52 protein-coding genes and 2 tRNA genes (2 of these 54 running past the window's edge) are annotated in these 55,519 nt (G+C 72.4%); 35 read left to right on the forward strand and 19 right to left on the reverse strand.

The window, feature by feature from the left end; genetic code table 11:
• From ACZ68P_RS22610 to ACZ68P_RS22625, 4 genes are all read left to right on the forward strand, one after another.
• Positions 1-218, forward strand: partial view of a helix-turn-helix domain-containing protein gene (locus ACZ68P_RS22610; RefSeq protein WP_471008908.1) — the end only. Its footprint begins 997 nt before the window's first position; 218 of the gene's 1,215 nt are visible here — the last part of the coding sequence; its start codon lies beyond the left edge, outside the window; its stop codon occupies positions 216-218.
• A gap of 141 nt (positions 219-359) precedes the next feature.
• Positions 360-1,517, forward strand: coding sequence for an acyl-CoA dehydrogenase family protein (locus ACZ68P_RS22615; RefSeq protein WP_471008910.1), 1,158 nt, complete (start codon positions 360-362; stop codon positions 1,515-1,517).
• A complete protein-coding gene (gene tesB / locus ACZ68P_RS22620; RefSeq protein ID WP_471008913.1) occupies positions 1,518-2,378 on the forward strand; it encodes an acyl-CoA thioesterase II in 861 nt (286 codons plus the stop codon). It abuts the gene before it with no gap.
• A gap of 23 nt (positions 2,379-2,401) precedes the next feature.
• Positions 2,402-3,325, forward strand: coding sequence for a cation diffusion facilitator family transporter (locus ACZ68P_RS22625; RefSeq protein ID WP_471008914.1), 924 nt, complete (start codon positions 2,402-2,404; stop codon positions 3,323-3,325).
• A gap of 53 nt (positions 3,326-3,378) precedes the next feature.
• Here the strand turns inward: ACZ68P_RS22625 and ACZ68P_RS22630 are convergent, their stop codons facing one another.
• The 3 genes from ACZ68P_RS22630 to ACZ68P_RS22640 all read right to left on the reverse strand — a co-directional run bounded on the left by ACZ68P_RS22630 (position 3,379) and on the right by ACZ68P_RS22640 (position 6,126).
• Complete coding sequence (locus ACZ68P_RS22630) at positions 3,379-4,164, reverse strand: phosphatase (RefSeq protein ID WP_471008916.1); 786 nt, start codon at positions 4,162-4,164, stop codon at positions 3,379-3,381.
• 57 nt (positions 4,165-4,221) lie between these two features.
• Positions 4,222-5,424, reverse strand: coding sequence for a DUF418 domain-containing protein (locus ACZ68P_RS22635; protein WP_471008917.1), 1,203 nt, complete (start codon positions 5,422-5,424; stop codon positions 4,222-4,224).
• 114 nt (positions 5,425-5,538) lie between these two features.
• Positions 5,539-6,126 carry an SACE_7040 family transcriptional regulator gene (locus tag ACZ68P_RS22640; protein ID WP_471008920.1) on the reverse strand — a complete coding sequence of 196 codons (588 nt, stop codon included), beginning with the start codon at positions 6,124-6,126 and terminating at the stop codon, positions 5,539-5,541.
• A gap of 87 nt (positions 6,127-6,213) precedes the next feature.
• Here ACZ68P_RS22640 and ACZ68P_RS22645 point away from each other — a divergent pair, with 87 nt between their 5' ends.
• From ACZ68P_RS22645 to ACZ68P_RS22660, 4 genes are read left to right on the forward strand one after another with little or no spacing between them, the layout of a single operon-like run.
• Positions 6,214-7,821, forward strand: a complete 1,608-nt coding sequence (locus ACZ68P_RS22645) for a carboxyl transferase domain-containing protein (RefSeq protein ID WP_471008923.1) — start codon at positions 6,214-6,216, stop codon at positions 7,819-7,821.
• Positions 7,822-7,828: 7 nt separating this feature from the next.
• A complete protein-coding gene (locus tag ACZ68P_RS22650; protein ID WP_471008925.1) occupies positions 7,829-9,766 on the forward strand; it encodes an acetyl/propionyl/methylcrotonyl-CoA carboxylase subunit alpha in 1,938 nt (645 codons plus the stop codon).
• The gene (locus ACZ68P_RS22655; RefSeq protein WP_365721812.1) at positions 9,763-10,710 is read left to right on the forward strand and encodes a hydroxymethylglutaryl-CoA lyase; all 948 of its coding nucleotides are present in this window, start codon (positions 9,763-9,765) and stop codon (positions 10,708-10,710) included. Before ACZ68P_RS22650 ends, ACZ68P_RS22655 begins: the two co-directional genes overlap by 4 nt.
• Before the next feature lie 2 nt (positions 10,711-10,712).
• Positions 10,713-11,873: an acyl-CoA dehydrogenase family protein gene (locus tag ACZ68P_RS22660; RefSeq protein ID WP_365721814.1), complete on the forward strand. Its 1,161-nt coding sequence runs from the start codon at positions 10,713-10,715 to the stop codon at positions 11,871-11,873.
• A 336-nt stretch (positions 11,874-12,209) separates the two neighbouring features.
• Here ACZ68P_RS22660 and ACZ68P_RS22665 read toward each other — a convergent pair whose 3' ends face one another.
• The 3 genes from ACZ68P_RS22665 to ACZ68P_RS22675 all read right to left on the reverse strand — a co-directional run bounded on the left by ACZ68P_RS22665 (position 12,210) and on the right by ACZ68P_RS22675 (position 14,153).
• Positions 12,210-12,413: a cupin domain-containing protein gene (locus tag ACZ68P_RS22665; protein ID WP_471008927.1), complete on the reverse strand. Its 204-nt coding sequence runs from the start codon at positions 12,411-12,413 to the stop codon at positions 12,210-12,212.
• Between the two features lie 653 nt (positions 12,414-13,066).
• Positions 13,067-13,345, reverse strand: a complete 279-nt coding sequence (locus tag ACZ68P_RS22670) for a DUF397 domain-containing protein (protein ID WP_471008929.1) — start codon at positions 13,343-13,345, stop codon at positions 13,067-13,069.
• Entirely contained in the window at positions 13,305-14,153 is an 849-nt protein-coding gene (locus ACZ68P_RS22675) for a helix-turn-helix domain-containing protein (RefSeq protein WP_471008930.1), read from the reverse strand. Before ACZ68P_RS22675 ends, ACZ68P_RS22670 begins: the two co-directional genes overlap by 41 nt.
• 84 nt (positions 14,154-14,237) lie before the next feature.
• Between ACZ68P_RS22675 and ACZ68P_RS22680 the strand changes: the two genes are divergently transcribed.
• The 7 genes from ACZ68P_RS22680 to ACZ68P_RS22710 all read left to right on the forward strand — a co-directional run bounded on the left by ACZ68P_RS22680 (position 14,238) and on the right by ACZ68P_RS22710 (position 21,822).
• Positions 14,238-14,654 (forward strand): ATP-binding protein, encoded by a 417-nt coding sequence (locus ACZ68P_RS22680; protein WP_471008931.1) that lies wholly within the window; start codon positions 14,238-14,240, stop codon positions 14,652-14,654.
• A 139-nt stretch (positions 14,655-14,793) separates the two neighbouring features.
• Positions 14,794-15,837 carry an ABC transporter substrate-binding protein gene (locus ACZ68P_RS22685; protein ID WP_471008933.1) on the forward strand — a complete coding sequence of 348 codons (1,044 nt, stop codon included), beginning with the start codon at positions 14,794-14,796 and terminating at the stop codon, positions 15,835-15,837.
• A 4-nt stretch (positions 15,838-15,841) separates the two neighbouring features.
• On the forward strand, positions 15,842-16,687 hold the full coding sequence (locus ACZ68P_RS22690) for a siderophore-interacting protein (RefSeq protein ID WP_471008936.1): 846 nt from the start codon (positions 15,842-15,844) through the stop codon (positions 16,685-16,687).
• A 141-nt stretch (positions 16,688-16,828) separates the two neighbouring features.
• Entirely contained in the window at positions 16,829-18,274 is a 1,446-nt protein-coding gene (locus ACZ68P_RS22695; RefSeq protein WP_471008938.1) for a pyridoxal phosphate-dependent decarboxylase family protein, read from the forward strand.
• Positions 18,255-19,526: a lysine N(6)-hydroxylase/L-ornithine N(5)-oxygenase family protein gene (locus ACZ68P_RS22700; RefSeq protein WP_471008940.1), complete on the forward strand. Its 1,272-nt coding sequence runs from the start codon at positions 18,255-18,257 to the stop codon at positions 19,524-19,526. The genes ACZ68P_RS22695 and ACZ68P_RS22700 overlap by 20 nt, the downstream gene beginning before the upstream one ends.
• A complete protein-coding gene (locus tag ACZ68P_RS22705; RefSeq protein ID WP_471008941.1) occupies positions 19,523-20,053 on the forward strand; it encodes a GNAT family N-acetyltransferase in 531 nt (176 codons plus the stop codon). Before ACZ68P_RS22700 ends, ACZ68P_RS22705 begins: the two co-directional genes overlap by 4 nt.
• On the forward strand, positions 20,050-21,822 hold the full coding sequence (locus ACZ68P_RS22710) for an IucA/IucC family protein (RefSeq protein WP_471008943.1): 1,773 nt from the start codon (positions 20,050-20,052) through the stop codon (positions 21,820-21,822). The genes ACZ68P_RS22705 and ACZ68P_RS22710 overlap by 4 nt, the downstream gene beginning before the upstream one ends.
• Positions 21,823-21,898: 76 nt before the next feature.
• Here the strand turns inward: ACZ68P_RS22710 and ACZ68P_RS22715 are convergent, their stop codons facing one another.
• Positions 21,899-23,512, reverse strand: a complete 1,614-nt coding sequence (locus ACZ68P_RS22715; protein WP_471008944.1) for a beta-N-acetylhexosaminidase — start codon at positions 23,510-23,512, stop codon at positions 21,899-21,901.
• Between the two features lie 193 nt (positions 23,513-23,705).
• Between ACZ68P_RS22715 and ACZ68P_RS22720 the strand changes: the two genes are divergently transcribed.
• Entirely contained in the window at positions 23,706-23,981 is a 276-nt protein-coding gene (locus tag ACZ68P_RS22720) for a hypothetical protein (protein ID WP_365715263.1), read from the forward strand.
• Between the two features lie 33 nt (positions 23,982-24,014).
• Positions 24,015-25,832, forward strand: a complete 1,818-nt coding sequence (glmS, locus tag ACZ68P_RS22725; protein ID WP_365715264.1) for a glutamine--fructose-6-phosphate transaminase (isomerizing) — start codon at positions 24,015-24,017, stop codon at positions 25,830-25,832.
• 441 nt (positions 25,833-26,273) lie between these two features.
• Here the strand turns inward: glmS and ACZ68P_RS22730 are convergent, their stop codons facing one another.
• Both ACZ68P_RS22730 and ACZ68P_RS22735 read right to left on the reverse strand, forming a co-directional pair.
• A complete protein-coding gene (locus ACZ68P_RS22730; protein ID WP_471008946.1) occupies positions 26,274-26,840 on the reverse strand; it encodes a GPR1/FUN34/YaaH family transporter in 567 nt (188 codons plus the stop codon).
• A 143-nt stretch (positions 26,841-26,983) separates the two neighbouring features.
• The gene (locus ACZ68P_RS22735; RefSeq protein WP_471008948.1) at positions 26,984-27,505 is read right to left on the reverse strand and encodes a universal stress protein; all 522 of its coding nucleotides are present in this window, start codon (positions 27,503-27,505) and stop codon (positions 26,984-26,986) included.
• A 335-nt stretch (positions 27,506-27,840) separates the two neighbouring features.
• On the opposite strand from ACZ68P_RS22735, the gene ACZ68P_RS22740 reads away from it, so the two are divergent.
• From ACZ68P_RS22740 to ACZ68P_RS22770, 7 genes are all read left to right on the forward strand, one after another.
• Complete coding sequence (locus tag ACZ68P_RS22740) at positions 27,841-28,239, forward strand: hypothetical protein (protein WP_471008950.1); 399 nt, start codon at positions 27,841-27,843, stop codon at positions 28,237-28,239.
• 421 nt (positions 28,240-28,660) lie between these two features.
• Entirely contained in the window at positions 28,661-29,830 is a 1,170-nt protein-coding gene (locus ACZ68P_RS22745) for a helix-turn-helix domain-containing protein (protein ID WP_471008951.1), read from the forward strand.
• Between the two features lie 125 nt (positions 29,831-29,955).
• The gene (gene orn / locus ACZ68P_RS22750; RefSeq protein ID WP_365715268.1) at positions 29,956-30,558 is read left to right on the forward strand and encodes an oligoribonuclease; all 603 of its coding nucleotides are present in this window, start codon (positions 29,956-29,958) and stop codon (positions 30,556-30,558) included.
• Positions 30,559-30,663: 105 nt separating this feature from the next.
• A tRNA-His gene (locus tag ACZ68P_RS22755) sits at positions 30,664-30,736 on the forward strand.
• 204 nt (positions 30,737-30,940) lie between these two features.
• Positions 30,941-32,227: an ABC transporter substrate-binding protein gene (locus tag ACZ68P_RS22760; protein WP_471008952.1), complete on the forward strand. Its 1,287-nt coding sequence runs from the start codon at positions 30,941-30,943 to the stop codon at positions 32,225-32,227.
• A gap of 5 nt (positions 32,228-32,232) precedes the next feature.
• Positions 32,233-33,240, forward strand: a complete 1,008-nt coding sequence (locus ACZ68P_RS22765) for a carbohydrate ABC transporter permease (RefSeq protein WP_471009226.1) — start codon at positions 32,233-32,235, stop codon at positions 33,238-33,240.
• Positions 33,237-34,139: a carbohydrate ABC transporter permease gene (locus ACZ68P_RS22770; RefSeq protein ID WP_471008953.1), complete on the forward strand. Its 903-nt coding sequence runs from the start codon at positions 33,237-33,239 to the stop codon at positions 34,137-34,139. Before ACZ68P_RS22765 ends, ACZ68P_RS22770 begins: the two co-directional genes overlap by 4 nt.
• 78 nt (positions 34,140-34,217) lie before the next feature.
• On the opposite strand, the gene ACZ68P_RS22775 is transcribed toward ACZ68P_RS22770, so the two are convergent.
• The 3 genes from ACZ68P_RS22775 to ACZ68P_RS22785 form a co-directional block, all read right to left on the reverse strand.
• A complete protein-coding gene (locus tag ACZ68P_RS22775) occupies positions 34,218-35,714 on the reverse strand; it encodes a glycoside hydrolase family 18 protein (protein WP_471008954.1) in 1,497 nt (498 codons plus the stop codon).
• A gap of 273 nt (positions 35,715-35,987) precedes the next feature.
• Positions 35,988-37,400 carry a HAMP domain-containing sensor histidine kinase gene (locus ACZ68P_RS22780; protein WP_471008957.1) on the reverse strand — a complete coding sequence of 471 codons (1,413 nt, stop codon included), beginning with the start codon at positions 37,398-37,400 and terminating at the stop codon, positions 35,988-35,990.
• Positions 37,397-38,098, reverse strand: a complete 702-nt coding sequence (locus tag ACZ68P_RS22785) for a response regulator transcription factor (protein WP_471008959.1) — start codon at positions 38,096-38,098, stop codon at positions 37,397-37,399. The genes ACZ68P_RS22780 and ACZ68P_RS22785 overlap by 4 nt, the downstream gene beginning before the upstream one ends.
• A gap of 78 nt (positions 38,099-38,176) precedes the next feature.
• Here ACZ68P_RS22785 and ACZ68P_RS22790 point away from each other — a divergent pair, with 78 nt between their 5' ends.
• The gene (locus ACZ68P_RS22790) at positions 38,177-38,728 is read left to right on the forward strand and encodes a hypothetical protein (protein ID WP_471008962.1); all 552 of its coding nucleotides are present in this window, start codon (positions 38,177-38,179) and stop codon (positions 38,726-38,728) included.
• 37 nt (positions 38,729-38,765) lie between these two features.
• Here ACZ68P_RS22790 and ACZ68P_RS22795 read toward each other — a convergent pair whose 3' ends face one another.
• Positions 38,766-39,641: a spermidine synthase gene (locus ACZ68P_RS22795; RefSeq protein ID WP_471008964.1), complete on the reverse strand. Its 876-nt coding sequence runs from the start codon at positions 39,639-39,641 to the stop codon at positions 38,766-38,768.
• Positions 39,642-39,733: 92 nt separating this feature from the next.
• Positions 39,734-40,174: a hypothetical protein gene (locus tag ACZ68P_RS22800; protein ID WP_471008966.1), complete on the reverse strand. Its 441-nt coding sequence runs from the start codon at positions 40,172-40,174 to the stop codon at positions 39,734-39,736.
• A gap of 223 nt (positions 40,175-40,397) precedes the next feature.
• Here ACZ68P_RS22800 and ACZ68P_RS22805 point away from each other — a divergent pair, with 223 nt between their 5' ends.
• Complete coding sequence (locus tag ACZ68P_RS22805; protein WP_471008968.1) at positions 40,398-41,687, forward strand: tetratricopeptide repeat protein; 1,290 nt, start codon at positions 40,398-40,400, stop codon at positions 41,685-41,687.
• Positions 41,688-41,855: 168 nt separating this feature from the next.
• On the opposite strand, the gene ACZ68P_RS22810 is transcribed toward ACZ68P_RS22805, so the two are convergent.
• Positions 41,856-42,449 carry a histidine phosphatase family protein gene (locus ACZ68P_RS22810; protein ID WP_471008970.1) on the reverse strand — a complete coding sequence of 198 codons (594 nt, stop codon included), beginning with the start codon at positions 42,447-42,449 and terminating at the stop codon, positions 41,856-41,858.
• Positions 42,450-42,589: 140 nt separating this feature from the next.
• Here ACZ68P_RS22810 and ACZ68P_RS22815 point away from each other — a divergent pair, with 140 nt between their 5' ends.
• Genes ACZ68P_RS22815 through ACZ68P_RS22830 form a run of 4 tightly spaced genes read left to right on the forward strand, consistent with a single transcriptional unit; the run spans position 42,590 to position 47,421 of the window.
• Entirely contained in the window at positions 42,590-43,471 is an 882-nt protein-coding gene (locus ACZ68P_RS22815) for a phosphatase PAP2 family protein (protein WP_471008971.1), read from the forward strand.
• On the forward strand, positions 43,404-44,516 hold the full coding sequence (locus ACZ68P_RS22820) for a hypothetical protein (RefSeq protein WP_471008974.1): 1,113 nt from the start codon (positions 43,404-43,406) through the stop codon (positions 44,514-44,516). Before ACZ68P_RS22815 ends, ACZ68P_RS22820 begins: the two co-directional genes overlap by 68 nt.
• Positions 44,507-46,096: a hypothetical protein gene (locus tag ACZ68P_RS22825; protein WP_471008977.1), complete on the forward strand. Its 1,590-nt coding sequence runs from the start codon at positions 44,507-44,509 to the stop codon at positions 46,094-46,096. The genes ACZ68P_RS22820 and ACZ68P_RS22825 overlap by 10 nt, the downstream gene beginning before the upstream one ends.
• On the forward strand, positions 46,093-47,421 hold the full coding sequence (locus ACZ68P_RS22830) for an AAA domain-containing protein (RefSeq protein ID WP_471008978.1): 1,329 nt from the start codon (positions 46,093-46,095) through the stop codon (positions 47,419-47,421). Before ACZ68P_RS22825 ends, ACZ68P_RS22830 begins: the two co-directional genes overlap by 4 nt.
• Positions 47,422-47,464: 43 nt before the next feature.
• On the opposite strand, the gene ACZ68P_RS22835 is transcribed toward ACZ68P_RS22830, so the two are convergent.
• Positions 47,465-48,274, reverse strand: a complete 810-nt coding sequence (locus ACZ68P_RS22835) for a class I SAM-dependent methyltransferase (protein WP_471008979.1) — start codon at positions 48,272-48,274, stop codon at positions 47,465-47,467.
• Positions 48,275-48,288: 14 nt separating this feature from the next.
• On the reverse strand, positions 48,289-48,873 hold the full coding sequence (locus tag ACZ68P_RS22840; protein ID WP_471008980.1) for a peroxiredoxin-like family protein: 585 nt from the start codon (positions 48,871-48,873) through the stop codon (positions 48,289-48,291).
• A gap of 75 nt (positions 48,874-48,948) precedes the next feature.
• On the opposite strand from ACZ68P_RS22840, the gene ACZ68P_RS22845 reads away from it, so the two are divergent.
• The 4 genes from ACZ68P_RS22845 to ACZ68P_RS22860 all read left to right on the forward strand — a co-directional run bounded on the left by ACZ68P_RS22845 (position 48,949) and on the right by ACZ68P_RS22860 (position 50,918).
• Positions 48,949-49,560 carry a TetR/AcrR family transcriptional regulator gene (locus ACZ68P_RS22845; protein ID WP_471008982.1) on the forward strand — a complete coding sequence of 204 codons (612 nt, stop codon included), beginning with the start codon at positions 48,949-48,951 and terminating at the stop codon, positions 49,558-49,560.
• An 88-nt stretch (positions 49,561-49,648) separates the two neighbouring features.
• Entirely contained in the window at positions 49,649-50,005 is a 357-nt protein-coding gene (locus tag ACZ68P_RS22850; RefSeq protein WP_471008983.1) for a hypothetical protein, read from the forward strand.
• A gap of 177 nt (positions 50,006-50,182) precedes the next feature.
• The gene (locus ACZ68P_RS22855; protein ID WP_471008985.1) at positions 50,183-50,854 is read left to right on the forward strand and encodes a bifunctional DNA primase/polymerase; all 672 of its coding nucleotides are present in this window, start codon (positions 50,183-50,185) and stop codon (positions 50,852-50,854) included.
• Positions 50,845-50,918: transfer RNA gene (locus ACZ68P_RS22860), tRNA-Lys, on the forward strand. The genes ACZ68P_RS22855 and ACZ68P_RS22860 overlap by 10 nt, the downstream gene beginning before the upstream one ends.
• 64 nt (positions 50,919-50,982) lie before the next feature.
• Here ACZ68P_RS22860 and ACZ68P_RS22865 read toward each other — a convergent pair.
• Positions 50,983-52,266 (reverse strand): M6 family metalloprotease domain-containing protein, encoded by a 1,284-nt coding sequence (locus ACZ68P_RS22865; protein ID WP_471008987.1) that lies wholly within the window; start codon positions 52,264-52,266, stop codon positions 50,983-50,985.
• A gap of 324 nt (positions 52,267-52,590) precedes the next feature.
• On the opposite strand from ACZ68P_RS22865, the gene ACZ68P_RS22870 reads away from it, so the two are divergent.
• Entirely contained in the window at positions 52,591-54,519 is a 1,929-nt protein-coding gene (locus ACZ68P_RS22870; RefSeq protein ID WP_471008990.1) for a putative bifunctional diguanylate cyclase/phosphodiesterase, read from the forward strand.
• 79 nt (positions 54,520-54,598) lie between these two features.
• On the opposite strand, the gene ACZ68P_RS22875 is transcribed toward ACZ68P_RS22870, so the two are convergent.
• Positions 54,599-55,519 carry the 3' portion of a glycosyl hydrolase family 18 protein gene (locus ACZ68P_RS22875; protein ID WP_471008992.1) on the reverse strand. It continues 765 nt past the right edge of the window, so 921 of the gene's 1,686 nt are visible here — the last part of the coding sequence; its start codon lies off the right edge, out of view — the gene reads right to left on this strand; its stop codon occupies positions 54,599-54,601.

Consider the following 55,519-nt stretch of genomic DNA (forward strand, 5'->3'; position numbering starts at 1 on the left):
CCGAGCCGGAGGAGCTGCTGGTCTCGGCGGGGGCGGTGGGGTGCGACTGCCGCTGGTACCTGGAGCTGGAGTGGAGCTCGGAGGGGCGCCGGGGCACGGTCCGGATCGGGGACGAGGACGGCGCCCCCTTCCGCACGAGCGGGGTGCGGGGCCGCCCGGTGTGGGAGTACGACCCCGTCGGCCTCCGCTGGGTCCGCGGCGAGGTGCCCGGGGAGTGAGCGGACGTGATCTGGGCAACCCTGAGCGCCCCAGATCTGGACAGCGGCGCGAACCCACCGGTAACTTGACTGAGCAAGCGCTTAGGCATATCGCGTCAGGCATCCAGGCCCAGGCATCCAGGACTCCGAAGGAGGCGGCTCGTGCGCCGTACCGTATTCAACGAGGACCACGAGGCGTTCCGGGACACCATCCGCGCCTTCATCGAGGCCGAGGTCGTCCCCGTCTACGACGAGTGGTTCGCCGCGGGCCAGGCGCCGCGCGACTTCTACTACAAGCTCGGCGAGCTGGGCGTCTTCGGCATCAACGTCCCCGAGGAGTTCGGCGGCGCGGGCCTGGACACGCACAAGTTCGAGGCCGTCCTCTACGAGGAGACCTCCCGCGCGGGCGTGAACTTCGGCGGTTCCGGCGTGCACGTGCTGCTCGCCCTGCCGTACATCAAGATGCTCGCCTCCGACGAGCAGAAGAAGCGCTACCTCCCGAAGTTCGTCTCCGGCGAGGAGATGTGGGCGCTGGCGATGACCGAGCCGGGCACCGGCTCCGACGTCGCGGGCATGAAGACCACCGCCAAGCTCTCCGAGGACGGCACGCACTACGTCCTCAACGGCGCCAAGACCTTCATCACCGGCGGCGTGCACGCCGACCGTGTGATCGTCTGCGCCCGCACCTCCGCCCCGACGGCCGAGGACCGCCGCTTCGGCATCTCCCTCTTCGCCGTGGACACCAAGTCCGAGGGCTACTCCATCGGCCGCAAGCTGGACAAGCTCGGTCTGCGCACCTCCGACACCGCCGAGCTGGCGTTCGTCGACGTGAAGGTGCCGGTCGAGGACCTGCTCGGCGAGGAGAACAAGGGCTTCTACTACCTCGGCCACAACCTCGCCTCCGAGCGCTGGGGCATCGCCTTCGGCGCCTACGCGCAGGCCAAGGCCGCCGTCCGCTTCGCGCAGCAGTACGTGCAGGAGCGCACGGTCTTCGGCAAGCCGGTCGCGCACTTCCAGAACACGAAGTTCGAACTGGCCGCCTGCCAGGCCGAGGTGGACGCCGCCGAGGCCGTCGCCGACCGCGCCCTGGAGGCGCTGGACGCCGGCGAGCTGACGCCGGCCGAGGCCGCCAGCGCCAAGCTGTTCACCACCGAGGTGGCGCACCGCGTCATCGACCGCTGCCTCCAGCTGCACGGCGGCTACGGCTACATGAACGAGTACCCGATCGCCCGTCTGTACGCCGACAACCGCGTCAACCGCATCTACGGCGGTACGAGCGAGATCATGAAGTCGATCATCGCCAAGTCGATGGGCCTGTAAGTGCCCGAGGCTCTGGACGCCCTGCTCGATCTGCTCGACCTCGAGCGGATCGAGCAGGACATCTTCCGGGGACAGTCCCGCTCCGCCGTGGTCCCCCGCGTCTTCGGCGGCCAGGTGGCCGCCCAGGCGCTGGTCGCGGCGGGCCGGACCGTCCCCGAGGACCGGCTGGTCCACTCCCTGCACGCGTACTTCCTGCGCGCCGGGGACCCGGGCGCGCCGATCGTCTACACGGTCGACCGCATCCGTGACGGCCGCTCCTTCACCACCCGGCGCGTCGTCGCCGTCCAGCACGGACAGCCCATCTTCCACTTCTCCGCGTCCTTCCAGACGTACGAGGAAGGGCTGGAGCACCAGTACGACATGCCGGCCGCTCCGGACCCGGAGACCCTGCCGACGGCCGCCGAGACGCTGCCGCGCCACCTCCCCGCCCACGTGGCCGAGCGGCTGATCGAGGCGCGCGCGGCGGTGGACCTGCGCTATGCCGACGTGCCGCCGTGGGGCAGCGTCGGGGAGCCGCGCGAGCCGCGCTCCCAGGTGTGGTTCCGCACCAACGGCAAGCTCGCCGACGACCCCCTGCTGCACGTCTGCCTGGCGACGTACGTCTCCGACATGACGCTGCTCGACTCGGTGCTCCTCGCCCACGGGCGGGGCGGCTGGGCGGTCGGCGACGTGGTGGGCGCGTCGCTGGACCACGCGATGTGGTTCCACCGGCCGTTCCGGGCCGACGAATGGCTGCTGTACGACCAGGAGTCGCCGTCCGCCTCGGGCGGGCGCGGACTGGGCCAGGCGCGGATCTACACGCGGGACGGGCAGCTGGCCATCTCCGTCATCCAGGAGGGTGTCGTTCGCGTTCCGCGCTGATGATCGGACATACCGTCCGAAGCATGGCGCAGAACGGTGAGAGCACGTTCACGGTGATCGTGGCGGCGGTGGCGAACCTCGGGATCGCCGCCGCCAAGGCGGTCGCGGGCCTGATCAGCGGATCGAGCGCGATGCTCTCCGAGGCCGCCCACTCGGTCGCCGACACGGTCACCGAGGTCATGCTGCTGACCGCCCTCAAGCGGAGCGCGAGACCGGCCGACGAGGACCACCCGCTCGGTTACGGCGGAGAGCGCTACGTCTGGGCGCTGCTCGCCGCCGTCGCCACCTTCGTCGGCGGCGCGGTCTTCTCGGTCTACGACGGCGTCCACACCCTGACCCATGGCGAGGAGCCGGGCGACCCCCTCGTCTCGTACGTGGTGCTCGGCGTCGCCTTCCTCCTGGAGAGCTACTCCCTGCGCACGGGCCTCAAGCAGGTCAAGGGCGAGGCCGAACGGGTGCGGGCGCCGTTCGGGCGCTATCTGCGGCTCACCCCGGACACCACCGTCAAGGCGGTGGTCATGGAGGACTCGGCCGCGCTGGTGGGCCTGCTGCTGGCGGCCGGCGGCCTGCTCGGCGGTCAGATCACCGGCTCGGGCGTGTGGGACGGCATCGCCTCGATCCTCATCGGCGCGCTGCTCGTGTACGTGGCGTGGGTGCTGGGCCGCTCCAACGCGCAGCTGCTGATCGGCCGCCCGCTGCCGCGCGCGATGCGGGAGGAGGTCGTGGAGGAGCTGCTTACCGTGCCGCACATCATCGGCGTGCTGGAGCTGACGACGCTCATCCAGGGCCCGGACGAGGTCATGGTCGCCGCGAAGATCGACTTCCGGGACGTGGCCTCGGCGGGTCAGGTCGAGTGGGCCTGCGAGGAGGCCGAGCAGCAGCTGAGGGAACGTTTCCCGGCGATCGGCCGGGTGTATCTGGATCCCACCCCCGCCCGCCGGACATGACGCGCCGCGTGGGGGCGCTCGACCCGCGCGGCGACGGCGGGGACGGGGCGGCATCAGCCCTGCGTCAGGCCCGCCGCGTCCAGCAGGTAGGCGGTCATCGGCTCGTAGTGGCGCGGGTCGACGACGTGGTCGTCGAGCGGGATGGTGACCTGCATCGTGCCCTCCGCCTCGCCGATGAAGAGGGCGGGGTCGTTGCAGTCGGCGTAGCCCACGGAGTCGATGCCGCGCTGCCCGGCCCGCCCGGCCCAGCCGTGGTCGGCGACCACGAGGTCGGGCCGCGGCTCGCCCATGTGCTCCAGGCCGTCGAGGATCGCGTTCATGGGCTCCGGCGAGTGGGTGTGCCAGAGGGTCGCGCCCCGCTCGAAGACGGCGACGTCGGCGAACTGCACGACGTACCCCTCGTCCGCGGTGAGTCCGCCGGGAATCCGCACGATCTCGCAGCCGGCCGCCCGCAGACCTGCGGCGACCCGGCTGTGGGCGTCGATCAGCGCGCCGGGGTGCCCGGTCGCGAACAGCACCCGCTCCTTGCCGGCGGCGGCCTTGCGCAGCCGGGCGGCCATCCGGTCGAGGCCGTCGACCGTCAGCTCCGGGTCGATGGTGTCCTGGCCGGTCCGGTGGGCGGGGTCGTCGTTCACGCCGCACCGCTCGGCCATGACGGCGAGCACGTCCTGCTCGTCCGTCCACCGGTCGCCCAGCTCCAGGCCCAGCCAGTAGTGCCGGTCGCCGTTGGCGAGCTTGCGGTAGTGGGAGAGGTTGTTGTCGCGCGGGGTGGCGACGTCCCCCGCGATCCGGGTCCGGACGAGGTGCTCGACGAGGGCGGGGCGGCTGAGTATCGGCATGATGCACATTCTGCCGTCCGCCACGGCCTGTGGCCGCCTCGTTTCGCCCCGTGGACGTCAGCTTCGGTTCCGGCGGCCCTTGTCGGGGTGTCCCGCCAGGGTCACCGCGCGCAGCAGCCACTCCACCGGGCCGAGCCGGTGGCGGCGCATCAGCCACCCGCTGAGGAGCAGCTGTCCCGCGTACAGGACCAGGGCGCCGACGAGGACGGCGACCGCGCCGACCCGCCCGTAGAGGGCGAGTCCGTAGCCGGTGAAGACGAGGGCCAGGACGAGGGACTGTGTCAGGTAACCGGTGAGCGCCATGCGGCCGGCGGGGGCCAGCAGCCGGCGGGTGGCGGCGCCGCGCGGCGTCCGCATCCACAGCAGGAGGGCGCTGCCGTACGCGGCGGTGAGCGCCGGGGCGGTGACCATGCCGACGACGAAGGTGAGGGTCTCCCAGCGGTACGGGAGCGCTCCGGACGCGCCGGCCGCCATGAGGAGCGAGCCCGGCAGGCCGCAGGCCACTCCGTACGCGCGGATGCGCCGCAGCCGGTCGGTGCCGAGGGTGTCTCCGGCGAGCAGCCGCCGCTTGCCCGCCGCGGCGCCCGCCAGGAAGGCCGCGGTGATCAGGCCGCCCGCGAAGAAGAGGGCGCCCACGACCTCGGACCAGGCGGACAGGTGGGCGGCGATGACGTCGGCCGGGGCGCCCCGGTAGGCCCTTGTCAGCCGCGCGGTCTCCGCGCTCGTGTCCGGTGCGCCGTCGGCGCCGTCCCCGGTCAGGAGCGCGAGCAGGACGGCGGCGGTGAGCAGCAGCGCGGAGGTCGCCGCGTGGACCCACCGGGCGGCGGTCCACAGCCGGCCGGCGGAGGCTCCGCGCGCGGCGAGGAGGATCAGGCCGAGCACGGCGTACATGGCCAGGATGTCGCCGGTGTAGAGCAGCGCGAAGTGCAGGAGCCCCAGGACGAAGAGGCCGAGGAGCCGGCGCAGCATCCGCGGGACGAAGCGCGCCCCGGCCCGCTCGGCGGACTCCTGCTGGAGGGTGAAGCTGTAGCCGAAGAGGAACGAGAAGAGCAGGTAGAACTTCGTCTCCACGAACGCGATGACCAGGCCCTTGGCCACCAGGTCGGGCGTGTCGCCGGGGACGGCCGGGACGCCGGCGATGACCAGCGCGTTCACCAGCAGGATGCCGCCGAGCGCGAAACCGCGCAGGGCGTCCACCTCCTGGATGCGCCGGCCGCCCTCCGCCGGAAGGGTGACGGCGTCCGTCGCTTCCCGTGCCATGGCCGTGCCCCCGTGCTCGGTCGTCTGGGTCGTGTGCGAAGAGGCCCGTCCGGGCCGCGGCGGCCGGGTCGTGCCCGGCACGTCCCGCCCGGGCCGATCCGTTCCGGGCCGTCGCTAGCCCACGGACAGGGCGCCGAAGGCGCCGTGGGCGAGGCGGCGGAGCAGCTCCTCCATCGCGGTGCGTCCCAGCGCCGCGAGGTAGGGCGTGGAGTTCAGCAGACCGAAGACCGCGTGCACGGCCGCGCGGGCCTCGCTCTCGGACGCGGTCGGGTGGAGCTGCCGTACGACCGCCACCCACAGCTCCACGTACTGCCGCTGGAGCTGGCGGACCCGCTTGCGGTCCTCGTCCTTGAGCCGGTCCAGCTCGCGGTCGTGCAGGGTGATCAGGGGCCGGTCGTCCAGGGCGAAGTCGATGTGCCCGTCGATGAGCGAGCCGAGCAGCGCCCGCGGGTCGCCGGTCGTCTCGCCGACGCGGAGCCGTCCGCCGTCGAGGAGCCGTTCGCTGATGCCGACGAGGAGCTCGGCCAGCATGGCGTCCTTGCCGGGGAAGTGGCGGTAGAGGCCGGGGCCGCTGATGCCGACGGCGGCTCCTATCTCGTCGACGCCCACGCCGTGGAAGCCGCGCTCGGCGAAGAGGCGGGCGGCCTCTTTGAGGATCTGCTCGCGTCGCGTCGGTGCGTCAACCCTGGCGGTGGTGGTCATGGGATCGATTCTAGACAACGCGGTTAGCGGTCGTTAACCTGAACGACATACGTTAACGCTCATTAACCGAGCAAGGGAGCTCAGTCGATGCAGCAGGCACCTGTGCTGACGAGCGCGGCGGACCCCGCCTCGCCGGCCTGGCAGGCCAACGAGGCAGCCCACCACGAGCTGGCCGCGACCCTGCGCGCCAAGCTCGCGGCGGCCGCGCTCGGCGGCGGCGAGAAGGCCCGCGCCCGGCACACCGCGCGCGGCAAGCTGCTGCCGCGGGACCGGGTGGACACGCTTCTGGACCCGGGTTCGCCCTTCCTGGAGCTGGCCCCGCTCGCCGCGCACGGCATGTACGGCGACCAGGCACCGGCGGCCGGGGTCATCGCGGGCATCGGACGGGTCTCCGGCCGCGAGGTCGTGATCGTCGCCAACGACGCCACGGTCAAGGGCGGCACGTACTACCCGATGACCGTGAAGAAGCACCTGCGGGCGCAGGAGGTGGCGCTGGAGAATCGTCTCCCCTGCCTCTACCTCGTGGACTCGGGCGGCGCCTTCCTGCCGCTCCAGGACGAGGTCTTCCCCGACCGGGAGCACTTCGGCCGGATCTTCTACAACCAGGCCCGGATGTCCGGCGCCGGCATCCCGCAGATCGCGGCCGTCCTCGGTTCGTGCACGGCCGGCGGGGCGTACGTCCCGGCGATGAGCGACGAGGCCGTGATCGTCCGGAACCAGGGCACGATCTTCCTCGGCGGCCCGCCGCTGGTGAAGGCCGCGACCGGCGAGGTCGTGACGGCCGAGGAGCTGGGCGGCGGCGAGGTCCACTCCCGTACGTCCGGGGTCACCGACCACCTCGCCGAGGACGACGCCCACGCGCTGCGGATCGTCCGGAACATCGTCGCGACGCTCCCCGACCGCGGCCCGCTGCCCTGGTCGGTCGAACCGGTCGTGGAGCCGAAGGTCGACCCGGCCGGGCTGTACGGCGCGGTGCCGGTGGACTCCCGTACGCCCTACGACGCCCGCGAGATCATCGCGCGGATCGTGGACGGCTCGCGCTTCCAGGAGTTCAAGTCGGAGTACGGACAGACGCTGGTCACGGGCTTCGCCCGGATCCACGGCCACCCGGTGGGGATCGTCGCCAACAACGGCATCCTGTTCTCCGAATCCGCCCAGAAGGGCGCCCACTTCATCGAGCTGTGCGACCAGCGCGGGATCCCGCTGCTGTTCCTCCAGAACATCTCCGGCTTCATGGTCGGCCGGGACTACGAAGCCGGCGGCATCGCCAAGCACGGCGCCAAGATGGTCACCGCCGTCGCCTGCACCCGGGTCCCGAAGCTGACGGTCGTCGTCGGCGGTTCGTACGGCGCGGGCAACTACTCGATGTGCGGCCGGGCCTACTCCCCCCGCTTCCTGTGGATGTGGCCCAACGCCAAGATCTCGGTCATGGGCGGCGAGCAGGCCGCGTCCGTCCTCGCGACGGTCAAGCGGGACCAGCTCGGGGACGGGTGGAGCGCGGAGGAGGAGGACGCCTTCAAGGCCCCGATCCGCGAGCAGTACGAGACGCAGGGCAACGCCTACTACGCGACGGCCCGGCTCTGGGACGACGGGGTCATCGACCCGATGGAGACCCGGCAGGTCGTCGGCCTCGCGCTCACCGCCTGCGCCAACGCCCCCCTGACCGAACCCGCCTTCGGCGTCTTCCGGATGTGAGTGACAGATGACCATGTTCGACACAGTCCTCGTCGCCAACCGCGGCGAGATCGCGGTCCGCGTCATCCGCACGCTGCGGGCCATGGGTGTCCGCTCGGTCGCCGTGTACAGCGACGCCGACGCCGACGCCCGCCACGTGCGGGAGGCCGACACGGCGGTACGCCTCGGCCCCGCCCCCGCCGCCGAGTCCTACCTCTCCGGTGAACGGCTGATCGAGGCCGCGCGGCGGACCGGCGCGCAGGCGGTCCACCCCGGGTACGGCTTCCTCGCGGAGAACGCCGCGTTCGCCCAGGCGTGCGCGGACGCCGGACTCGTCTTCATCGGGCCGCCGGCCCCGGCGATCTCGCTCATGGGCGACAAGATCCGGGCCAAGGAGACCGTGAGGGCGGCGGGCGTCCCCGTCGTGCCCGGCGCCGCCGATCCCGAGCTGGAGGCCGCCGCGCGCGAGCTGGGCGCGCCCGTCCTGCTGAAGCCGTCGGCGGGCGGCGGCGGCAAGGGCATGCGCCTGGTGCGGGACCTGACGGTGCTGACGGAGGAGATCGCGGCGGCGCGGCGCGAGGCCCGATCCTCGTTCGGCGACGACACCCTGCTCGTGGAGCGGTGGATCGACCGGCCACGGCACATCGAGATCCAGGTCCTTGCCGACGCCCACGGGAACGTCGTCCACCTCGGGGAGCGCGAGTGCTCCCTCCAGCGGCGCCACCAGAAGATCATCGAGGAGGCGCCCAGCGTCCTGCTCGACGAGGGCACGCGCGCCGCGATGGGCGCGGCGGCCGTGGAGGCGGCCCGGTCCTGCGGCTACGTCGGCGCCGGAACGGTCGAGTTCATCGTCCCGGGCGTGGACCCCTCCTCGTACTACTTCATGGAGATGAACACCCGGCTCCAGGTGGAGCACCCGGTGACGGAGCTGATCACCGGCATGGACCTGGTGGAGTGGCAGCTGCGGGTCGCCGCCGGGGAGCCCCTCTCCTTCGGCCAGGCGGACGTACGGCTCGACGGCTGGGCGATCGAGGCCCGGATCTGCGCGGAGGACCCCTCCCGCGGCTTCCTGCCGTCCGGCGGAACGGTCCTGTCGCTGAACGAGCCGCAGGGCGACGGGGTCCGCACGGACTCCGGGCTGAGCGAGGGCACGGAGGTCGGCAGCCTCTACGACCCGATGCTCTCGAAGGTCATCGTGCACGCCCCCGACCGCCCCACGGCCCTGCGCCGGCTGCGCGCGGCCCTCGCGGACACGGTGACCCTCGGCGTCCCGACCAACGCGGGCTTCCTGCGCCGGCTCCTGGCCCATGGGGACGTCGTCTCCGGCGACCTGGACACCGGCCTCGTGGAACGCGAGGCGGACGGCCTGGTCCCCAAGTCCGTACCGGACGAGGTCTACGCCGCGGCGGCCGCCGTACGGCTCGCCGGGCTGACCCCCTCCCCCACGGCAGGCTGGACCGACCCGTTCTCCGTGCCGAACGGCTGGCGCGTCGGCGGCCGTCCGGCCCCCCTTGACTTCCCCTTCCGCGTCGCGGGACTCGAACCCGTCACGGCGCAGGCACCCGCCGGGGCGAGGGTCACGGACGAGTCGGTCACCGTCCATCTCGACGGCCTCACCCACCACTTCCGGCTCGCCCCGTCCCCGGACGGGATCTGGCTGGGCCGTGACGGGGACTCCTGGCACGTCCTCGACCACGACCCCGTCGCCGCCGCGCTCTCCGGCGCCCGGCTCGGGGGCGCCGACACGCTCGCCGCGCCCATGCCGGGGACCGTGACCGTCGTGAAGGTGTCCGTCGGCGAGGAGGTCGAGGCCGGGCAGAGCCTGCTCGTCGTCGAGGCCATGAAGATGGAGCACGTCATCTCCGCCCCGCACGCCGGCACCGTCACCGAGCTGGACGTCACACCCGGCACCACCGTCGCCATGGACCAGATCCTGGCCGTGGTGACCCCGAGGGAGGAATCATGACCACGGGCCTGCCGATGACCGTGCCCGCCGCCGGGCTCCCCGCCCGCGTCCGCATCCACGAGGTCGGGGCCCGCGACGGGCTGCAGAACGAGCAGACCGTCGTGCCGACCGCCGTCAAGGCCGAGTTCGTCCGGCGGCTCGCCGGGGCCGGGCTGACCACCGTCGAGGCGACCAGCTTCGTCCACCCCAAGTGGGTGCCCCAGCTGGCCGACGCCGAGGAGCTGTTCCCCCTCCTGCGGGGCCTGCCGGCACGCCTTCCCGTGCTGGTGCCCAACGAGCGCGGCCTCGACCGCGCCCTCGCCCTCGGCGCGCGCGAGATCGCGGTCTTCGCTTCCGCCACCGAGTCCTTCGCCAAGGCCAACCTCAACCGGACCGTCGACGAGGCGCTGGCCATGTTCGCGCCGACCGTCACGCGGGCCATAGAGCAGGGCCTGAAGGTCCGCGGCTACCTCTCCATGTGCTTCGGCGACCCGTGGGAGGGCGCGGTCCCGGTCGAGCAGGTCGTCCGGGTCACCAAGGCGCTGGCCGAGATGGGCTGCGACGAGCTGAGCCTCGGCGACACCATCGGCGTCGCCACCCCCGGGCACGTCGAGGCGCTGCTGACGGCGCTGAACGAGGCCGGGGTCCCCACCTCCCGGATCGCCGTGCACTTCCACGACACCTACGGCCAGGCGCTGTCCAACACCCTCGCCGCGCTGCGCCACGGTGTCACCACCGTCGACGCCTCCGCCGGCGGCCTCGGCGGCTGCCCGTACGCGAAGAGCGCCACGGGCAACCTCGCCACCGAGGACCTCGTGTGGATGCTCGACGGCCTCGGCATCGAGACCGGGGTCGACCTGGCCGCCCTCACCGCCACCAGCGTGTGGATGGCCGAACAGCTGGGCCGACCGAGCCCTTCCCGTACCGTCCGCGCGCTCGCGGCGAACTCTCACAAGGAGTCCTAGCCATGTCCCTCGACCACCGGCTCTCCGAAGAGCACGAGGAACTCCGCCGCACCGTCGAGGAGTTCGCCCACGACGTCGTCGCCCCGAAGATCGGCGACTACTACGAGCGGCACGAGTTCCCCTACGAGATCGTCCGCGAGATGGGCCGCATGGGCCTGTTCGGCCTCCCCTTCCCGGAGGAGTACGGCGGCATGGGCGGCGACTACCTCGCCCTCGGCATCGCGCTGGAGGAACTCGCGCGGGTCGACTCCTCCGTCGCCATCACCCTGGAGGCGGGCGTCTCGCTCGGCGCCATGCCGGTCTACCGCTTCGGCACCGAGGAGCAGAAGCGGGAGTGGCTGCCCCGGATGTGCTCCGGCGAGATCCTGGGCGCGTTCGGGCTGACCGAGCCGGGCGCCGGTTCGGACGCGGGCGGTACCCGCACCACCGCCGTGCGCGACGGCGACGAGTGGGTCATCAACGGCTCGAAGTGCTTCATCACCAACTCGGGTACGGACATCACCGGCCTGGTCACGGTCACCGCCGTGACCGGCCGCAAGGAGGACGGCCGTCCGCTGATCTCCTCGATCATCGTGCCCTCGGGCACGCCCGGCTTCACCGTGGCCGCGCCCTACTCCAAGGTGGGCTGGAACGCCTCGGACACCCGCGAGCTGTCCTTCGACGGCGTACGGGTCCCGGCGGCGAACCTGCTGGGCGACGAGGGGCGCGGGTACGCGCAGTTCCTCCGGATCCTCGACGAGGGCCGGATCGCCATCTCGGCCCTGGCGACGGGCCTGGCGCAGGGCTGTGTGGACGAGTCGGTGAAGTACGCCAAGGAGCGCCACGCGTTCGGGCGGCCGATCGGCGACAACCAGGCGGTCCAGTTCAAGATCGCGGACATGGAGATGCGGGCGCACATGGCCCGGGTCGGCTGGCGTGACGCGGCGTCGCGGCTGGTGCTCGGCGAGCCGTTCAAGAAGGAGGCGGCGCTGGCGAAGCTCTACTCCTCGACGGTGGCGGTGGACAACGCCCGCGAGGCGACGCAGATCCACGGCGGCTACGGCTTCATGAACGAGTACCCGGTGGCGCGGATGTGGCGGGACTCCAAGATCCTGGAGATCGGCGAGGGCACGAGCGAGGTCCAGCGGATGCTGATCGCCCGGGAGCTGGGCTTCACGGGCTGAGGCGGGCGCGGGGCGGCCTGGTGTGCGGCCGCGCTCCGCTCAGCGGATGACGACCGGTGGACGGCGGGGCTTCATGCCCCGCCACTGCCCGGCGGCAGGCGGAAGCGAACCGTCCCGCACACATCACCACGCATACCTGGAGCGGACGAGGCTCGTGGGGCTGGAGGGGCGCTTCCCGACCGGACAGGCGCACGATGTGCCGGTTGGTGCTGCGGGACCGGCGAACGATGTGCCGGTGGGGGCTGCGCCCCGAGCGGGACGGACACCGCGCCCACGGCCGAAGTGCCGGCCCCGCCGATCCCCCGGCCGAGGGTCCGCCCGTGCCGGGTGAGCGCTTCACGCCCCGGCTTCCTCCACGATCACCAACGTGCCACGGCTCCCCGGGCCGACAGCGTGCCGGGCACCCGCCGGCACTCGGTACATCCCGCCTGCCTCCACCGCGACCCGGACGCCCTCCACCAGCAGTTCGAGCCGCCCGTCGAGCACCAGCAGCACCTCATCGGCCCCGTGGACCTCTTCCAGGACCGGGCTGCTGTCCATACGCAGGACTTTCACACAGGCCCCTCCTACCTCTGCCAAGGAGGAGGAACTCCAGGCAGCCGGCAGCGCGGCCGCTGTCTCCATGACATCGATCGAACTCATCGCATGCCTCCCTCGGGCTGCTCCCACCATGACGTGAGCAGCCCGCGCATCGCCTTCAACGGATGCCGAAAAGCTATCTGAGCAGGGACGATCGCCGGTCGACCGTTTGGCAAAACCTCTCCCCCGGCGACGGCTCGACACCCGACCGGCGTTGCGTGAGGAGCCATGAGCCACCACCAGGGCCGACCCTCCGCGCCAAAGGCGGGAGCCTCCCTCCAGCCCACCGGCCGTCACCAGCGGGGCATGAAGCCCGGCCACGCACCAGCCGCCACCCGCCGAGCCGGTGCCGTCACCGCCCCATGCGACTACCGCGCAATGCACCCACGGAGCCGCACGCGCGGCCACGCCCCCGGCCGCCCTCCGAGTGTGAAAAGGCGTCCGAAGACGACGGGTCAAGGGTGGGCGCAGCCCATCGCGCAGCGACGCGACGAGGCACGAGGAGCGCCCTTGAGGCGACGACGCGGGACGCCACACTCGGAGAGAGGGCGGCCGACCCAGAAGCCCTCCGGCGCCGGCACCCGGGCGCCCAAGGCCGGATGCAGGACCGGGCCTCAGCCCAGGCGCCCCTCGACCGTCGCGCTCACGAACGCGGCGAACGCGGTCGGCGTGGCCAGGAAGGCGGGACCGTCGGGGTTCTTGGAGTCCCGGACGGCGACGTGGGCGTCGAGGTCGGCGACCTCGACGCATTCACCGCCCGTGTCGGAGCTGTGGGAGGCCTTGCGCCAGGCGGCGGAGCCGAGGGGCGCGCACTCGACGCACTGACCGCCAGTGTCGCCACTGAACGAAGACTTACGCCAGCGTGCGCCCGCCAGGTTCTGGTTGGTCCCCATAACGTTCCTCCATCACACGGGCGATCAGGGCAGCCGAGTCCTCCACGGAGAGAGCCGCAGCCTGGAGGTGATCGTAACGGAGCGAACCCTCCCTGATAGCTGCCGGATCAGCCGTCATGTGGCCTTGGACAAAGTCCTCGGTGTACACGATGTCCGGGTCGTCCTCGAAGCGCAGCAGGTTGAACGAGCCCATCAGCCCTGCGTGTGCACCGACCGTGAATGGCAGGACCTGGACCTTCACCCACTTGCGCTCCTGCATGACCAACAGTTGCGCGAGTTGGTCCCGCATGACCGCCCGACCTCCGATCTCCTCATGCAACACCGCCTCGCTCATCACCACCCAGATCAACGGCGGAGTCTCCCGCTCCAGGATTCGCTGACGCTCGATCCGAGCATCGACCTTGGCGTCCAAGTCGTCCTCGGTTCGGGCCCCGAGAACTGCCCGCGCGTACTCAGGCGTCTGAAGCAGGCCGTCGACAAGCTGCGCCTGGAACGAGTAGATACAGGTCGCCTTCGCCTCCATCTCCGCGTACGGCTGGAACCAGTTCGGCAGCTGGCTCTTCAGCACCAGACCCACCAGCCGCGAGAACACCCCGCCCGTCATCAGCGCCGCGTCCAGCTGCTCCGAGAACCGCCGCGTCGGGACCTTCTTCGCCGTCTCGATCTGGCCGATCAGCGACGCCGTGCAGAAGACGATGTCCCCCAACTGCGCCTGGTTGAGGTTCGCCTCCTCCCTCAGGCGGCGAAGCTCCGCTCCGTAGTAGTCCAGCGGCGAGGCGCTGGGATCGAGGCTGCGGATGTTGACCACGACGAGGTCACCCCCAAGCTCACGCATCACTGCGTTCGTTTCGACTCGTAGCCGAGCGTAACCATCCGACTCCATCCTGGTGGCATGAATCACGCAACCGACCTCTATCCGGCGGAAGTTCCGTCGAGTTACCGCATGGGCTTCACCGTCGGTGAACACTCCGCAGGCCACATGCGTCGCATCCTGCGCATCTTCCTCACCCGTTGGGGACTCGACCACCTCGCGGACGCCGGCGAGCTCGCGCTCGGCGAACTCGTCGCCAACGTCGTCCGGCACGTCCCGGGGCGGAGCTGTTCCGTGCTGATCCTGCGTGAGCCGCACGGCCTGCGCGTGGAGGTCGCCGACGCCGTGCCCGGGCCGCTGCACGCCAAGGCGGCGGAGCCGCTCGCGGAGGGCGGGCGGGGGCTCGCGCTCGTCGAGGCCGTGACGGACCGCTGGGGAGTGGAGCCGTCGACGGGCGGCAAGACGGTGTGGTTCGAGTGCGACGCCCGAAACACCTAGAAATACCGGGACATGACGGGCGGAGCCGTGTGACGTACGACCCGGGGGCCACCCCTACTGATCGACCTGAGGTTAGGCTAACCTACCTTCGATCTACCCAGGCCGAACCCACGCGGCACGTACCGAAAGCGACTTCGCCATGCCCAGCAACGCCCGAGCCACCCATCTCACCCGTCGCGGTCTGCTCGCAGCGGGCGGCGCCCTCGGGCTCGGCGCCGCGCTCGCCGCCTGTGGCAGCGAGACCAAGGGCGGCGCCTCCGGTGCTTCGGAGAAGGCCGGCCCGTGGAAGTTCACCGACGACCGCGGCACGGCCGTCGAGGCGAAGTCCACCCCGAAGAACATCGTGGCCTTCACCGGCATGGCCGCCGCGCTCAAGGACTTCGGCATCGAGGTCAAGGGCGTCTTCGGCCCGACCTACGTCGAGGACCCGAAGACCAAGGAGCGGAAGCCGGACGTCCAGGCGGGCGACCTCGACATCACCAAGGTCAAGGTCATCGGCAACGTCTGGGGCGAGTTCAAGATCGAGGAGTACCTCAAGCTCAACCCGGACCTTCTCATCACGGACATGTGGGAGAAGAACGACCTCTGGTACGTCCCGGCCGAGCAGAAGGACAAGATCCTCAAGATCGCGCCGAGCGTCGCCCTCTGGGCCTCCGACAAGTCGATGCCGGCCGTGCTCCAGCGCCACGCCGACCTCGCCGCCTCGCTGGGCGCCGACGTGAAGACCAAGCAGATCCTCGCCGACAAGGCCCGCTTCGAGGCCGCCGCCGAGCGCGTCCGCCAGGCCGCCAAGGGCAAGAAGGACATCAAGGTCCTCATCGGCTCCGGCTCTCCGGACCTCTTCTACGTCTCCACCCCGGTCCGCCCGACCGACACGGTCTACTTCAAGGAGCTGGGCGTCAACCTGATCGTCCCGGACAAGCTGGACCAGGGCGGCTGGTTCGAGGGGCTGAGCTGGGAGAACGTCGACAAGTACAAGGCCGACGTCATCCTGCTCGACAACCGCACCTCGGCCCTGCAGCCCGAGGCCCTGAAGGCCAAGCCGACCTGGGCCGCGCTGCCCGCCGTCAAGGCCGGCCAGGTCTTCCCGCGCGTGACCGAGCCCGTCTACTCCTACGCCAAGTGCGCCCCGCTCCTGGAGGACCTCGCCAAGGCGCTGGAGAACGCGAAGAAGGTGTCCTGACCCGATGACGACCGCTGAGACCGCTCCGTTCCGATTCTTCTCCCTCCAGGTCGACCGGACGAGGCGGCTCGGCCCGTCGCTGGTCCGGATCACCTTCACCGGGGAGGAGCTGACGTCCTTCACCTCCGGAGGACGGGACCAGTCGCTCTCCCTCTTCCTGCCGCACCCGGGTCAGGACGCACCGGTCCTGCCCCCGCTGGACGACCCGGACATGTACGCGATCCTGGGCGCCTGGCGCGCGATGCCGCACGACGAGCGGGCCGTGATGCGCTCGTACACCGTGCGCGAGCAGCGGACCGAACCGGACGAGGTCGACATCGACTTCGCCCTGCACGAGGACGGCGGCCCGGCCTGCCGCTGGGCGCAGGAGGCCAAGTCCGGTGACCGGGTCGTGGTGCTCGGTCCGGCGGTCGCCGAGAACACCGGCGTCCGGTTCCAGCCGCCCGAGGACGCCGACTCCGTGCTGATCTGGGCGGACGAGACGGCCCTGCCGGCCGCCTCCGCGATCTTGGAGTGGCTGCCGGCCGGGACGCGGGCCCAGGTGTATCTGGAGGTGCCGCACTCCGGCGACCGGGCGGAGCTGGTGACGAAGGCCGACGCCGCCGTCACGTGGCTGGTGCGCGAGGAGGGGGCTCCGTCGGCCGTGGAGGCGGTGCGAGGCGCCGAGCTGCCCGGTGAGGCTCCCTACGTCTGGGTCGCGGGCGAGTCCGGCGCGGTGAAGGCGTTGCGGCGTCACTTCGTGCGGGACCGTCAACTCGACCGCACGCGTGTGACGTTCGTCGGGTACTGGCGCGAGGGCCTGTCCGAGGACGCCCTGCGCGAGGCGCCGGAGACGCCGGACGAGGCATAACCGCAGGTCGCGCGGTGCCCCGAGGGGCGAGGGATGTTGCGGTAGGAACTTAGGTTAGGCTAACCTAAGTTAAACGTCGCCCCCTCGCCCCTTTCCTGTCCGGAGGAGGCCGACCGAGTCCCGTCTCCGGGAGGACCTGCAATGCGCTCGCACCTGCTCAACGACGCCACGGCGGAGAGCTACCGACGCTCCGTCACCGAAGGGGTCGAGCGGGTGGCCGACAAACTCGCCACGACGCGACGCCCGTTCAGCGGCGTCACCCCCGCCGAGCTGGCGCCCGTCGTCGACGCCGTCGACCTCGACAAGCCGCTCGGCGACACCTCCGCCGCACTCGACGAGCTGGAGACCGTCTACCTCCGCGACGCCGTCTACTTCCACCACCCGCGCTATCTGGGCCACCTCAACTGCCCGGTCGTGATCCCCGCCGTCCTCGGCGAGGCCGTCCTCTCGGCGGTCAACTCCTCCCTGGACACCTGGGACCAGAGCGCCGGCGGCACCCTCATCGAGCGCAAGCTCATCGACTGGACCACCGGCCGCATCGGCCTCGGCCCGGCCGCCGACGGTGTCTTCACCAGCGGGGGGACGCAGTCCAACCTCCAGGCGCTGCTGCTCGCCCGCGAGGAGGCCAAGACCGCCGACCTGTCCAAGCTGCGGGTCTTCTCCTCCGAGTGCAGCCACTTCAGCGTCCAGAAGTCGGCCACCCTCCTCGGTCTCGGCCACGACGCCGTGGTCTCCATCCCCGTCGACCGCGAGCGGCGCATGCAGTCCGTCGTCCTCGCCGCCGAGCTGGAGGCCTGCCGCGCCGAGGGCCTGGTCCCCATGGCCATCGTCGCCACCGCCGGCACCACCGACTTCGGCTCCATCGACCCGCTGCCCGAGATCGCCGCGCTGGCCGACGAGTACGGCGCCTGGATGCACGTCGACGCCGCCTACGGCTGCGGCCTCCTCACCTCCCTCACCCGCCGCCACCTCCTGGACGGCATCGAGCGGGCCGACTCGGTCACCGTCGACTACCACAAGTCCTTCTTCCAGCCGGTGAGCTCCTCCGCCGTCCTGGTCCGCGACGGCGCCACCCTGCGCCACGCGACGTACCACGCGGACTACCTCAACCCGCTGCGGACGGTCGCCGAGAAGATCCCGAACCAGGTCGACAAGTCGCTCCAGACCACCCGCCGCTTCGACGCGCTCAAGCTGTGGATGACACTGCGCGTGATGGGCGCCGACGGCGTCGGCGAACTCTTCGACGAGGTCTGCGACCTGGCGGCGGCCGGCTTCGAGCTGCTCGCGGCGGACCCGCGCTACGACGTGGTCGTCCGCCCGCAGCTCTCCACCCTCGTCTACCGCTACATCCCCGAGGCCGTCACCTCCCCCGCGGAGATCGACCGCGCCAACCTCTACGCCCGTAAGGCGCTCTTCGCGTCGGGCGAGGCCGTCGTCGCCGGAACCAAGGTCGACGGCCGCCAGTACCTGAAGTTCACCCTGCTCAACCCCGAGACGACCGTGGCCGACATCGCCGCCGTCCTCGATCTGATAGCCGGCCACGCCGAGCAGTACCTGGGAGAGAACCTTGTCCACGCAGCCTCTTGATTTCATCGGCATCGGGCTCGGTCCGTTCAACCTCGGCCTGGCCTGCCTGACCGAGCCGATCGACCACCTGAACGGTCTCTTCCTGGAGTCCAAGCCCGGCTTCGAATGGCACTCGGGCATGTTCCTGGAGGGCTCCCACCTCCAGACGCCGTTCATGTCGGACCTCGTCACGATGGCCGACCCGACCTCCCCTTACTCCTTCCTCAACTACCTGAAGGAGAAGGGCCGGCTCTACTCCTTCTACATCCGCGAGAACTTCTATCCGCTGCGCACGGAGTACAACGACTACTGCCGCTGGGCCGCCGACAAGCTGAGCAGCATCCGCTTCTCCACGACCGTCAGCTCCGTCTCGTACGACGAGAGCGCGCGGGAGTACGTCGTCGCGACCGAGGGCGGCGAGACCTTCCGCGCCCGCCGGATCGTGCTCGGCACCGGCACCCCGCCGCACGTCCCGGAGCCCTGCCGGGACCTCGGGGGCGACCTCATCCACAACTCGCGCTACCTCCCGAACAAGGAGGCGCTGCAGAAGAAGAAGTCGATCACCCTGGTCGGCAGCGGCCAGAGCGCGGCGGAGATCTACTACGACCTCCTGTCCGAGATCAACGTCCACGGCTACCGCCTGAACTGGGTGACCCGCTCCCCGCGCTTCTTCCCGCTGGAGTACACCAAGCTCACCCTGGAGATGACCTCGCCGGAGTACGTGGACTACTTCCACGCGCTGCCCGAGCAGACCCGCTACCGCCTGGAGACCCAGCAGAAGGGCCTGTTCAAGGGCATCGACGGCGAGCTGATCGACGCCATCTTCGACCTGCTCTACCAGAAGAACCTGGCCGGCCCGGTCCCCACCCGGCTGCTCACCAACTCGGCCCTGCACTCGGCCGCGTACGACGACACCACCGGCACGTACACGCTCGGCTTCCACCAGGAGGAGCAGGAGAAGGACTTCACGGTCGAGACCGAGGGCCTGATCCTCGCCACCGGCTACAAGTACGCCGTCCCCGCCTTCCTGGAGCCGATCCGCGACCGCCTGCGGTGGGACGGCCAGGGCCGCTTCGACGTCGCCCGCGACTACTCGATCGACACGGCGGGCCGCGAGGTCTTCCTGCAGAACTCCGCCGTGCACACGCACTCCATCACCTCGCCGGACCTGGGCATGGGTGCGTACCGCAACGCCTACATCATCGGTGCGATGCTGGGTACGGACCACTACCCCGTCGAGAAGACCATCGCCTTCCAGGAGTTCGCGGTATGAACATCCGATTCCGTCCCCTCGATCCGGCCAAGGACGCGGAGCTGATCCACCCCTGGGTCACCCACCCCAAGGCCGCCTTCTGGATGATGCAGGACGCGGATGTCGAGGACGTCGAGCGCGAGTACACGGCGTTCGCCGCGAACCCGTACCACGAGGCGTTCATCGGTCTGGTCGACGACGTGCCCGCCATCCTGATGGAGCGCTACGACCCGTCGCAGCTGGAGCTGGTCGGGCTCTACGAGCCGCGGCCCGGTGACGTCGGCATGCACTTCCTCGTCGCGCCCACGGACACCCCCGTGCACGGCTTCACGCGCACCGTCATCACCGCCGTCATGCGCGAACTGTTCGCCGACCCGGCCACCACCCGCGTGGTCGTCGAACCGGACGTCCGCAACACGGCCGTCCACGCCCTCAACGAGGCCGTCGGCTTCGTGCCCGAGCGGGAGATCCGGAAGCCGGAGAAGCAGGCCCTGCTGAGCTTCTGCACCCGCGAACAGTTCGAAGCCGCCACGGGAGCCGCGATATGAACGCCGTCGACCACCTGACCCCCGCCCTCTGGGCCGACGCCAACCGCGCGCTGATCCGCAAGGGCCTCGCGGAGTTCTCCCACGAGCGGCTGCTCGAACCGCAGGAGCTGGGAGAGAGCCGCTACAAGGTCCTCAGCGACGACGGCGCGACCGAGTACCGCTTCACCGCCGACCGCTTCGCGCTCGACCACTGGCAGGTCTACCCGGACTCCATCAGCTGCCACCGCGGCGACGAGCAGCTCCCGCTGGACGCCCTGCGGTTCATCACCGAGCTGCGCGGCTCGCTCGGCTTGAGCGACGAGATCCTGCCGGTCTACCTGGAGGAGATCTCCTCCACCCTGGCCGGCACGGCGTTCAAGGCCACCAAGCCGAGGATCACCGCCGCCGAGCTGGCCCGCGCCGACTTCCAGGCGATCGAGACCGGCATGACGGAGGGCCACCCCTGCTTCGTCGCCAACAACGGCCGGCTCGGCTTCGGGGTGGACGAGTTCCGTGCGTACGCCCCCGAGGCCGCCGCCCCCATCCACCTCGTCTGGCTCGCCGCCCGCCGCGATCGTGCCGCCTTCACGGCCGGCGCGGACATCGAGTACGACACCTTCATCCGCGCCGAACTCGGCGACCGGGCGGTCGACGGCTTCGCGGCGACCCTCGCCGCGCGGGGCCTGGACATGGCCGACTACCTCCTGATGCCGGCCCACCCCTGGCAGTGGTGGAACAAGCTGTCGGTCACCTTCGCCGCCGAGATAGCCCAGGAGCGCCTGGTCTACCTCGGCGAGGGCGACGACGCCTATCTCGCGCAGCAGTCGATCCGTACCTTCTTCAACACGGCCGACCCGTCCAAGCACTACGTGAAGACGGCCCTGTCCGTCCTGAACATGGGCTTCATGCGAGGTCTCTCGGCCGCGTACATGGAGGCCACCCCGGCGATCAACGACTGGCTGGCCGGCCTGATCGAGGCCGACCCGGTGCTGCGGGCCGCCCGGTTCTCGATCATCCGCGAGCGGGCCGCCGTCGGCTACCGGCACCTGGAGTACGAGGCCGCGACCGACCGCTACTCGCCGTACCGCAAGATGCTCGCCGCGCTCTGGCGCGAGTCGCCGGTGGCGTCCCTGGCCCCGGGCGAGCGCCTGGCCACGATGGCCTCGCTGGTCCACGTCGACCACGAGGGGGCGTCCTTCGCGGGCGCGCTGATCAAGGACTCGGGCCTGGCACCGACCGCGTGGCTGCGCGGCTACCTCGACGCCTACCTGCTTCCGATCCTGCACTGCTTCTACGCCTACGACCTGGTCTACATGCCGCACGGCGAGAACGTGATCCTCGTCCTCGACGAGCGGGGCGCGGTCGTCCGGACGGTCTTCAAGGACATCGCCGAGGAGATCTGCGTCATGGATCCCGGCGCGGTCCTGCCGCCGGCGGTGGAGCGGATCCGGGCCGAGGTCCCCGAGGACATGAAACTGCTGTCCGTCTTCACCGACGTCTTCGACTGCTTCTTCCGCTTCCTCGCGGCGACGCTGGCGGCCGAGGGCACCCTGGACGAGGACGACTTCTGGCGGACGGTCGCGGAGTGCGTGCGCGGCTACCAGGAGTCGAAGCCGGAGCTGGCGGACCGGTTCGCGCAGTACGACATGTTCGCCGAGACGTTCGCGCTCTCCGCGCTCAACCGCCTCCAGCTGCGCGACAACCGGCAGATGGTGGACCTCGCGGACCCGTCGGCGGCGCTCCAGCTCGTCGGCGACCTGGCGAACCCGATCGCCCGGTTCGCCCGCTAGGGCGACAGGGCACGGCCCGGCCGGCGTCCGGGGTACGGTCCCCCCGGACGCCGGCTCCTTTCTCGTCACCCCTCCGCTACGACGCGGGCCAGGGAACCTGCGGGGAGCGGTAGTAGTCGATGCCGAGCGCCTCGAACCTCGGCCCCTGCGCCGCGAGACGCGTCCTGTACGTCTCCCAGTCGTGCGTGGCCGCCGGCGACCAGCCGAGCTCCGCCACCCCGGGGAGGCGCGGGAAGGCCATCCGGTCGATGTGCGCGTTCTCGGAGATGGTCTCCGTCCACAGGGGCGCCTCGACGCCCTTCACCGCGGACGCCGGCGCTCCGGGCAGATAGACCGCCGGGTCCCAGTCGTAGGACCGCTGCACCTCGACGTAGCCCGCCCAGCTCAGCCCGAGCGGGGTGTCCTTGGTGTATTTCATGTCGAGGTAGACCCGGTCGGCGGGCGACAGGATGAGCCCGGTGCCGTTCTGCGCGGCCTTCGCGACCTGCGCCTTCTCCGCGTCCGAGGTCCGGTCGAGGCCCCAGTACTGCGCGAGCGCGCCCTTCGCGGGGGTGGCCCCGGTCAGCTGGTGCCAGCCGACGACGGTCTTGCCGTACCGGGCGACGATCGGCTGGACCTTGTCCATGAAGGCGACGTAGTCCTCGTGCGGGGTGGAGTGCGCCTCGTCGCCCCCGATGTGCAGGTACCTGCCGGGGGTCAGCGCGGCCAGCTCCCGGAGCACGTCGTCCACGAAGTCGTACGTGACCGGCTTCGCCACACACAGCGAGCTGAAGCCGACCGCGGTACCGGTGTAGAGCGGTGGGGCGACGCCGTCGCAGTTGAGTTCGGCGTACGAGGCGAGTGCGGCGTTGGTGTGTCCGGGCAGGTCGATCTCGGGGACGACCTCCTGGTAGCGGGAGGCGGCGTAGCGGACGATCTCCTTGTAGTCGTCCTTGGTGTAGTGGCCGCCGGGGCCGCCGCCGACCTCGGTGGAGCCGCCGTAGGTGGCGAGCCGGGGCCAGGAGTCGATGGCGATGCGCCAGCCCTGGTCGTCGGAGAGGTGCAGATGCAGCTTGTTGACCTTGTAGAGGGCGAGCTGGTCGATGTAGCGCTTGACCTGGTCGACGGTGAGGAAGTGGCGGGAGACGTCGAGCATCGCGCCCCGGTAGGCGTAGCGCGGGGTGTCGGTGATCGTGCCGCCGGCCACCCGCCAGGGCCCGGCCTGGACGGTCCTGTGCTCGACGGCGGCGGGCAGCTGCTGGCGCAGGGTCTGCACGCCGCGGAAGAGTCCGGCGGGGCGGTGGGCGGTGAGCGTGATGCCGTCGGGGGCGGACCGGAGCCGGTAGCCCTCCTCCCCGAGCGCCCGGTCGCGGGGTGACAGGCGCAGCAGGATGCCGCCGCGCGCCCGGTCCTCGTCGACGACGGGCAGGGGGTGGCCGGTGGAGGGGCGGAGCACCCCGGCGAGGTAGTCGCCGATGGCGCGGGACTCGCGGGAGTCGCCGTCGACCCGGATGCGGGTGGCGGCGGTGATGGCGTAGGGGGCTCCGGCCGGCTCCACGGACGCGGGGGCGGGCACGATCTGCCCGAGCGGCCGGGTGAGGGCGGGGCCGGGAGGAGGGGCGGAGGCGGCGGCTCCGGCAGAGGAGAGGCCGGCCGCGGCGACGATCAGCAGGGCGCCGAGCACTCGCGGGAACGTTCTGCGCTGTCTCACAGGGAGGGTCCCTTTCGACGGGCTTCACGACGGTGGGCATGCGTATCCGATCGGTCACCATGCGTACCGTGCACCCCATCCGGGGTCAAGGTGTAGACCAATTTCGCCGCGAACGACGTCGATCACGCTCCAGCCTGCCCGATTCCGGGCAGGTTTCTTGCAAAGCAGGGCCCTGACCCTTCAGTATTCACGGGTGCTCGAACGCCGCCCGTCGCACGACGACCTCATCGACCACCTGGTGCGCAGCACCGCGCTCCAGCGCGGTGAGGCCGCCCGGGTGATCCTCGACGTGCTGGCGTACTTCGACGAGTCGACCGAGGACTACGTCCGCCGCCGCCACCGCGAACTCCAGTCCGGCGGCGCGGTGAACGCGGAGATCTTCGAACGCATCGCGGCCGAACTGCCGCACCGCGCCGTGGCGCCACCGGAGCTCTCGCTCCGGCAGCTGCGCCGCATCGTCTACGGCTGAGCACACCCACTGACTCGGAGGGCTGAAACCTTTATGTGCGGAATCGTCGGTTACATCGGAAAGCGTGACGTGGCCCCGCTGCTCCTCGAAGGACTGCAGCGGCTGGAGTACCGGGGGTACGACTCCGCCGGCATCGTCATCAGCAGCCCGAAGGCCAGCGGCCTGAAGATGGTCAAGGCCAAGGGCCGCGTCCGGGACCTGGAGGCCCGCGTCCCCAAGCGCTTCACCGGCACCACCGGCATCGCCCACACCCGCTGGGCCACCCACGGCGCGCCCAGCGACGTCAACTCGCACCCGCACCTCGACCCCGAGAACAAGGTCGCCGTCGTCCACAACGGCATCGTCGACAACGCCTCCGAGCTGCGCGCCAAGCTGGTCGCCGACGGCGTCGTCTTCGCCTCCGAGACCGACACCGAGGTCATCACCCACCTGATCGCCCGCTCCCAGGCCACCTCCCTGGAGGAGAAGGTCCGCGAGGCCCTCAAGGTCATCGAGGGCACGTACGGCATCGCCGTCATGCACGCCGACTTCGGCGACCGCATCGTGGTGGCCCGCAACGGCTCCCCCGTCGTCCTCGGCATCGGCGAGAAGGAGATGTTCGTCGCCTCCGACGTCGCCGCCCTGATCGCCCACACCCGCCAGGTCGTCACCCTCGACGACGGCGAGATGGCCACCCTCAAGGCCGACGACTTCCGCACGTACACCACCTCGGGCGCGACCACCACCGCCACCCCGGAGACCGTGGAGTGGGAGGCCGCCTCCTACGACATGGGCGGCCACGACACGTACATGCACAAGGAGATCTCCGAGCAGCCCGACGCGGTCGACCGCGTGCTGCGCGGCCGGATCGACGACCGCTTCTCCACCGTCCACCTCGGCGGCCTCAACCTCGACGCCCGCGAGGCCCGCACCATCCGCCGCATCAAGATCCTCGGCTGCGGCACCTCGTACCACGCCGGCCTCATCGGCGCCGGCCTCATCGAGTCCATGGCCCGCATCCCCGCCGACGCCGAGCCGGCCTCGGAGTTCCGCTACCGCAACCCGGTCGTGGACCCCGACACCCTCTACATCGCCGTCTCCCAGTCCGGAGAGACGTACGACGTCCTCGCGGCCGTCCAGGAGCTCAAGCGCAAGGGCGCCCGCGTCCTCGGCGTCGTCAACGTCGTCGGCTCCGCCATCGCCCGCGAGGCCGACGGCGGCGTGTACGTCCACGCCGGCCCCGAGGTCTGCGTCGTCTCCACCAAGTGCTTCACCAACACCGTCGTCGCCTTCGCGCTGCTCGCCCTCCACCTGGGCCGCATCCGCGACCTGTCGGTCACCGACGGCAAGCGGATCATCGAGGGCCTGCGCAAGCTGCCCGAGCAGATCAGCGAGATCCTCAAGACCGAGGACGACATCAAGCAGCTCGCCGAGGAGTACGCCGGCGCCCAGTCGATGATGTTCATCGGCCGCGTCCGGGGCTACCCCGTCGCCCTGGAGGCCTCCCTGAAGCTCAAGGAGATCTCCTACATCCACGCCGAGGCCTACCCCGCCTCCGAGCTGAAGCACGGCCCGCTCGCCCTGATCGAGCCCGCCCTGCCGACCGTCGCGATCGTCCCCGACGACGACCTGCTCGAGAAGAACCGCGCCGCGCTGGAGGAGATCAAGGCCCGCAGCGGCCGCATCCTCGCCGTCGCACACCAGCCGCAGGAGAAGGCCGACCACACCATCGTCGTGCCGAAGAACGAGGACGAGCTCGACCCGATCCTCATGGGCATCCCGCTCCAGCTCCTCGCCTACCACACCGCCCTCGCCATGGGCCGCGACATCGACAAGCCGCGCAACCTGGCCAAGTCCGTCACGGTCGAGTAGCAACCTCCGGGCCTGTCCCCCGGAGACTCGACCACGGCCGGGAAAGCCCGTCCGCCCACCTTCCGGCCTGTCCCCGGAGGGCCGGACGCCCGGCCGGACACGGGAAGGGGTCCCCGCGCGCGCACGCGCGCCCAGGGACCCCTTCCCCTCTTTCTTTTGTGGGCTCGGTTCGCCTCCGGGCGCTTTGTGCGGGTGTCGACGGTCGGCCGTGCTCGGCCGCTCGTCCCTCGCGGCCTGCGCGCGTTCTCCCTTTCGACACCCGCGCGCCCTTCGGCTCACTCGCCCCACGGAGGCTGACGGACACCGGCCGACAGCCGGCCCCGCGGCCTGCGCGCGTTCTCTCTTTCGACACCGGCCGACAGCCGGCCCCGCGGCCTGCGCGCGTTCTCCCTTTCGACAGCCGCGCGCCCTTCGGCTCACTCGCCCCGCGGGGCCGGGGCGTCAGCTCGCGGCCGGGGCCTCGCGGCGGGAGGGGCGGCTCACCGAGGTCGGCCAGTGGGCCACCGCCGCCGTGGCGCCGTACCAGGCCGCGAGGCCCGCCACCGCGGCGACCCAGCCGCCCGCCTTCGCGAGGCCGCCGTTGCCGGCCAGGGCGCCGATGCCGAGCAGCAGCAGCGCCACGAACAGCAGCCCGTAGACCCCCTGACCGAACAGACCGGTGCCCGAGGCCGCCATCGTCAGCGTGAGCGCCAGCAGCGCCCACAGCAGCAGGAAGAGCCCGGTCGCCTCGGCCGACGCACCGCCGCCCACCGCCGTCCCCCAGGTGAACCAGAAGGCGCCGAGCGCCGAACATGCCGTGCCGTCACGGCCGTTGCCCGCCCACAGGGCGAGCAGACCGGCGAGGAACAGCGCCACCCCGCCGACCCAGGTGGCGAGGGCCGCGGCGTCGGACGCCGCGACGTTGTCGATCACACCGGTGCCGCCTATGCCGAAGGCCAGCAGGGTGAGTCCGAGTGCGAGTTGGCCGAGTGTGGAGGCGGTGTTTCCCGCGGCGACTTCGTTGTCCACGGCGGGCTCCCTTCAGATGCGCAGTTGTGCTGCTTGGGCCGCTTTGTTCCGGTGACCCTTATCTACCCTTCACAAGCGCACAATTCACCTGAGTATGGCCGAATTTATCTCCGTGGCACGGAAGTTGTGGGGAGGAGCGGTGGTTACGGGATGACGACGACGGGCCGCTGGGCACGTCGCGCCAGCCGGCCCGCGACGGATCCGAAGATCCGGCCGACGATGCCGTGCGTGGAGCCGACCACGATCGCGTCGGCGGAGTACTCCCGGCCGACCTCCTCCAGCTCGTGGCAGATGTCGCCACCGCGCTCGACGAGGATCCACGGGACCTCGGCGAGGTAGTCCGCGCAGGCCAGCTCCAGGCCGAGCACCTCGGTGCGGTGGTCCGGCACGTCGACGAAGACAGGGGGCTCACAGCCCGCCCACACCGTGGTCGGCAGCCTGTTGGCGACGTGCACGATGATCAGACCGGAGCCGGAACGGCAGGCCATGCCGATGGCGTACGCCAGGGCTCGCTCACTGGAGGTCGAGCCGTCGAAACCGACGACCACTCCGTGCCGGAAGGCGGGATCACAGGAGTGACGTGGCTGTTCCACCGCCAGGGGGTCAACCGTGGAATCGGCGACGCGCTTGCGGTCCGCGGGTTCGGGGATTTCGTGACCGGCCATCGGTGTCTCGACGAAGAAGATCCTTCTGGGAAGGGACAGAACGGCTGCTGGTGGCGGAGCTGTGTCCGGGAATCATCTTCCCAACCCCATACCCCCAAGGGTACGGCGACACTCCTCTCCTGCCCAGAGCCCGCCGTGCGGCGTGCGGCGATCGCACGGCGTCCCAGGGAGCATGCACGAGCCTGTCCCCCTCTGGCAATGCCGGTTGCGTCCTACAGCTGTCCATACGGGGCCCCGGTGTCCGTACGGGGGCCAAACGGACGCGCCGGGCAGTGACCGGAACGTTGCAATCCTCGTTGCCACTGGTCCAGCCCACCGACGCAGGGAGACCGCCCGTGCCCGCACCATCGGCCGCCGCCGCCCAGACCTCCGTCCCCGCCCCGCCGCGCGGTCGCCGCCGCACCGGAAGCCGGCCGTCGATGGCGGCGCCGGCGGATCCCACGGGAGGCGCGGGCGGCACGGAACGGGCGACCGGAGGGACGGCCGGAGGCGCGGGCGGGGAGTCGGCGGGCGACGTGGTCCGCTGGGCGGCCTTCTGCTGCGTGCTCGTCCCGGTCGTCCTCGTCGTCTACGGCACCTCGCTGGGCGGAGCCGCCGGGGCCGCCCTCGGGCTCGTCGCCGTGACGGCGGTCTGCCGGGTGCTGCTGCGCCGCTCCGAGCGCGGGCTGCGGGGCGAGGGCTCCGGGAACCGCGTCCCCTGTACCCCCGGGGCCCGCCGCCACCGCCAGGAGTGACCCGGCCCGACGGACCCGACCTGACGAACCCCCCGTAGAGCTGACAGGTTCGCACACCCACACCCGTATGATTTCAGCCAACTTCCCGATGTCGGCGAGTCCTTGCCGGAAGGGCCCTCCAACCCCGGTTCCACCAGGACGGAAAGCCCTGCGGCGGGCCCGCGCACCCTACGGGGACGGGCCATGCGCGGAAGGCGCACTTCCCTGCGCGGCCCGCGAGTGGAACGCTTCCTGATCGAATGCTTCGCGCCAAGTTGCCTTGTCGACAATGTGCCGGATGGAGAACTTGTCACGCCGGCGGCACGGAACACAGTAGATTCGATCTTGGGTATCGAAGACTGGGGTCTCGTGCAAAACCGAGGGGAAACGTGCAGGAGCGACAGGACCAGGGAGACGCAAACACCGAGGGGGGCTTAGCGTCATGAGCCAGGACTCCGCCGCACCGGAGGCCGCACGGAAGCTTTCCGGGCGCCGCCGTCGCGAAGTCGTCGCGGTGCTGCTGTTCAGCGGCGGCCCCATCTTCGAGAGCTCCATCCCGCTCTCCGTATTCGGAATCGACCGGCAGGACGCCGGAGTGCCCCGCTACCGGCTGCTCGTGTGCGCCGGCGAAGAGGGACCGCTGCGGACCACCGGGGGACTCGAACTGACCGCGCCGTACGGCCTGGACGCGATCAGCCGGGCCGGAACCGTCGTCGTACCGGCCTGGCGGTCGATCACCTCGCCGCCGCCGCCGGAGGCGGTGGAGGCGCTGCGCCGGGCGCACGAGGAAGGCGCCAGGATCGTCGGGCTGTGCACCGGGGCGTTCGTCCTGGCCGCCGCCGGCCTCCTCGACGGCCGTCCCGCGACCACACACTGGATGTACGCGCCGACGCTCGCCAAGCGCTACCCGTCGGTCCACGTGGACCCGCGGGAGCTCTTCGTCGACGACGGGGACGTACTGACCTCGGCGGGCACCGCCGCCGGGATCGACCTCTGTCTGCACATCGTGCGGACCGACCACGGCGCGGAGGCCGCGGGCGCCCTGGCGCGCCGGCTGGTCGTCCCGCCGCGGCGCAGCGGCGGTCAGGAGCGCTATCTCGACAGGTCTTTACCCGAGGAGATCGGCGCCGACCCGCTCGCGGAGGTCGTCGCCTGGGCGCTGGAGCACCTCCACGAGCAGTTCGACGTGGAGACGCTCGCCGCCCGCGCGTACATGTCACGGCGCACGTTCGACCGCCGGTTCCGCTCGCTGACCGGCTCCGCGCCGCTCCAGTGGCTGATCACCCAGCGGGTGCTGCAGGCGCAGCGGCTCCTGGAGACCTCCGACTACTCCGTCGACGAGGTCGCCGGGCGCTGCGGCTTCCGCTCCCCCGTGGCGCTGCGCGGGCACTTCCGCCGCCAGCTCGGCTCCTCACCGGCCGCCTACCGCGCCGCCTACCGGGCCCGTCGCCCGCAGGGCGAGACGACGACGGCCGTCATGGACCCGGTCGTGCCGTCGCAGGTCGCCCCCGCGATCCGGCGCCCCGGAGGCCCGCTCGACCAGGGCAAGCCGCAGTCCGACGTGTACGCCTCGGGCCGCCCGGCGCTGCCGGGCCAGCGGAGCGCTCCGTAGACCGCGCGCCACAAGCCGCGCACCGCAGGACGACGGGCGCCCGGGGACACCCCCCTGGGCGCCCGGCGGCGTCCGACGGCCACGAGCCGGGTCCGATCACCGGCCGAACCCATAAGGTAGGACGCATGAACGATCGCATGGTGTGGATCGACTGCGAGATGACCGGGCTCTCGCTGACGGACGACGCACTCATCGAGGTGGCCGCACTGGTCACCGACTCGGACCTGAACGTACTCGGCGAAGGGGTGGACATCGTGATCCGCCCGCCGGAGGCGGCCCTGGAGACCATGCCGGACATCGTGCGCAGGATGCACACGGCCTCCGGTCTCCTCGACGCCCTGCCCGGCGGCACCACCCTCGCCGACGCCGAGGCCCAGGTCCTGGCCTATGTACGCGAGCACGTCAAGGAGCCCCTCAAGGCGCCGCTGTGCGGGAACTCGGTCTCCACCGACCGCGGCTTCCTCTCGCGGGACATGCCCGCCCTGGAGAGCCACCTCCACTACCGGATCGTCGATGTCTCCTCGATCAAGGAACTGGCCCGCCGCTGGTACCCGAGGGCGTACTTCAACAGTCCGGAGAAGAGCGGCAACCACCGAGCGCTCGCCGACATCCGCGAATCCATCGCCGAGCTGCGCTACTACCGCGAGGCGGTCTTCGTCCCGCAGCCCGGCCCCGACTCGGAGACGGCGAAGCAGATCGCCGCGCGCCACGTCCTGCCCGCGGAATGAGCCACCGCTCGCGCCCGCCGTCAATACGGGCGCGAGCACCCGTCGGGACCCTGTAGACTTCTTCTCGGCCGGTCGGGGAAACCTTCGGGAAAACCGCCGGTCATGGTGGGTATAGCTCAGCTGGTAGAGCACCTGGTTGTGGTCCAGGATGTCGCGGGTTCGAGTCCCGTTACTCACCCTGATGGCTCAAGGCCCCGGTTCTTCGGAACCGGGGCCTCGTCCGTGTGCCCGCGCGGCGTTCGACCGAGCGGGTGGCCCGGCCCGGCGAGTTCGCCGCCCCCAGCGAGCTGAGCCCCTCCCGCCGACGGCGCCGCACTACGCTCCGGAAACCGGCCCCGCCCCCCACCGTCACCGGCGCACCCGGCCCGAGAGGAGGGATCCCGTGCGCAGAGCCACCGCGCTCGCCCTCGTCCTCCTCCTCGGAGCGGGCCCCTCGGCCGGCTGCGGCGGCGACCGGGACGGCACGGACGCGGACGGACGGACCGTCCTCACCGTCGGAGTGTTCGGAGCCTTCGGCCTGAAGGAGGCCGGGCTCTACGACACGTACATGAAGCTCCACCCGGGCATCGCCATCCGGCAGACCTCGATCGAACGCAACGAGAACTACTACCCGCAGCTCCTCACCCACCTCGTCTCCGACTCCGGCCTCGTCGACGTCCAGGCCGTCGAGGTGAACAACATCGCCGAGATCACCGCCACCCAGGCCGGCCGGCTCGAAGACCTGGGCCGGGCGCCCGGCGTCGACAAGAACGCCTTCCTGCCGTGGAAATGGGCCCAGGGCACCAGCGGCGACGGCCGGACCGTCGCCCTCGGCACCGACATCGGCCCGCAGGGCGTCTGCTACCGCAAGGACCTCTTCGCCCGCGCCGGTCTGCCCACCGACCGGGCGGCCGTCGGCCGGCTGTGGGCCGGGGACTGGGGCAGGTACCTGGCCGTCGGCCGCCGGTTCCGGGCGAAGGCGCCGGCCGGCACCGCGTTCGTGGACTCCGCCTCCGGCGTGCTGGCCGCGATCACCGGAAGCAGCCCGCGCCGGTTCTACGACGAGAAGGGCCGGATCGTCTACAAGGACAGCCCCGCCGTGCGGCGCGCCTGGGACCTGGCCGCCGCCTTCGCCACCGGCGGTCTGACCGCCCGGCTCCAGCAGTTCACGCCCGCCTGGGACCAGGCGTACGCCAACGGCACGTTCGCCACCGTCTCCTGCCCGGCCTGGATGCTCGGCTACATCCAGGACAAGGCGGGCCCGGCGGGCCGGGGCCGATGGGACGTGGCCGCCGCTCCCCGGCCCGGCAACTGGGGAGGCTCCTTCCTCGTCGTACCGTCGGCGGGCCGGCACCGCGCCGAGGCGGCGAGGCTGGTGGCCTGGCTGACCGCCCCCGCGCAGCAGGCGACGCTCTTCGCGCGGCGCGGCAGCTTCCCCAGCGCCTCGGCCGCCCACGCGCTCCCGGCCGTCTCCGACGCCACGCACGCCTACTTCGGCGGCGCCCCCGTCGGCGCCATCTTCGCCGAGGCGGCGCGGGGCGTGCCGGTGGCGATCACCGGCCCCAAGGACGCGGTCATCGCCCAGAACCTGGGCGACATCGGCATGCTCCAGGTCGACCAGAAGGGGCGGTCGCCCCGGGACGCCTGGGACGCGGCGGTGCGGACGATCGACAACGCCCTGGACGAGTGAGCGCCTTGGCCGACGTCGCCGTTCCCGTACCCCCTCCCCCGGTCCCGTCGAAGGAGGCCGAGCGGCGGGCCCGCCGCCACCGCAGGGACGTGCGCTGGAGCCCTTACGCCTTCGTCGCCCCCTTCTTCCTGCTCTTCGCGGCCTTCGGTCTCTTCCCGCTCGTCTACACGGGCTGGGCCTCGCTGCACCGCGTGGAGCTGACCTCGCCCGGCGAGACGCGGTGGGTGGGTGCGCGGAACTTCGCCCGGCTCGTGACGGACGAGTTCTTCTGGAACGCCCTGGGGAACACGGCGGTCATCGGCGTCCTCTCGACCGTGCCGCAGCTGCTCATGGCCCTGGGCGTCGCCCAGCTGCTCGACCACCGGCTGCGCGGCCGGATGTTCTTCCGGGTGGCGGCCCTCACCCCGTACGCCACGTCGGTGGCGGCGGCGACCCTGGTCTTCGCGCTCCTCTTCGGGCGGGAGCACGGCCTGGTGAACTGGGTCCTGGGGACGGCCGGGGTCGGACCGGTCGACTGGCAGAACGGCACCTGGGCGTCGCGGATCGCGGTCTCCACGATCGTGATCTGGCGCTGGACCGGCTACAACGCGCTGATCTACCTGGCGGCGATGCAGACCATCCCCCCGGAGCTGTACGAGTCGGCGGCGCTCGACGGGGCCTCGCGCTGGCGGCAGTTCCTCCACGTCACCGTGCCGGGGCTGCGGCCCACGATCCTCTTCACGGTCGTGGTGTCGACCATCGGCGCCACCCAGCTCTTCGGCGAGCCGCTGCTGTTCAACGGCAGCGCGGGAGCGACGGGCGGTGCCGAGCACCAGTACCAGACGCTGGGGCTCTACCTGTACGAGCAGGGCTGGGTGAACCACCACCTGGGGCGGGCCTCGGCGATCGCCTGGGCCATGCTCCTGATCCTGCTGCTCCTCGCCGCGGTGGCGTGGACGGCGCGCAGGGTGCCGTGGGGGCGGCTGCGGCGGGAGTGGCGGTTGTGGCGGCGGCGGCGGGAGGCGGTGCGATGAGGGCGCGGGGCGGTGTCACGCGTGAGGGGCGCCTCCGGAAGGCGCGGGGCGGTGCGCCGGGAGAGAGGCGCGTCACGGGGGCGCGGGGCGCGGGTCCGCTCACGTACGCCGTCCTGGCGGTCTTCACCGCCGGCTCGCTCCTTCCCCTCGCCTGGACGGCGATCGCGGCCTCCCGGGACTCCACACGGCTCGCGCGGACCCCGCCGCCGTTCTGGTTCGGCGACAACCTCGGGCGGAACCTCGCGGTCGCGTGGTCGGACGCGCACCTGGGCGTGGCGCTCCTCAACACCACGATCGTCGCGGGGTCGGTGGCGGCGGGGACGGTGCTCTTCTCGACCCTGGCGGGCTTCGCCTTCGCCAAGCTGCGCTTCCGGTTCAGGAACGCGCTGCTGACGGTGGTGATCGGCACGATGATGGTGCCGCCGCAGCTCGCCGTCGTCCCGCTGTTCATGCTGATCGCCGAGCTGTCGTGGACGGACCGGCTGCAGTCCGTCGTCCTGCCCGCGCTGGTCTCCGCGTTCGGGGTGTTCTTCATGCGCCAACACCTGGTCCGGGCCCTGCCCTCGGAGCTGATCGAGGCGGCCCGGGTGGACGGGGCGAGTGCGGTGCGGGTCGTGTGGCACGTGGTGTTCCCGGCGGCCCGCCCGGCGATGGCGGTGCTCGGCATGCTGACGTTCGTGATGACGTGGAACGACTTCTTCTGGCCGGTCGTCGCGCTGACGCAGAACGGCTCCCCGACGGTGCAGGTGGCGCTGACCGGGCTCGGGCGCGGCTACATCCCCGACCCGTCCGTGATCATGGCGGGCGCGTTGCTGGGGACGCTGCCGCTGCTGCTGGTCCTCGTCGTCTTCGGCCGGCAGATCGTCGGCGGGATCATGCGGGGCGCGGTGAAGGGATGACGAGGGGCGCGCGCCCCGGTCGGCGGAGGGGTGGGTGGGGGCCGGCCGGGACGCGCGCGTGTGGGGGGACGGAGCGGCTCACTTGTAGGCGGCGAACGCCTTGGTGAAGGCCAGCGGCTGCTGGAGGATCGAGGAGCAGGTGGCGTCCGCGTGGTTCACGGCTCCGGCGGCGCACTGCTTGTCGCGGGTGGAGGACCACATCGACAGCCAGCCGATGCCCTTGGACCTGGCGAAGTCGACCAGCTCGGTCGCGTCGGCCACCGTGAAGATCTCGGTCGTCACGTCGTTGACGCCGATCATCGGGGTGACCGCGACGGCCTTCCACGCGGCCGCGTCGGAGAGGCCGAGGACGCCCTTGATCTGGGCCTGGGTCGCGGTCGCCGCCTGGATGGCGTACTGGCCCATGTCGCCGCTGTAGGCCGGTCCGTAGTCCATCGCCATGATGTTGACGGCGTCGACGCGGACGCCGTTGCGCTTCGCGTCGGCGAGCAGGTCCACGCCCGGCTGGGTCAGGCCCTCGGGCATGACGGGCAGGGTGAAGGACACGTTCAGGCCGGGGTGGGACTTCTGGAGCTGCGCGATCGCCTGGGAGCGGCGCGTGTTGGCGGCCGTGTCCGGCAGGGCGGCCCCCTCGATGTCGAAGTCGACCTTGGTGAGCTTGTACTGGTCGACGACCTTGCCGTACGCGGCGGCGAGGGCGGAGGAGGTCGAGCAGTTCAGGGCGAGCTCGTGGCCCGCGGCGCCGCCGAAGGAGACCCGGACGTCGCCGCCCTTGGCCCGCAGGGCGCCGATCTGGGCGGCGACCTTGTCGTCGGCGAGGCCGGTGACCCCGCCCCACAGCGGCGCGCAGGCCCCGCCGGAGGTGATGAAGGCGAGGTTGAACTCCTTGACACCGGTGGCATCGGCGGTGGCCGTCAGGTCGTACGCGGGGTAGAGGGAGGTGTCCACGTAGGGCGCGTACCGGGCGGAGCCGGGGGTGCCCGGGTCGCCGGTGGCGGTCGCGGTGGGCTTCGGGGACGCGGTCGCGGTGGGCGGCGCGCTCGGGGTCGCGGAGGCGCTCGGGGTCGCGGAGGCCGTGGGGGCGGTGGTGGCCGTGGGATGCTCGGTGGGGCGTCCGCTCGGCGTCGGGGTGGCGCCGCCGACCGAACAGCTCGCCTTGTCGATCAGGCAGTTCGCGGGATCGCCGGCCTCGCCGGAGGCCGAGGTCACGAACCCCACGGTGACGGACTGGCCGGGGGCGAGCTCCTTGTTCCAGCTCGCGGGCTTCACGATGACGTGGCGGCCCGTGACGGTGTGTTCGCCGTTCCACAGGGATCCGATGGTCGTCCCGGCGGGCAGGTCGAACTCCAGCGTCCAGCCCCCCGACCGGACGCTGGAGGTCTCGTTGGTGATGACGTACTGGCCGGTGTAGCCGCCGTTCCAGGTGCTCGTCCTGGTGTAGGCGGCGCCGACGGCCGCGGCCTGTGCGGTCCCGGTGAACGCGAAGGCCGCGCCGCCGATCACCGCCGCCGCGACGACCGCGCCGACGGCCTTGGTCCTGCCGGTCGTCCTGCGCCGGTGCGTACTGGTGCCCATCGCGTGCCTGCCTCTGTGTGCCGGGGGTGGAGGTGGGTGCGGGCAGCACGCTAGCGAGGGGGAATCGGACAAATGCGTACGCGAGGAGGGTGATTGAGGATCCTTAGGCTCCGCTTAAGGAAGCCATCGGGAGGAGGAAAGGTTGGAGGGCGGAGGGGGGCCGGACCTGCCCGGCAGACGGGCAAGTGGACGGGCCTGACCCGGCGGGCGGCCGGGCCTGGCCGGGCGGACGGGCGGACGGGCGAGGCCCAAGGGCTGCCCCCGCCGGGCCGGTCAGGACTCCGGTGCCCGGCGGGCGCCCCCGCCGCCCCGCTTGCGGCGGCCCATGCGCTGGACGCGCCGCCCTCCCGTGTCACCCGCGCGGCGGCCGTCGAGGCCGATCCAGACGCGGACCTCGGTGCCGCCGAGGACCGAGTGCCCGATGCGGACGTCCCCGCCCGTGGACTCGGCCATGCGGCGCACGATGTCCAGGCCGAGGCCGGTGGAGCCGTCGCGCCGGCCGCTGTTGCCCCGGGCCAGCGCGGCGGCGGGGTCGGGGATGCCCGGCCCGGCGTCGGAGACCAGCACGATGACGGCGTCGTCACCGTTGTGGAGGTCGACGGAGAAGGCGGTGCCCTCCCGGGTGTGCCGGAAGACGTTCCCGAGCAACGCGTCGAGCGCGGCGACGAGTTCGGGGCGGGCGACCGGGATGCGCACCGGGCGCTCGATGCCCGCGACCCGTACCTTGCGGTCCTCGTCCTCGGCGAGCGCCGACCAGAACTCCATCCGCTCCCGGACGACCTCGGACGCGTCGCAGCCCGCGCCCGGGCCGGTCGCCTGCGTCTGGGGCTTGGCGTCCCGCGCCGTACGGATGATCGTGTCGACCTCGCGCTCGAGCTGCGCGACGGCGGCCCGCGTCTGGTCCGCTGCCGGACCGGAGCCCAGCGAGGCCGCGTTGAGCCGCAGCACGGTCAGCGGGGTGCGCAGCCGGTGGGAGAGGTCGGCGGCCAGCTCTCGCTCGTTGGCGAGGAGCTGGACGACCTGGTCGGCCATGGAATTGAAGGCGATCGCCGCCGACTTGAGCTCCGGCGGTCCCTCCTCCGGGACGCGCGCGCCGAGCCTGCCCTCGCCGAGGTCGTGGGCCGCGCCCGCGAGCCGCTGAGCGGGCCGGACCATCCGTACGCCGAGCCGGTCGGCGACGGCGACCGAGCCGACGATCAGGGCGATGCCGACACCGGCCAGGACCAGCCAGGCGGTGGCGACCCCGTTGCTGACCTCGCCCTCGGGGACGAAGAGTTCGACGATCGCGACCCGGCCCGAGCTCAGGGCGGTGGGCTGGAGCAGCACGGAGCCGCCGTCGACCTCGGCGATGGTGGCCCGCCCCAGCTCGCGGGTGGTCCGCAGGTCCTCCTCGCTCGCCCGGCGCGTCCCGATCTCCAGGGCCTTGGCGCCCGGCGCGTCAGCGGCCGGGACGTGGACGGCCATGCGTCCCGCGGCCCCGTCCTCGGTGGTGGCGACGGCGCGGTCCAGCTGTTCGCGGTCGGTGGTGATGGCGAGGACGGGCGCGAGCCCGGCGGCGCGCCGCTCGGCGTTGGAGAAGGCCCGGTCGCTGGCCATCTCCTTGACGACCAGGCCGAGCGGTACGGCGAAGGCGACGACGACCATGGCGGTGACGGCCAGCGACACCTTGACGAGTGCCCATCTCACGGCTGGGTCTCCCGGGGCGGCTCCAGCTTCACGCCCACGCCGCGCAGGGTGTGCAGATAGCGGGGGCGGGCGGCCGTTTCACCCAACTTCCGCCGCAGCCATGACAAATGTACGTCGATGGTCTGGTCGTCCCCGTAGGACTGCTGCCACACCTCGGCGAGCAGTTCCTTGCGGGCCACCACGACGCCGGGCCGTCCGGCGAGGAAGGCGAGCAGGTCGAACTCCCGCCGGGTCAGGTCGAGCGGGGCCCCGTCGAGTTCCGCCTGGCGCCGCAGCGGGTCGATCGACAGGCCGCCGACCTGGATCACCCGGGACGGCGGCGCCTCGCCCGCGGCGGACCGCGACCGGCGCAGCACGGCGGCCATCCGGGCGGAGAGGTGCTCCACGGAGAACGGTTTGGTGAGGTAGTCGTCCGCCCCGTCGTTGAGGAGCCGGACGATCTCCGCCTCGTCGTCCCGCGCCGTCGCGATGATGACGGGGACGTCGGTGATGCCGCGCAGCATCTTCAGCGCCTCGGACCCGTCCAGGTCGGGCAGTCCGAGGTCCAGGATGACCACGTCGAAACGGAAATGGGCGACCTCGCGCAGCGCCTCCAGGGCCGTGCCGACGCTCCGTACGGTGTGGGAGGCGTCGGTCAGGTGCCGGATGAGGGCGGAGCGCACGAACTGGTCGTCCTCGACCACGAGCACACTTGCCATGGGCGGCACCGTACGCCATACGGGGGAACGCGGGACAAGGTCCACCCTCCGCCACGGCGGTGCGCGCGGTGGTGCAGTATGACCCGGATGCGCAGAGGACTCGTTCACGCCCTGGCGTGGTCGCTCGCCACCGGCGCGGCGGTCACCCTCTCCTGGTGGGGGGTGCACACGGTGCTGGCCGGGACGGTCTACGACCCGCCGCGCGCGCTGCCCATCCCGGCCGGCAGCACGCAGGCACCGTCGGCCGCAGCCGGCGATCCGTCGGCCTCGTCGACCCGACGGCCGACGTCCACGCCCACGCCCACACCGACGCCCTCGCCGCCGAGGAAGACGGGCGGCGCTCCCTCGGCGACCCCTTCGCCGGGACCTTCGAGCAAGCCCCCCGCCTCACGGCAGCCGGACGGCGGCGGCGAGGTGAAGGGCTACACCGTGGACGGCGGGCGGGTCGTCTTCGACCTCGGCGAGACCTCGGCCGAGCTGGTCTCGGCGACGCCGTCCTCGGGCTGGACGATGCAGGTCTGGAAGCAGCCGACGTGGATCCGGGTCACCTTCACCCGGGACGGCCGCGAGCTGTCGGTCTTCTGCGTCTGGCACGACACGGCGCCGAGGGTCGAGATCGAGGACCGCTAGGTCGTGTCCGCGGGGGCCCTGTCGATCGTGCCGGGCGTCATCGGAAGGCGGCGGCCGGTGGGGAGGGCGAGGGCTTGGCGCTGGCGTCGGTGACCGGGATCGCTCCCCCGGTGAAGTCGGCGAGAGCCCTTCCGTGTTCGACCCGTCCGGCGTGCGGGTCGGTCGCCACCCGGCGGGTCAGCTCGGCCACCGGCAGCTCCCGGTCGGAGGCGAGGAGGACGGCGTTGCCGAAGCGGCGGCCGCGCAGCACGGTCGGGTCGGCGGCCAGCGCGAGCTCGGGGAAGACGGCCGCGGCCGTGGCGATCTGGCCGCGCAGGTGGGTCAGGGGAGGCCCGTCGGCGAGGTTGGCGGCGTAGAACCCACCGGGCTTGAGCGCTCTGCGGACCTCGGCGAGGAACTCCGTGCTGGTGAGGTGCGCGGGGGTGCGGGCGCCACTGAAGACGTCGGCGATGATCAGGTCGGCCCATCCGTCCTGCACCTTGGCGAGCCCGGCCCGGGCGTCCGTGGAACGGACTCGGACGCGGGCGGCCGTGTCGAGGGGCAGCTCGCGGCGGACCAGTTGGACGAGGGCTCCGTCGAGTTCCACGATCTGCTGGGTGGAGCGGGGCCGGGTGGCGGCGATGTAGCGGGCGAGCGTGAAGGCTCCGCCGCCCAGGTGCACGGCCTGGACCGGCCGGTGGGGCGGGGCTGCGAGGTCGGCGATGTGGCCGAGGCGCCGCTGGTACTCGAAGGAGAGGTGGGCCGGGTCGTCGAGGTCGACGTGCGACTGCGGGGCGCCGTCGATGAGCAGGGTCCAGCCGCGGGGCCGCTCCCTGTCGGGTATGAGCTCGGCGAGACCGCCGTCGACGGTCTCCACGACGGCGGCGGCGGCCGCCGCCCGTTCTCGCTGCTTGTTCCTGGCCACGGACCCCATTATCGACGCCCGCGCGGACGTCCCGCCCGACGAGCCGGGGTGAGCGTGCGAGGGGTGCGGCGGCGAAAGGCGGGCAGGGGGAGGCAGGGTGGCTAGTGGCAGCCGTCGGCGGCCTCGATCAGGCGGGCCGCCTGGCCCAGCGCCTCGCGCAGGACCTCCGGGTCGGTGACCTGGCCTCCGTCGTGGGGCGGCAGCAGCCATCCCGCGGGGCGGGGCGCCCCTCCGGCGGTCGACTCCGGCAGCTCCGGCAGCTCGGGGATGCGCAGGCCGCGGCCGGAGGTCTGCGTACACGCGCTGCCCGGCATGTCCCAGCCCTCGGCGGTGCCGGGCGGGACCAGGAAGCCGAGGGTGTGACAGGCGCCGTCGTGCAGCACCGGTCCGACGAGGGGCGCGCCGCCCCGGCGCAGGATGTCGACGGCCTCCAGGCCCTGCCGGACGGGCACGGTCACCAGGTCGCAGGGCTCGTCGTGCGGGGCACCGGCGTCCGGGGCGGGCAGCTGCCGCGCCGTCGACTGCGATCCGATCTCCACCATGGGGACCCCTCCTCGCTATGAGAAGACACGTTCCGTCTCTCCGCATGGTTCAACGTCCGTGCGCGTCAACGGCTACGGCGGCACGCCGCCGCAAAGGATGGCAGTTCATGGCAGATCGCGAGCGAGATATCCGGTTTGTGGCCAAACTCTGCGTGTGCGTCCGGTGACAGCAGGTACGTTCATGCCCGCCGGAACACCGGTAGCACCAGGAGAGGGCTCGGCCATGGCGATGTCACGGGCAGTTCCCAATCTCGCCTTCCGCAGACTCCGCGGGCGGCACTCGCCGGCGGAGTTCGCCGCCTCGGTCCGCAGGGCCGCGCGGGAGATCGGCGAGCAGGTGGCCTGCGACGCCCGCTACATCGGACGCGTGGAGGCGGGAGAGATCCGCTGCCCCAACTACGCGTACGAGCGGGTGTTCCTGCACATGTTCCCCGGTCTGAGCTTGGCGGACCTGGGGTTCTCGGCGCGGGAGGCGGTACGCGGCCGGCGGTCCGCCGTCGCGGCCGGGCCACCGCCCCCGCCCGCCATCACGACCCGGAACGATGAGGAGAGCGACGTGCTGCGTCGCGCATTCATGACGAGCGGCACCGCCACCGTGGCGGTCGCCTCGCTGGGACTCGCCGGCACGGCCGCCGCGATCCCCGCCCCGCGCGGTACCCACCGGATCGGCGAGGCCGAGGTGCGGGCCGTCGAGGACGCCGTACGGCAGATCCGACTGCTCGACGACCGGCACGGGGCCGAGGGGCTCTACCAGGCGGCGGCCCAGCCGCTGCGGACGGCGTACGCCCTGCTCGACGCGGGCACGGCCGCCCGCCGGTCGACCGAGGACCGGCTGCACGCGGGCGCCGGCGAGCTGGCGATCTCGGTCGGCTGGCTGGCGCACGACTCGGACCGCCTGGACGACGCCCGCTCCTACTACGCCGAGGCGCTCGCCACCGCGCGCGTGGCGGGCGATCCGGCGCTGGAGGCGCACGCGTTCTGCAACACGTCGTTCCTGGCCAGGGACGCGGGACGGTACCGCGAGGCGGTCCGGGCCGCGCAGGCGGGACTGCGGGCGGCGCGGCCCCTGTCCTCTGCCCGGCTGCTTTCGCTGCTGACCCTGCGGGAGGCCGGGGCGTGGGCCGGGCTCGGCGACCGGTCGGCGTGCGAGCAGGCCCTCGGGCGCGCCCACGGCTTCTTCGGGCGGGGCCCCGCCGACAGCGATCCGGAGTGGATGTCGTTCTTCGGGGAGCCGGAGCTGGAGGCGCTGGAGGCGCAGTGCTGGTCGGCGCTCGGCGACTGGGGCCGCGCGGCCCGCCACGCCCACCGCGCGACGGTGCTGCAGAACCCCCACTTCGCCCGGAACCTCGCGCTCTACCGCGCCCAGCTGGCGAGCGACCTCGCGCACGGGGGACGCCGAGACGAGGCGGCGGCGGAGGCGGAGCGGGTGGTGGACGCGCTCGGCGACGTCCAGTCCTCCCGTATCCGCCGCATGCTGGCGACGACCCAGCGACTCCTGGCCACCACCCGCTGACCCCGTCCGCGGCCGGTCCGCGGACGTCCCCCGCCCGCGTCGTATCCGGCTCGCACCCGGCCGTATCCGACGGCTCGCGGGGCGCGGCGGCCGGGCGCTCGCGGTGACGGCGGGCGGCGGGGCGCCGGCCGGGGGCCGGGCGGCCCCTTCCGCGCCCCCTGCCCCGTCCTACTCCATGTGCCCGGTGTCGTTCCAGCGTTCCAGCGCCGGAGCGCCGTACGCCCAGCTCAGGACCGAGAGGCTGGTCGGGTCGAGGCGGATGCGGGAGCCGAAGGAGATGTCCTCGCCCAGCCAGCGGGCGGCGATCGTGCGCAGGATGTGGCCGTGCGCGAAGACCAGGACGTCACGGTCCGCCGACCGCGCCCACTCCACGACCTCGTCGGCCCGCGCCGCGACCTGCTCGCGGGTCTCCCCGTCGGGGACGCCGTCGCGCCAGATCAGCCAGCCAGGACGCAGCTCCTGGATCCGGGCCGGGGTCAGGCCCTCGTAGGCGCCGTAGTCCCACTCCATCAGCGCGTCCCAGTTCTCGGCCCGGTCACCGAAGCCCGCGATCTCGCAGGTCTCCCGCGCGCGCGAGAGCGGGCTGGTGCGTATCTCGAGGTCCGGCAGGCCGTTCCAGGGCGCCCTGTGCAGCCGCTCGCCGAGGAGCTTCGCTCCGCGCCGGCCCTCGTCGAGCAGCGGAATGTCCGTCCTGCCGGTGTGGCGGCCGAGCAGCGACCATTCGGTCTGGCCGTGCCGGGCGAGCAGGATGCGCGGTGCCATGAAGGCTCTCCCTGGGGTACCTCGGGTTCACAGGTGGGGTGCTCCCCCATCATCGCCCACGTGAACGGCGGGCGACGTGGGGGCAACCCCGAGGCCCGTTCCGGCGTCCCCTAGGCCGAGACCCAGGGGGGAACGCGCGTATGAATCCGAGGGCAGCCCGCACCGGGCGGCGGCCACGCTGGTGGAGCGAGCTGCTGCTCATCGCCGTGGTGTACGCCGCGTATTCGGGCGGGCGGCTGCTGGTCCGCGGGGACACGCAGACCGCCGTCGACCACGGCCTCGCGATCCTGCGGATCGAGAAACTGCTCCACCTGAACGCCGAGCACCCGCTCAACCGGCTCTTCACGGACACGCCCGCCCTCGGCATACCCGCCGACTTCGCGTACGCCTCCCTGCACTACCTCGTCACCCCTGCCGTCCTCGTCTGGCTCTTCCGCCGCCGCCCCGCCCGCTACCGGGCGGCCCGCACCTGGCTCATGGTCTCCACCCTCCTCGGCCTGGTCGGCTTCACCCTGCTGCCCACCTGCCCGCCCCGGCTGCTCGACGCGAGCCACGGCTTCGTCGACACCATGGCCCAGTTCAGCTCGTACGGCTGGTGGGGCGCGGAGGCGAGCGCGCCGCGCGGCATGGGCGCGATGACGAACCAGTACGCGGCGATGCCGAGCCTGCACGTCGGCTGGGCGCTGTGGTGCGGGGTGATGCTGTGGCGGTACGGGCGTACGCCGACGTCCAAGGCCCTCGGTGCCGCCTACCCGCTCCTCACCGTGATCGTCGTCATGGGGACGGCGAACCACTACTTCCTGGACGCGGTCGCCGGGGCCGCCGTGATGGGGCTCGGCCTGCTGCTGACGGCGCCCGCGACCCGGCTCGTCGACCGGATCCGGGACCGGCTGCGCCTTACCGTCGGAGGCGGGCGTTCCCCTCTTGTCAGTGGGGGATGCGAGACTTCGGCGGGTGAGCGATTCCCTGGGCAGCGGAGCTCCCCGTCCTCCGCAGACGACACTCCGGCACCGGCTCGCTGAGCTGCGCGGAGCGGCCGCCGTGCCGCGTCCGCTGGATGCGCGGGCGCTGGCGGCCCTGGCCGCCAATCCCGGCTGCCGACGGCGCGCGCTGCTCGACGGAGCGGGGGTCGACAAGACCGCGCTGGCCTCGAAGCTCGGCTCGCCGGCCGCCTTCGGGCAGTCGCAGTTCGCGTTCATGCGGGGCAACGCCTTCGAGGCGAAGGTCAAGGCGGACGGCGGCCGTGAGCTGCTGCGGCTGCTCGGCATCGAGGAGCCGGGGGCGGTGCGCGTGCCCGATCTGGCGGCGGCCGGGCCCCAGGGACGGGCGGCCCGTACGGCGCTCGCGCTGCGCGAGGCGACCGCGGCCCGGGAGTGGGCGCTGCTCGACCATCCGATGCTGGCCCTCGACGTGGCGGGTTCGCCCGCCTATCTGGAGCCGGACGCGGTCGTGGTGCACCCCGACGGGCGGTGGACGGTCGTGGAGATCAAGTCGTTCCCGATGATCGACGGGGCGGCGGACGCCTCGAAGGTCGGCGCGGCCGCCCGCCAGGCGGCGGTGTACGTCCTGGCCCTGGAGCGGGTGGCGGCGCTCACGGACGGCGCTTCGGTGGCGCACGCGGTGCTGCTGGTCTGCCCGAAGGACTTCTCCAACCTGCCGGCCGCCTCCGTGGTGGACGTGCGCAAGCAGCTGTCGGTGACCCGCCGTCAGCTGGCCCGGCTGACGCGGATCGAGGAGATCGCGGACGCGCTGCCGGACGGGGTCACCTTCGACGTGGAGGGGTGTTCGGCGGAGCAGCTGGCGGCGTCGGTCGAGGCGGTGCCGCACGCGTACGCCCCGGAGTGCCTGTCCTCCTGCGAGCTGGCCTTCCACTGCCGGGAGCGGACGCGGCTCTCGGGAGCGGTGGAGGCGCTGGGCCGGTCGGTGCGCGGCGAGCTGGGCGGGCTGACCACGATCGGGGAGGTCCTCGCGGCGGCGCGCGGCGAGGCGGGCGACCCGGACGATCCGACCGTGGACGCGGTGCGCCGGGCGGCGGCCCTCAGGGCGGAGGCGCTCGCATGTCGCTGATCTCCACCCTCGCCCGGTTCGAGGCGGTCGAGTCGGGCCGGGCCCAGCCGTTGGCCACGGTCCGGCACCGGCACGTGTCGGACCGTCCGCTCGTCCTCGTGCCGCTGACCACGGCGGGCGAGGCGGGCGCGCCGCTCGGCGCCCTGGTCGGGACCGACCCGGAGGAACCGCGGCTGCTCGTGGTCGCGCAGCCCCGCGACCGGGATCTGCGGTTCGCGTTCCTCGCCGACCTGGCCGGGGAGGTCCTGCCGTACATCGACGCCTTCACCGGCGTGGTCGAGGCGGCGGAGAAGAGCGAGACCGATCCCGAGACCGGCAAGAAGGTCAAGGTCGAGGTCGAACTGTGCGCGGACGCGCCGCAGTTGATCGTGCCGAGCCGGGCGGGCGTCGAGTACGTCCGGCTGCTCGGGCGGTCGACGCGGTTCCGGCGGACCGTGGAGCAGGACCCCGAGACGCCGTACCCGGCGCCGCCGCGCGTGCCGCTGCTGGGCCGCTGGCTGACGCACTTCGGGGAGCGGGCGCGGGTTCCGGGGTCCTCGCTGCTGCTGTCCGCGACGGATCTGCTGAACCGGCACTGGGCGACGGGCCAGTCGTCCCTGGAGGACCAGCACCTGGGGGCGCTCCTGGCCTGGATCGATCCCCCCGAGGGGGAGTCGGGCGCGGAGGCGGCGCTCCGGGCCGAGCTGGGCCGGGACCGGGACGGGCAGCTGCTCTGTCCGCCGGCCGGGCCCGCGACCGACCCGGCCTTCGACAACCGGCTGCTCGCGCCCGCCGTCGAGCGGTTCGACCGGGCACGGCAGGCGCTTGCGGCGGCCGAGGACGGCGAGAGCGCCGACGAGCGGCTGGGCGAGGCGCACCGGGCCGAGCGGGAGATCCGCCGCCTGATCGCCTCGCAGCTGAAGCCGACCTGGGACGCGGTGTGGCGGGCGATCGAGCTGACGCGGGAGCTGCCGGTGGGGTCCCGGGTCGCGGACCGCTGGACGCGGGACCGCTGGTCGTTCACCGCCCACCGCGACCGGGTGGTGGCCGGCGAGCCGCCGCAGCCCCGCCGGGACGACGCGGTGACGGCGGCGCAGAAGCTGGCGGCACGCGAGTCCGCGCAGGGGCAGTTGGAGGCGCAGGAGGCCCTCGACGATCCGCTGGTGCTCGCCGGGCGGCGGCTCGCGGGTGAGGCGTTCGTCGCCGAGGTGGTGGAGGTGACGATGGCGTGGTCGGAGTCGAAGCGGCCCTCGCCGCGCCCGCTGCTCACGGTCCGCACGGACGACCGGCCGCATCTGGCCGAGCGGTCGAAGGTGTACCGCTCCCTGGAGGGCAAGCCGCAGACGGCGGAGTTCGTGCGCCACGAGGAGGACGGCTCGCTGGTGCTGCGGATCACGGACCGGATGGGGCGGTCGAAGGAGCCCGCCGAGGGTTCGGTGCCGGAGAAGGGTGAGCGGATCGCCTGGACGCTCTTCGAGCACGACCAGCGGGTGGGCGCGAAGCTGCCGGATCCGGAGGAGACGCCCTGGACGCACGGCGGGCCTCCGCGCTCGGACGTCGCCGAACTGCCCGACACCGTGACCAGGGAGGACCTGCTGTGAGCTTCGATCCCGGGGCGGAGGCCGCCCGGGCGACGGGCGCGATCCTGGCCGACACCCTGCACGGCGACGCGCGCGGCGTGGTCGTCGACTCCCCGCCGGGCGCGGGCAAGTCGACGCTCGTGGTCCGTGCCGCGCTCGAACTGGCGGCCGCCGGAAGGCCGTTGATGGTGGTCGCGCAGACGAACGCACAGGTGGACGATCTGGTCCTGCGGCTCGCGGAGAAGGAGCCGGACCTTCCGGTAGGGCGGCTGCACTCCAACGACAGCGACCCCTACGACAAGGCGCTCGACGACCTGGAGAACGTACGCACGTCCTCGAAGGCGGGTGATCTCGCCGGTCTGGACGTGGTCGTGTCGACGGCCGCGAAGTGGGCGCACGTGAAGAACGTCGAGCCGTGGGCGCACGCGATCGTGGACGAGGCGTACCAGATGCGCTCGGACGCCCTGCTCGCCGTGGCGGGGCTCTTCGAGCGGGCGCTGTTCGTGGGGGACCCGGGTCAGCTGGACCCGTTCTCGGTGGTCGGCGCGGAGCAGTGGGCGGGGCTTTCGTACGACCCGTCGGCGAGCGCGGTCTCGACGCTGCTCGCGCACAATCCGGAGCTTCCGCAGCACCGGCTGCCGGTGTCGTGGCGGCTTCCGGCGTCGGCGGCCCCGCTGGTGTCCGGCGCGTTCTATCCGTACACGCCGTTCCGCAGCGGAACGGGCCACGGGGAGCGGCGGCTCTCCTTCGGGGTGGCGTCGGACGGCTCGGGTCCGGACCGGGTCCTGGACGAGGCCGCCGAGTCGGGCTGGGGTCTGCTGGAGCTGCCGGCCCGGAACACCCCGCGCACGGACCCCGAGGCGGTGCGGGCGGTGGCGCTGGTGGTGCGCCGCCTGCTCGACCGGGGCGGCGCCGCCGTCTCGGAGCGGGGCCCCGATCCCGTCCCGCTCACCGCCGACCGGATCGCGGTCGGCACGGCCCACCGCGACCAGGCGGCGGCGGTGCGGGCGGCCCTGGCGGAGCTGGGTGTCACGGGCGTGACCGTGGACACCGCGAACCGCCTCCAGGGCCGGGAGTACGACGTGACGGTGGTGCTCCACCCCTTGTCAGGGCGTCCGGACGCCACGGCCTTCCATCTGGAGACGGGGCGCCTGTGCGTGCTGGCCTCCCGTCACCGCCACGCCTGTGTGGTGGTCTGCCGCGCGGGCGTCCCGGAGCTCCTCGACGATCATCCGTCGACGGAACCGGTCCAGTTGGGCGTGACGATGAAGTTCCCGGACGGCTGGGAGGCGAACCACGCGGTCCTCTCCCACCTCGCGGAACACCGGGTCTCCTGGCGCCCGTAGCAAGACCCCTCCGGCCGGCCCGGCGGAGGGGTCCGCCGAGGCGTCAGCGGAGCCCCGGGGACACCGCCCTCACCAGCCAGGCCGAGCTGCGCAGCGCGACGACGCCGTCCCCGGTCTCGAAGCGACGGGCCGCTCCGGTCAGGCCGGCCCGGGCAGCGGCGAGGGCGGCCGGGTCCGCCTGGTCCACCATGTCCGCGAACGCTCCCCAGCTCAGGAGGAAGTCGGCGGCGGCCTCGGCGCCCGGGCCGAGCGCGACGGTCGTCTCGACCCGGTCCACGGTCACGTGCCGGAACCCGGCGCGGGTGAGCACTCCGGTGAGGTGGTCCGGATCCGCCAGCGCGTGCACGTCGCGCACGGCCGGTGCGGTCGGTGCGGCCCGGCGGGGGCTCGCCGCCGCGAGCACGGTGGGCAGGTCGTTGCGTTCCGGCGGGCCGACGGTGGTGAAGACGAGCCGTCCGCCCGGCCGCAGCGCCCGGCCGACGTGGGCGAACGCGGCGACCGGGTCGGCGAAGAACATGACGCCGAACCTGCTGATCACCACGTCGAAGGCGGCCTCCGGGAAGGGGTGGACCTGGGCGTCGCCCGCCGTGAAGGTGATGTTGCGGAGACCTTCGGCGGCGGCGAACCTCCGCGCCCGGTCCAGCATCGGCTCCACCACGTCGTTCCCGAGGACGTGCCCGTCACGGGCGCGACGAGCGGCCTCCCGGGTGGTGGAGCCGTATCCGCACCCGATGTCGAGGACGTGCGCGTGGGGGTCGATCACCGCGGCGTCGAAGAGCGGCGCGTCGAAGCCGCCGCTGACCCTGTCGTAGCGCTCCGCGTCGGCGGTACGGTCGATCGCGTGAAGGTCCATCGCCGTCTCCCTCGTCAGGCCGTGGCGGCGGGTCGCGGGGCGGCCGACGCCAGGGTGAGGAGTTCGTCCACGGCCCACTGGTCGTCGACGTGTTCGCCGTACTTCGCGGCGATGATCCGGCCGTCGCCGCCGATGAGGAAGTCGGCGGGAAGGCCGAGGCGGCCGCCTCTCGGACGGAGAACGGGCGGCTTCTCGCGGCCGCGCAGGAGGCCCCAGGTGCCGATGAGGACGGCCCGGGCCATCGGGCCCCACGCCCGGGGAGAGAGCAGGGCCCGGGGCGCGGACTCCACCCCGAACGCGGTGTAGAGCAGCTTGTCGGGGTCGGCGACGACCGGGAACGGCAGGCCGTCCAGGTGCGGGCGCAGCTCCTCGGCAGGGGAGTGGAAGACGACGACCTCCCGGATGCCGGCCGCCTCGATCTCCTCGTACCGGCGGACCACCGACCGCAGGTGCAGGTGGCAGACGGGGCAGCCGGCGAAGCGCCGGAACTGGAGGTGGACGAGCCGTTCGGGGTCCGGGACGGCGACCGGCGGGCCCAGAAGCGGGGCGAGGGTGCGGACGGGGGTGGTCGAGCCGGGCCGCAGGGGTCCTCCGGGCATGCGCATGGGGCACCTCTCGTAGGCGTACGGCGTACTCCTAACAGCGTAGGCGTAGGGCGTACGCTGTCAACCGTCATGCCACGCCCGCGTTCCCTCACCCAGGACCAGGTGGCCGCCGCCGCCCTCGCCGTCATCGACCGCGACGGCCTCGCCGGCCTCTCGATGCGTACGGTCGCCAAGGAACTCGCCCTCAGCACGATGGGGCTCTACCGGTACGTCGCCGACCGCGAGGAGCTCGAAGGGCTCGTCGTCGAGCGGGTACTCGGCTCCGTCGACCCCGCCCCGCCCCCTGCCGGACCTTGGCCCGAGCGGGTGGAGGCCATGGTCCGGCGGCTGCGCGACAGCGTGCGCGCCCATCCCGCCGCCGTCCCGCTCACCGTCACCCACCGGCACCGGCTGCCGGGACTGCTGCGCTGGTCGGAGACGGTCCTCGGGCTCCTCGCCGAGGCGAGCGTCGAGGGCGACCGGCGCGTCGTCGCCCTGCGCGGGCTGCTGTCGTACGTCGTCGGGGCGATCCAGCTGGAACACCTCGGCTCCCTGTCGGGCGCGGGCACGGTGGTCATCTCCGAGCTGCCCCCGGACCGCTTCCCCTACATGGCCGAGGCCGGTCGCCGCGCGCGCGGGATCGACGCCGACCGGGAGTTCTTCGGTGGGCTCGCGGTGTATCTGCGCGGCCTGCGCGACTGACGGCCACCCGCCCTCTTGCGCGAGGCGGGACAATGGAAGTCGGCGGCCCGGGTGTCCGGGCCGCGTGCGTGCGAGGAGGAGAAGGACGATGGCGGAATCCGCGGAGCGGAACGGACAGCGGCGGCTTCGGCCCGCACCGCTGGTCTTCGAGCCTGCCGAGGCGACCGCCGACCCCGAGCACTTCTTCGACCTGGAGTCGATGGAGGACCCCCGCGAGCTGCTCGCCCGGGCGACGGAGCTGACGCTCGCGTTCCGCGCGGCGACGGACCGGGCGACCGAGTTCCAGGCCATCGCGGCGGCGCAGCTGGCCGATCCGCGGCGCTTCGACCGGCTGACCCCGGCGGACGTCGCCGAGCGGGCGGAGTGGACCGAGGACTATGCCGTCCGGATGATCGAGTTCGGTCGCGACCTGATCCGCGACGGCGGCCGCCCCGAGGGGGACTGATCGCCCGGGAGCGAGGCCCCCGGATCCTGTGCGCCCTCCGCGTGCGCCCCCTGACGCGCCTCTGTCACCACCCCCCTGGCATATGCCGAGGCGAAAGATACTCCTCCCGTACCCTCGCTGTCCGAGTTTCGCTCAACTCTCTGAAACGAAACGGTCACTCCCGGTAGATACTTCTCCATGAGCGCATGGCTGCGAGACGAGACACCCCTGAGCCCCGCCCAGAGCGACACCGACGAGCGGCGGACCGACCGGCCCGACATCTTCGGGCTCCTGCGGGAGCGGGACGAGGGGCGGCACCACACCGCCCAGGTCACCGCCGCCGGGGCCGACTGGCTCGCCTCCGCCGCCGCCTACCCCCGCTCCACGCTCGCGCTCTGGGAGTCGCGGCCCGCCGCCCCCGCCGTACTCCCCTGCGGGACCGCCTTCGACGTCGTCAACGTGGACACGATCTTCGGGCGGCGGATGCTCGACCGGCTCTGGTCGGAGGGCCCCGGAACCGGACCCGTCGCCGTGCACCGGGGCAGGATGCTCCTGTTCGCCGCGCCCGGGACCGCCCAGCGGTTACCCTCCCTGCTCGCTTGGGAGGAGTGGGGCGACTCCGTCCCGCCGCCCCTCTGCCACGGCACCGGCGACGCCGTGACCATCCCTCCGCTCTGTCCGCTCGAGCGCACCGGACCCCGCTGGGTCGTCGCCCCCGACACCCGCCACCCCTGGCTGCCGGGGCCCGAGGTGATGCTCTGGGCCTGCGTCCGGGCGGTCCGCGCCGCCTCCGCCGCGGACGTGCGGATATCGATTTTTCCTCCCGCCGATCAGGATGCTAAGGTCTACGACGTCAGCAGGCGCCGCTAGCTCAGTTGGTTAGAGCAGCTGACTCTTAATCAGCGGGTCCGGGGTTCGAGTCCCTGGCGGCGCACAGACGGGAGAAGCCCCTCGCGAAAGCGGGGGGCTTCTTCGTGCGCCCGCACGAGGCCGGGGCCTCAGGTCCGGCGCTCCGGCACCGTCACCTTCACCGTCCACGCGCCCGCCCTCGTCCGGTCCGCCACCTCCACCCGCGTCCCCTCCCCCGGCACCGTGAACGTCTCCCCGACGCCCAGCGGCGCGTCCGCCAGCGGCGGGTACACCGAACGGTCCCAGCACGCCTCCGTCCGGGGGTGGGTGTCCACGACCTCGATCGGACCGTCCCCGGACGCCGCCTGGTTGCGCACGCGGTAGATCAGCACCCCCTCCGTACAGGTGTCCTCGTCGTTGCCCGTCGCGCCGCGCGCCTCGATCGCCAGAGCCGTGCCCGGGCCCGTGCGCACCACCGCGAGCCGGGTGCCGAGCGTGCCGCCCGCCACCGGCGCCGCCGCCAGCGGCTCCAGGCTGAGCAGCCGCGAGCCCCGCCCCTGGACGCAGGCCACCTGCTGGCGCTCCAGCCAGCCCAGCTTCCACTTGTGCCAGCCGAAGAGGTCCGGGGCGAGGCCGAACTGGCTCCCCATGACGTCCCAGTCCCCCACATGGGTGTCCCAGTCGCCCTTGCCGTCCGTCGGGCGGTGGTAGAGGTCGGGCAGGTCGAAGACGTGGCCGGTCTCGTGCGCCAGCACGTTGCGGTCCGGGGGATGGCGCTCGAAGACGGTGACGACCCGCTTGATCTCCGCGTCGTCGACTTCGATCGGATGGTCGAGGTTGACGACCTTCGTGGCGTCCGAGTCGACGCCGGGCGCGTCCGGGTCGGCCACCAGATAGACGATGTCGAAGCGCGAGAAGTCCACGCGCTCGTTCGCCGCGTCGATGGCGTCGTGCAGGTAGGCGGTGCGCCGGCCCGCGTCCCAGTCGCGCTTTATGTCGTAGGCGGTGGAGGGCTGCGGCATGCTGATCCACTCGCGCTGGGGGTGGACGTGCAGCGCGAACCGGCCGTACGAGGCGCGCCGGAAGAAGTCGCTCGTGCCGGGGAAGTGGTCGGCGGTCAGCTCGTCGGTGCCGACGAGGGGCGTGGAGTCGGGGAAGGACAGGAAGATCATGACCGCGTCGAGCGAGCGGGTGGGCTGGGGGTAGGAGCCGTTCCAGGTGTCCAGGCCGAGGGAGTGGTGGGCCGCGGTACGGGGCAGGGCGCAGGGGCCCGCCGAGGGCGCGCCCACGGCGGGCCCCGCCACGAGCCCGGTCGCGGCGAGCGCCATCAGGGAGGTGAACGCCGCCGCCGAGGCACGCAGCTTGGGACGTTCCACTCCCCCGGGTGTCTGCTGACCCCTCACGTAGACCTCCGGCTCCGGAATGCGGGACACCACACCCACCTTGTGATGGTTTGCGGCATTTCGCACTATTCCGCTGCCCCAGTCGAGTGAGCGGGCACCACGGGGTCGACGCGACACGCCCTCTCAACGATTCACGGAAAGTCACATTCGGTCACGTCGCCGACGTCCCGCGTCAGACCCGCGCAGAAACGATCGGCCGGGAGGTGCGGAGCGCCCGTCCGCCCCCTCCGGAGAGCGGGACGGCCGCCACGGAGCTGGATCGGCCCCCGGGGCTGCCTCTATGATCGGCACACTTTCCTTGGCCGACCATCCCGACCACATCTGTACGGCCCAACTGCGCTACGGGAGCGAGCGGTGAGCGGAACCCCCGAAGGACCGGTGCACGCCCAGCTCTCGCCCGCCCGGGAGCCCGCGCATCCGATCACGGAGCGTCATCCTGAGCCCCTGGCCCAGGGTGACCGAGGACCGGGCACGACCCCCGGGACGGCCACCGAGCCCTCGGCGTGCCAGGACCCCCGGACCGCGGCCGAACTCCGCGACTACCGCGCCGCCTTCCGGGCCGCCCAGCTCGCCATGGCCGTCGTCGACCAGGACGGCGTCGTCGTCACCGCCAACGACGCGCTCGGCACGCTCTTCGGCACCGAGGCCGACGCGCTGCGGGAACAGTCCGCCGCCGACCTCGTCGACCTCGCCTCGGACGGCCGCACCTGGCACGCGTACCGCGAGGTGCTGCGCGGCCGCCGCTCCCGCTTCCGCTGCACCCGCCGGCTCAAGCACCCCGACGGACGCTCCCTGTGGGCCGAGGTCACGGTCTCCCCCGTGCCCGACAGCCGCCGCGTGCTGCTCTCGATCGCGGACATCAGCGACCGGCGGGAACTCCAGGCCCGGCTGCGGCACCTCCAGATGCACGATCCGGTGACGCGGCTACCCAACCGCGCCCTCTTCTTCGAGCGCCTCACCGCGGCCCTGGAAGCGGCCGCCCAGGAGGACGAACGCCCGTCGATCGGATCGTCTTACGAGTCCTACGGGCATGGCGGAACAGGGCGGATCGGCCTCTGCTACCTGGATCTCGACGGCTTCAAGGCGGTCAACGACACCCTGGGCCACCGGGTCGGGGACCGTCTGCTCGCCGCCGTCGCCGGCCGCCTGACGGAGTGCGCGGACGCCGACGGCTACACCCGCAGCGGCGGGCACCTGGTGGCGCGGCTCGGCGGCGACGAGTTCGCGATCCTGGTCGAGGAGTCGACCGGCACGGAGCAGCTCGCGGACCTCGCCCAGTCCGTGCTGTGCGCGCTCCAGCAGCCCTTCGACCTGGCCGGGCAGCGGCTCTCCGTCTCCGCCTCGATCGGGGTGGTGGAGCGCGGGGCCCGCGGCACCACGGCGACGGGCCTGATGCAGGCCGCCGACACGACGCTGTACTGGGCGAAGGCGGACGGCAAGGCCCGCTGGACGCTCTTCGACCCCGAGCGCAACGCCCACCGGATGACGAGACAGGCGCTCTCCTCGACCCTGCGGCCGGCGGTCGAGCGCGGCGAGTTCGCGCTGGAGTACCAGCCGCTGGTCGGGATGGCCGACGGAGTGGTGCGCGGCGTGGAGGCGCTGGTGCGCTGGAACCACCCGCAGTTCGGCTCGCTCCCGCCGAATCGGTTCATCGGCATCGCCGAGGAGGACGGTTCGATCGTCGAGCTGGGACGCTGGGTGCTGCGCACGGCCTGCCGTCAGGCCCGGCAGTGGCAGCAGGACCACCCGCGCGACCGCCCGCTGTTCGTCAGCGTCAACGTGGCCGTACGGCAGGTGTGGGACTCGGACCTGGTGGCGGACGTGGCGGGCATCCTGGCCGAGACGGGCCTCGCCCCGCATCTGCTGCAACTGGAGCTGACCGAGTCGGCCGTGATGGGCTCGGCGGGCCGGCCGCTCCAGGCACTCCAGGCGCTGAGCGACATGGGCGTGCGGATCGCCATCGACGACTTCGGCACGGGCTATTCGAACCTGGCGTATCTGAGCCGGCTGCCGGTGTCCGTCCTGAAGCTGGACGGATCGTTCGTCCGGGGTTTCCAGGACGAGGCGCACGCCAACCCGGCGGACGAGCTGATCGTGGAGGCGCTGGTGCAGCTGGCGCACCGGCTCGGCCTGACGGTCACCGCCGAGTGCGTGGAGACCTCCGGCCAGGCGACCCGGCTGCGCCGGATCGGCTGCGACACGGGGCAGGGCTGGCTCTACTCCCGCGCGGTGGCCCCGGACCGTATCGCCGAGCTGATCGGTGTGGCACCGCTGCCGGTGTGACGCGGCATGGCGCTGCCCCCGGCCGGAGGGACATCCGGGCGGGGGCAGCCGTCATGAGGGGGTCGGGCGGGTCAGCGGGTCAGCAGGCGCCGAGGTCCTTCCAGACGCCCCACTCGCCGGTCGAACCCGGCTCCTCGTTCTGGGTCCACCACTGGGCCTTCCAGGTGTGGCCCTTGTGCGAGACCTGCGAGCCGCCGGTGTAGACCGTGCCGGCCACGTACGCCGGGGAGGTGCAGCTGCCGGTCGGGGGCGTCGTCGGCGGGGTCGTCGGCGGGGTGGTGGTCGGAGGCGTCGTCGGCGGCGTGGTCGGCGGGACGGTGGTGCCGCCGAGCGCGGAGTTGATCTGCTTCAGCAGGGTGATGTTGTCGTCCAGGCCGAGGAGCGAGTACATCATCGCGCCGGCCAGGCCGCGCTGCTTGCCGTAGTCCACCCGCGCCTGGACGGACTTCTGGTTCAGGCCGGTGAAGAACTCGCCGTCCTTGTAGAAGTACGAGGCCTTGGCCTGGTCGTCCCAGAAGGTCGTCGCGGCGTTGTCGACGATGCCGCCGAGCTCCTTGTAGTGGGCGATGCCGGGCTGCTGGCTGAGCGGGCGGGCGGCGGACCCGCCGGTGGCGGTCTGGGCAAGACCGTTGGCGGTGCCCGCCGGGACGCCCTTCCAGCCGCGGTAGTAGAACTCGTAGCCGAGCGTCAGCTTGTTGGCGGGGAAGCCGCCCGCGATGCCGTAGGCCGGCTTGCCGTCGATCCAGGAGTCGATCGCGTTGTCGATCGAGTACTTCTCGGTGCCCGGCGCGATGGGGTCGGTCGGGTCGTTCGAGCCGGAGTGGAGCGGGGACTGGTGGTACGTCGGCCCGTCGCCGTCCCAGGCGCCGTGCATGTCGTACGTCATGATGTTGGCGTAGTCGAGGTACGCGCCGATCTTGTCCGTCTCGATGTACTTGATCTTGTCCTGGCCGGCCGGGAGCGCCGCCGTCAGCAGGTACTTCTTGCCGCCGTTGGCCGT

This window comes from Streptomyces sp. NPDC036822 (assembly GCF_055609145.1).

What these genes read in the sequence shown, in the direction of transcription:
- ACZ68P_RS22840 (WP_471008980.1), bottom strand. Translation starts at nt 48,873, where the DNA reads ATGCCCGGAGGACCCCTGCGGCCCGGCTCGACCACCCCCGTCCGCACC.
- ACZ68P_RS22825 (WP_471008977.1), top strand. Translation starts at nt 44,507, where the DNA reads ATGTCGCTGATCTCCACCCTCGCCCGGTTCGAGGCGGTCGAGTCGGGC.
- ACZ68P_RS22685 (WP_471008933.1), top strand. Translation starts at nt 14,794, where the DNA reads ATGCCCAGCAACGCCCGAGCCACCCATCTCACCCGTCGCGGTCTGCTC.
- ACZ68P_RS22630 (WP_471008916.1), bottom strand. Translation starts at nt 4,164, where the DNA reads ATGCCGATACTCAGCCGCCCCGCCCTCGTCGAGCACCTCGTCCGGACC.
- ACZ68P_RS22795 (WP_471008964.1), bottom strand. Translation starts at nt 39,641, where the DNA reads ATGGGGTCCGTGGCCAGGAACAAGCAGCGAGAACGGGCGGCGGCCGCC.
- ACZ68P_RS22745 (WP_471008951.1), top strand. Translation starts at nt 28,661, where the DNA reads ATGAGCCAGGACTCCGCCGCACCGGAGGCCGCACGGAAGCTTTCCGGG.
- glmS (WP_365715264.1), top strand. Translation starts at nt 24,015, where the DNA reads ATGTGCGGAATCGTCGGTTACATCGGAAAGCGTGACGTGGCCCCGCTG.
- ACZ68P_RS22855 (WP_471008985.1), top strand. Translation starts at nt 50,183, where the DNA reads ATGAGCGCATGGCTGCGAGACGAGACACCCCTGAGCCCCGCCCAGAGC.
- ACZ68P_RS22800 (WP_471008966.1), bottom strand. Translation starts at nt 40,174, where the DNA reads ATGGTGGAGATCGGATCGCAGTCGACGGCGCGGCAGCTGCCCGCCCCG.
- ACZ68P_RS22645 (WP_471008923.1), top strand. Translation starts at nt 6,214, where the DNA reads ATGCAGCAGGCACCTGTGCTGACGAGCGCGGCGGACCCCGCCTCGCCG.
- ACZ68P_RS22695 (WP_471008938.1), top strand. Translation starts at nt 16,829, where the DNA reads ATGCGCTCGCACCTGCTCAACGACGCCACGGCGGAGAGCTACCGACGC.
- ACZ68P_RS22690 (WP_471008936.1), top strand. Translation starts at nt 15,842, where the DNA reads ATGACGACCGCTGAGACCGCTCCGTTCCGATTCTTCTCCCTCCAGGTC.
- ACZ68P_RS22660 (WP_365721814.1), top strand. Translation starts at nt 10,713, where the DNA reads ATGTCCCTCGACCACCGGCTCTCCGAAGAGCACGAGGAACTCCGCCGC.
- ACZ68P_RS22790 (WP_471008962.1), top strand. Translation starts at nt 38,177, where the DNA reads ATGACCCGGATGCGCAGAGGACTCGTTCACGCCCTGGCGTGGTCGCTC.
- ACZ68P_RS22770 (WP_471008953.1), top strand. Translation starts at nt 33,237, where the DNA reads ATGAGGGCGCGGGGCGGTGTCACGCGTGAGGGGCGCCTCCGGAAGGCG.
- ACZ68P_RS22810 (WP_471008970.1), bottom strand. Translation starts at nt 42,449, where the DNA reads ATGGCACCGCGCATCCTGCTCGCCCGGCACGGCCAGACCGAATGGTCG.
- orn (WP_365715268.1), top strand. Translation starts at nt 29,956, where the DNA reads ATGAACGATCGCATGGTGTGGATCGACTGCGAGATGACCGGGCTCTCG.
- ACZ68P_RS22705 (WP_471008941.1), top strand. Translation starts at nt 19,523, where the DNA reads ATGAACATCCGATTCCGTCCCCTCGATCCGGCCAAGGACGCGGAGCTG.
- ACZ68P_RS22625 (WP_471008914.1), top strand. Translation starts at nt 2,402, where the DNA reads ATGGCGCAGAACGGTGAGAGCACGTTCACGGTGATCGTGGCGGCGGTG.
- ACZ68P_RS22655 (WP_365721812.1), top strand. Translation starts at nt 9,763, where the DNA reads ATGACCACGGGCCTGCCGATGACCGTGCCCGCCGCCGGGCTCCCCGCC.
- ACZ68P_RS22710 (WP_471008943.1), top strand. Translation starts at nt 20,050, where the DNA reads ATGAACGCCGTCGACCACCTGACCCCCGCCCTCTGGGCCGACGCCAAC.
- ACZ68P_RS22680 (WP_471008931.1), top strand. Translation starts at nt 14,238, where the DNA reads ATGAATCACGCAACCGACCTCTATCCGGCGGAAGTTCCGTCGAGTTAC.
- ACZ68P_RS22850 (WP_471008983.1), top strand. Translation starts at nt 49,649, where the DNA reads ATGGCGGAATCCGCGGAGCGGAACGGACAGCGGCGGCTTCGGCCCGCA.
- ACZ68P_RS22665 (WP_471008927.1), bottom strand. Translation starts at nt 12,413, where the DNA reads ATGGACAGCAGCCCGGTCCTGGAAGAGGTCCACGGGGCCGATGAGGTG.
- ACZ68P_RS22670 (WP_471008929.1), bottom strand. Translation starts at nt 13,345, where the DNA reads ATGGGGACCAACCAGAACCTGGCGGGCGCACGCTGGCGTAAGTCTTCG.
- ACZ68P_RS22835 (WP_471008979.1), bottom strand. Translation starts at nt 48,274, where the DNA reads ATGGACCTTCACGCGATCGACCGTACCGCCGACGCGGAGCGCTACGAC.
- ACZ68P_RS22785 (WP_471008959.1), bottom strand. Translation starts at nt 38,098, where the DNA reads ATGGCAAGTGTGCTCGTGGTCGAGGACGACCAGTTCGTGCGCTCCGCC.
- ACZ68P_RS22735 (WP_471008948.1), bottom strand. Translation starts at nt 27,505, where the DNA reads ATGGCCGGTCACGAAATCCCCGAACCCGCGGACCGCAAGCGCGTCGCC.
- ACZ68P_RS22640 (WP_471008920.1), bottom strand. Translation starts at nt 6,126, where the DNA reads ATGACCACCACCGCCAGGGTTGACGCACCGACGCGACGCGAGCAGATC.
- ACZ68P_RS22845 (WP_471008982.1), top strand. Translation starts at nt 48,949, where the DNA reads ATGCCACGCCCGCGTTCCCTCACCCAGGACCAGGTGGCCGCCGCCGCC.
- ACZ68P_RS22805 (WP_471008968.1), top strand. Translation starts at nt 40,398, where the DNA reads ATGGCGATGTCACGGGCAGTTCCCAATCTCGCCTTCCGCAGACTCCGC.
- ACZ68P_RS22775 (WP_471008954.1), bottom strand. Translation starts at nt 35,714, where the DNA reads ATGGGCACCAGTACGCACCGGCGCAGGACGACCGGCAGGACCAAGGCC.
- ACZ68P_RS22650 (WP_471008925.1), top strand. Translation starts at nt 7,829, where the DNA reads ATGACCATGTTCGACACAGTCCTCGTCGCCAACCGCGGCGAGATCGCG.
- ACZ68P_RS22635 (WP_471008917.1), bottom strand. Translation starts at nt 5,424, where the DNA reads ATGGCACGGGAAGCGACGGACGCCGTCACCCTTCCGGCGGAGGGCGGC.
- ACZ68P_RS22815 (WP_471008971.1), top strand. Translation starts at nt 42,590, where the DNA reads ATGAATCCGAGGGCAGCCCGCACCGGGCGGCGGCCACGCTGGTGGAGC.